Raw genomic sequence first — 47,640 nt, forward strand, 5'->3', positions numbered from 1 at the left:
CGTCCCCCACGACGTCGACTTGGCGGTCTCCATGAGCAGGAACAGCGGCACGCCGAACATGCGGGCAATCTCCGGGATCTGAAACTCCCGCGACTCCAGGAACTGGGCATCCTTCAAGGGCATCGTCACCGGCTTGAACGCGGCGCCAGCGTCCAGGACAGCGATCTCCTGAAAGTTGTCGATGCCGGACAGCTTCGCCTGGAACCGGGACTTGAGCGCGTGGGCCTGCTCGGCGGTCAGCTTCTGCTCGGTCTCCAGCACACCGGACAGGACGTTGCCCCGCCCGAACAGCTTCGCCGCGCCCTTCTCCGCGGCCTGCGCCAGACCGATGCCCTGACGGGCCATGGCGATCGGAGACAGGCCCTTCAGCCCGTCAATGCCCAGGCCAGGCAGGTGCATCATCTCCCGGGGCGACAGCGCGTGCACCGTGCCCCAGTCGTCGGTGGCGAAGAACCACTTGCCGGTCGGGTTGTCCGGCGACGGCTTCTGCCGCTTGACGTCCACCCGCTCCGGGGCCACCGGCCACAACTCCCTGACCTGCCCGGCCTGATTGCGCAGCTTCTGCACGTAGCCGTTGCCCCACAGCACCCGGTGCACGTTGACCAGCCGCCACAGCTCCAGCGGCGTCAGCTCCGGGTGCGGGTCCTCCAGCAGCGGCACCGTCATGCGGTCCCGGCTGCCGGACCTGTACACGTGCAGCGGCAGCGCGGCGGACACACCGGCGATGACAGCCACCGCGCGCCACACGGTGGGCGTCCGCAGCGCCGTCTCCTCCGACACCTGCACGCCGGCATCGGAGCGGAACCCGCCGAAGATCTCGGCAAGGACCGCATCCGTCAGGGGCACCGCGGGGTTCTCCAGAGATGCCCGCCGATCGAACAGCCCGAACAGGCTCACGACCGGGCCCCCTCACGGGGCAGGCCCGCCAAGGTCCGCTCCACCGCGACCACGCCCAGCACACCGGCCAGGACCAGCGCCGCGGGCACGGACCACAAGCCGACGCCCAGCAGGAACGCGAGGACGAACACGACCTCCAGCACGTGCAGAACGAGGCGCGTCACCATACCTCCGGCACCTCCTCCGTCTCCTCGACCTCGGCTGACAGTCCCCAGCGGGCGAGCGTGGCGGCCACCAGCGGGCTGATGTCGATGGAGACGATCCGCCGCGCCCACGCCCACGCGTCCCCGAGAGGACGCTTCTGCGCGCCCGCCAGCGCCGCGGCGAGCGGCGCCTGGTCGAGGTGGGAGAGCGTCTGCTCGGCGACCGCGTCGTAGAACTGGCCGCATGCCTGTGCGATCTCCCGCGTCTTCGGCTGGACCACCGTGACGCCGAGGCCGGTCTCCTCGTCCTCCAGCTCGGCGATCAGCGACCCGGCCGGGCCGCCACCGTCGATGACCCAGCAGCGCGGCCCCCACTTCGCGTGCAGCTCCTTGGCCCGCTCCAGGACCCAGCCCGTACCGGGCCGGTGGTCGACGACCTCCACGTGAACGCCGCCCCGCCACTCCCCGGCCACACAGATCGCCGCGTGCGACCGCTCCGGGGTCATGTCGATGGCGAACGCCACCGGATCCGCCGGCGCGGACTCAGGGGCCGCCAGAGCCCGCCACGCGTCCTCACCGATGACCTGCCACGTGTCGGCCTCGTCGGACGGGTAGTCGCCCACGCCCAGCCTCTCCCTCGCGTAGCCGGCGGCGCTGAGCGTCGCCCGCTCGCGCGCGATCTTCTCCAGCGTCAGCCGGTAGCCGACACCCGGGTTGGACTTCAGCACCGCGGCGTCCGAGCCGGGGTCATCGTGCGCGGTGCAGTCGGCCGGGCACTCGTCGACGTGCGGGTCTGCCGACCACTCCATGTAGGCGAGCGACGGATCCGGCGTGCCCGTCTCGATCGCAGCGAGCGCACGCCGCCGCAGACGCCCGAGCTGCACGGACGGGGCGCCGATGCCGGCGCTGCCCGCGTACCAGATCTGCGGGTCTGGGACGGCCGCCATCGTGGGCAGCAGCGCATCCATCTCGTTGTCGCCGAGGATCATGTCCTCGTCCATCACGTTGCAGTGCCCGGTGAAGCCCCGGCCCGAGCCCTTCGAGCGGGCGATGAACCGCAGCAGCTGCCCGGTGTGCAGCTCGATGCCTTCCTCGCCCACGGTCTGCCGATACGTCTTCACGCGTTTATGCAGGTCAGGGGTCTGACGGATCAGACGCTCGATCCGCTTGAACGCGTTCTTCGCCGTCTTGAACTCATGCGCGCTGTGCAGGATCAGCTCCTCGCCGCCGATGAACAGCCCCCACAGCTCGCGTGCCTCGATGATCCCGCCCTTGCCGTTCTGCCTCGGCACGTTGAAGGCGACTTCGAACGAGGCCCAACTGCCGTCCGGCTTCTCTCCCATGCCGACACGCAGGACGTGCTGCTGCCACGGATCGAGCACCAGCCCAGCCCGGGCGGCGAGGTCGATGGCCTCCTGGCCAGCGCTCGTCACCGCCGGCGGCGCAGTCTGGATCGGCGGCGTCTGCCAGCCATACACGCGGCCGTCGTCAGCCGCCGGCGGCCTGCTGCCGGGCTGCTGCGCGGCGCTTCGCTCGCTGCTCAGCAATGTCATCGACCGCGTCCCCCTTCGACTCGACAGGAGCCAGCTTCCGCAGCTCGGTCATCACGGAGCGCAGCGCGGTCGCCGCGTTCGCCAGCCCAGTCAGCCCACCGTTGTCGTCCATGGACTCGGCGAGCCGGACGGCGACTTGGGCGAGGCCAGGCGACGTCTCGTCCGCTCGGAGCTGTTCGATCTCGGCGGCGATCTTGTCTCGGACGTCACCCATGATCACCCCCAATGGTGACGCAGCGTCACATCACACAGGGTGACGGCCCGCTAATTCAGTCCAACTCAGTTCGCAGTGATTAGCGACCGGATCGGGCCGCGCAAAAAATCGGGCGACAAGGGCGTTTGGGTCGCCCGGTCCTGCGCCGAACTTTCGACCCACTCTCCGCCCGGCCGACCATGACCGGGTCGCGCGTCGCCCTGGCAGGGGACGGTCGGGAGGCTGCCTTCACCGGGTGTGACCGGTGGTCACCAGGACCGGGAGGCTTGCGGCATCGCCTGCTGGGGCAGGCGCCGGCGGGCGTTGTACCAGCGGGTGGCGACGCGCTCCATCTCGGGCGAGCGCATCGCCTTGATGCGCTGCATGACGAGGTCTCGGCCTGGGTCCACGACCACGATGCGTGCCTTCAGCCGCTTGTACTTGGCCATGGCGCGGGCGTTGGGCATGGTGTGGATCAGGTAGACGTCGAGCTGGTCGAGGAGCTGGAACGCGGCGTCCATGGCGGCGTACCGGGCGCGGTGGGCGACGCGCAGGTGCAGCGCGTTCTGGTTCCACTGCGGTGCCCCGGGCCCGGTGAGTGCACTGGTGATGCGGTCCAGGTCGATGACGATGTCGGAGGGCCGGGCGTGCGCCTCGATCCAGGACGACTTGCCTGCGGCCGGGGGGCCGGTCACGACGTACAGCATGGCGTCAGCAGCCGCAGCGCCAGATGGCCCGTCGGCATCCGGCGCAACGGAGGGTGTAGCCATCCCGGTCGTAGCGGCCGGCGTAGGTCTTCCACTTGCCGCAGCGGCAGCGCGGCATCGTGGGCTGTTGCTGCGCCATGGTCACCATCTCCGTGAGGCTCGCTCGGGCCGCTTGGGCGTCGTCCGGTTGCCGCGGCTGCTGTTGCACCGCCGGTGCGCGGCGCGGGCGTTGGCGGGGTCGAGGAGGCTGCCGCCGCGAGAGAGCGGTACCTCGTGGTCGAGGGTGAAGGACAGCGGGTGCCGGGCGTCCAGGTCGTAGCCGATGTTGTGGCCGCACAGCCAGCAGGGGAGGCGTTGGGCGCGGAGCCAGTCGACGAGGCGGCGGTAGCGGCGCCCGTTGCGCGGGTTGCCGGCCACGGGCGCCACCTCCGCTGGGTCAGGACGCGGGGGTTGCCCCCCGCTCGATGAGGTCGTTGGTGATGTCCTCGACGGCTTGGTCGACTTCGTCGTCGGTCAGGTAGCCGCAGGCGTTCTCTCCGGACGATGCGTCGATGCTCTCTGAGTCGTCGAGGAGTTCTGCCTCGATCCACTCCCGGCACTCTGGCGTGACGTTGGACGCCTCGTCGGTGTCGGACGGGGCGCTCTCAAGGCTGTCGGGCAGCGCGCTCTCGACGGCTTTGGGGAGTTCCTTCTCCAGGATCTCGCTGGCGTAGCGCTGGACGGTCTTGTCGTCGACGCCGGCGCATTCGGCGGGCCGCTTGCCCTCGGGCGCGTTCTCGCCCTGGGCGATGCCGTCGCGGTACTCCTTGGTCATGGCGGCCTTGCAGGCGGCGGTGTCGGGTTTGGAGTCGCTGCTACAGGCGGTGAGGGCGGCTGTGAGGGCGAGCAGGGCAGTGCCGACGGCTATGCGGGTCTTCATGGTCCCCCCAGGGTGTTCTGGTCTGAGGGGGCATCATGCGCCGGGTGAGGGGCGCGTGTGGGTGGTGTGGCTGTGTTGTGACGTTGGGGTCCGCCGCCGGGCGCTCCGCAGGGCCGCCTCGAAGCCCGCTGCGCCGGGCGGCGGACGGGCACGACGAAGCCCCGGCCGGTGGTCCGGTCCGGGGCTCTGTCGTGCGTCTGTGGTGCCTCGTGTGGGCACAGTTGTGCACGGCGATCGTCACACAGTGTCTGACCTGCGGTCAAGCGACATCGCGCTGTTGGCGTTCCGCGGCGAGTGCGTTGACGTCCGGGACGGCGTAGTACGGGTACCGGTCGGTGCCGCCGCTTCGCCGGAGCCGTCCGCGGTAGACGAGGTTGCGGAGGGCGCCGGCGCTGATGCCGCCGAGGACTTGGCGGGCCTGGGTGGCGGTGTAGTGGCCGGGGCGGATGTGCTGCTCCATGCGTCCATGATGCGCCTGTGGCGCCGGGTCTTCTGTCAGTTCGTCTGGCCTGCGCGAAGGCGCCTGACGTCACGCACGAGTGCGTAGAGCGCGACGAGGAAGGTCACAGTCCAGAATGCGATCCAGGGAACTGACGCTCCGGAGCTGATGAACATGGCGAGTATCACGGTGCTGGCCAGGACGCCGAAGGCCGAGATCAGGGTGTTGCTGCGGTCAGTCATGCCGACATCATCGCTGGCAGCCTGCTGTCCGTGGAAGTGATTCCAGCGGATTGTCCTGGGCCGGGGTTGGTCAGTGGCCGCAGTGGGGTTTGGTCCACCAGCCGCACTGCGGGCAGTACTCGTAGCCGAGGGCGGCGAGGATGCGTCGTGTCAGCGGCTCAACGGGCGACATCTGTCCTCCGGTTCTCTTTCGTGTAGATGACACGCAACCCCTCCCCCGGCCCCTCTTGGATGCGGTCGATTTCGTCGCTGTGAGCTGCGTAAACGTCCCCTGAGAGGGGTGGTGGGGGAGTGGTGCGCGAATCGGACATACGCCGCGCTGACCGCCACAGGACGACCGTCCCGGCAGTCACCACGAGGAGCACCCCGGCCGCCTCGTCGACCGCGAACGCGACCCCAGCGACGGCCCCGCCGAGGACGAACAGGACGCACGCGCCGGCCGCCCGCGACCGCTCCGCCTCGGGCTCTTCCGGGGCGGCCATCACAGGGCCCCGAACACGGTGTCGCCGAGCCGGTTCACGGCGACCGCGAGCGGCGCCGCGGCGAACCCCGCGATCCCCGCCGAGGTGCCGAGGCAGATCCCGCACCAGGCACCGCGCTTGATGTCGGCGCCGTACCGGGACTTCTTCACCGCGGCCACCAGCGCGGCCGTGAGGATGAGGACGATGGCGCCGCCGGGCTGGGTGAGCGGCAGGTAGCCGGTGCCGCCCGCGCGGGTGCCGGCCTGCCCGCCGATCCCCCACACCAAGGCCACGTCGCCGAGCCAGTTGGAGATCCACAGGGCGGTACGGGCTGCCCAGCCGATCAGTCCGCCGACACCGAGGATCGTCAGGGCGCCATAGGCCCACGCGAGCAGGAACGGGCCGAGGTCGGCGGCGTAGTGCAGGGGGTTGCCGCGCAGGCTCTTGGCGCCGGGCCACCATTCGACCAGGTGGTAGATCAGGATGCAGATGCCGACGGTGCAACCGCCGATGGTCACGAACGTCACGAAGGGGTCCTCAGCGGAGTACAGCCACGGCGAGCGCGGCGCAGGTGAGCACGAAGGCGCACGTCCCGGTGATCGGGGGGACGGTGCGGAGGTCGACCAGGGCGAGGCCGAGCAGGGCCGCGAGGGCGGCGAGCGCGAAGACGATGGCGAGTACCGGTTGCGCCATCAGCGCGCCACGTGGGGGTGCGTGTCGCGGACGGTGTCCGCGGTGGCGTGGATGGCGGCGCGCGCCGCGGCGATGTTCTGCGCCACGGTGTCCGGGGCGCCGAGCGTGGCGCGCAGGACGGCGAGGGCCTGGCGCAGCGGCTCGTCGAGCCGGAGCACGAGCACGTCCCCGTCCTGCGGCGCGGGCGGCGCACCGGTGGCGCGCAGGGCGTCCATGTCGCGGCGCACGGTGTCTTTGCCGACGCCGAGTTGGGCGGCGATGGCGCGCGCCGACAGGTCCGGGTCGTGCGCCAGGAGCTGCGCCACCGCGGCGCGGCGCTCGGTCATGGTGAGCTGGGGGTGGCTCATCGTGCGCCACCCTGCTCGGCGGGGAGGGCCACGGCCTCGGACCAGGTTTTGCCCGCGTCGAGGGCGGCCTGCGCCTGCTCGACGGTGACGTACCCGGTGACGGGGTGCTCGGCGAGGCGTTCGCGGAGGTAGCTGGCGGTCCACTCCGGGCCGATGCTGTCGCCGTCGAGGACGCTGCGCAGGGCGATCCGGGCGTGCACCGCGCGGTTGGCGAGGAGCCGGTCGTGTGCTTCGGTGCCGCCGACGGTGGCGGGGTGGGGGATGTCGAGGGCTTCGAGGACGGCGGCGAGCAGGTCGCGGGCGGCCGGGGGGAGGTCGGGGGTGGTCACCGGGTCACCGCCGTGCGGATGGTCCCGGTGACGCCGGCCGCGGTGACGCGCACGGTGATCGTGCGGCCGTCATGGCGACGGGTGAGGCCCGCGGCGATGAGGCGCCGGCCGGGGGCGGTGTCCGCGCACGTGGGCGCGTTAAGGTGCTGCTGGTCCATGACGAGGTCCGATCTCGTTCGTGGGCTGGAGGGTCGGGCGGTGCGATCGCCCCGGGTGCGCCAACACTCGGGAGCTGCCGTCCGGCCCTCGCTGTCTATTCGGTTGTGAGCGGCTTGGCCGCCTTCTTGCGGTCGTCTCGTTTGATCGCCTGGTCGACCGCCTGCCAGCTGCGGCCGAGATCGCGGGCGACATCGGCCACGGTGCCCAGCTCCGCTACGCCATCGCGCAGAGCCTGGGCTCGTCGGGAGGCGGCTTCGGATGCGGCTTGGTTGAGCTGCGCCAACAGCTCTTCCTCGTCGCGGACTCGTTCCCGCCAGGGCTTCGGATCCATCACAACGACCTTATCCAACAGGGGTGTTGGACACAAGTGGTTCAGGCCGACTCGGCGGGCTGGAAGTGCTGCAGTCGCGCCCAGTCCTGCGCGGTCGCGTACACGTAGCCGCACCACCGGCAGGCCAGCCGGGTCTGCCCCGGCATGCGGGAGATCACGGCCCCGCACACGGTGCCCTGGCTGTCGGTCACCGCGACGCACGTCCCGAGCCGCTGCGCCCGCGGCAGCGGATCGCCGACGATCGTCCGGGCCTGAGCCTCCAACTCCCGCACCTCACGGGCGAGGTCGCCGGCGCCCGGGTAGTGGGCGACGACCCACTCCAGCTCCATGCCGAGCCAGCGGCAGTCCGCAGACAGGTCGGCGGGCGGCGGGGGCGGCGCATGCTGCGGCCACCGCACCCGCTGAACGTCGATCCGCCACAGCCGCATCACCTCGGCCGCGCGCACCCAGTTCACCGTGTCCAGCACGTCCTCGTCGATCGGGGACTGCGGGCCGGCCGCGCCGCGGGTGGCGACGATCTCGCCCCACCCGGGGCGGCGCGGCACCAGGCACTCGCCGACCTCGTCATACAGGGTCGGCAGGTCGGCCAGCCGCTCGGCGAGCTTCACCGTGTGCCGGTGGCACAGGTACCGGCCGGCCGCGTCGTCGCCGCACAGCTCGCAGACGTTCACGGTCCATCTCCGTTCAGGGTGTCGTAGCGGTCGGGCCACAGCCGCGCGAGGTACGCGGCTACATCGGGCGCTAGTTGGGGCGGACGTGATCCGTCGGGCCAGGAGCCCGGCCGCGCACGCGGGACGCGCACCGACGCGGCCGGGGCTGTTCGCTGCCGCGGGGTGACGGGCAGCCCGCTCGCCATCAGCAGCAGCGCCGTCAGGTCGCCCTGGGTACGCGCGGCGGCGATGTCTTCTTCGCTCAGGCTGGTCATGTGCGGGCCATGTCGACGAAGCGCGAGTAGTGCAGCTGCGCGGCGACGGTGATCGTGGCGGTGGGCCCGTTGCGGTGCTTGCCCACGATCAGGTCAGCTTCACCGGCACGCGGGGATTCCTTGTCGTAGGCGTCCTCGCGGTGCAGCAGGATCACTACATCGGCGTCCTGCTCCAGCGATCCCGACTCGCGCAGGTCGGACACCTGAGGCTTCTTGTCCGTGCGCTGCTCGGGGCCGCGGTTGAGCTGGGCGAGTACCACCACGGGCACGTCCAGCTCTTTCGCCATCAGCTTGATGGAACGGCTCATGTCGGACACCTCTTGCTGCCGGGTCTCGGTGCGGCGGGCGGAGCCCGAGCCGAGGAGCTGGAGGTAGTCGATGACGACCAGGTCGAGGCCGCCGCGCTGCTTAAGGCGTCGGCAGCGGGCCTTGATCTGCGTCACGGTTTGGTTGGGGGTGGCGTCGATCGTCAGCGGCGCCGCCGAGAGTCGGGGCATGTGCTGTGCGAAGCGCACCCAATCGGTGTCGGTCATGCTGCCGCCGCGGATGTGGTGCAGACCGATCCGCGCTTCGGCGGAGACGATGCGGTGCTGCACCTCCCGCCGGGACATCTCCAGGCTGAAGAACGCGGCCGGCCGGCCGTCGTGGATGGCGGCCTGACGGACCATGTCCACGCCGAGGGTCGACTTCCCCAGCGCGGGCCGCGCCGCAATGATGATCATCTGGCCGGGGTGGAGGCCATGAGTGAGCGCGTCGAGATCGGTGTACCCGGTCAGGACCCCGGTTGCGTGCCCGTCGCGCTGGAGGGTTTCCAGTTCGCTGATGAGCTGGCCGAAGTCCTCGCCGAGCAGCGCGGCGTCGGGGTCCTCGCGGACCTGCGCTGCCTCGTTCAGCTCGGCCTGCGCGGCGTCCATGGACTCGGTGGCGTCGGCGCCGTCGTAGCCGAGCTGCACGATACGGGTCCCGGCCTTGATCATGCGTCGCCGGACCGCGCAGTCCCGGACGATGCCCGCGTAGTGCTCGGCGTTCGCGGCGGTCGGTACCGCCTGAACGAGATGGTGCACGCCCGCCGCGCCACCGGCCTTGTGCAGCACGCCCTGCTCGCGCAGATGGTTGCTGACGGTGATCGGGTCGACCGGATCACCCGCGGTGTGCAGGGCGATGATCGCGCTGTAGACGGTCTCGTGGGAGGGGTTGTAGAAGTCGGCCGCCCCGTCGAGGACATCGACAACGTCCGCGATGGCCTCGGCCGACAGCAGCATGCCGCCGAGCACGGACTGTTCAGCCGCCAAGTCGTGGGGCGGGACGCGGGCGAAGTCGTCGCTCATGCCTGGGCCGCCTTCCGGCGGTCCTCGCCCTTGACCGCGACCTGGTCGCACATGCCGGCGAGCCGAGAAGTGATCCGGTCCCCGAACATCGCCGGGAAGTCGCGGGGTGCGACGTTGCTGGTGAAGATGCTGGGCAAGCAGCGGTCGTACCGGTGGTTGATCACGCGGTAGGTGACCTCCTCGGTCCACTCCGACAGCTTCGCCGCGCCCAGGTCGTCCAGGAAGAGCAGCGGGCAGTTCGCGACGGCCTGGAAGGCGGCTTCCGGGTCGTGGCCGGGTCGTGGACGCAGCAGGGCGAACAGGTCGGCTTCCGTGGTCGCCTTCCACGGGACCCAGGCACCGGCGTCTGCGATGGCGCGCAAAGCGCCGTAGGCCCAGTACGTCTTGCCCGTGCCCGTCGGGCCGACGAGCAGCATCGATTGCGCCTCGTGCGGGTCGTGCACCACGTCCTGCGCCCAGGCACGGGCGCGGCCGTCGGGCTGGGCATTGCGGTACCGGAAGGTGACGTGCTGCGCGAAGTAGGCCAGGGCCCGCTCGCGGCGCTCGGTGAACTGGTCGAGGAAGTGATCGCGCAGGAACGCGGTCTCGGCCGCGGTCAGAGCGGCGAGGGGCAGCCGTCCGGCGAAGTGCTCGGCGAAGCGGTGCCCGGTGTCCTCGCCCAGGTGGGCTACCGCGCCGCGGGTGGGCAGCGCGTAGGAGCCGGCGGGGACGCCGAGGCCGTCGAAGTCGATGACGAGTCGGGAGGCGGGCGTGTGGGTGTCGTTCACCGGATGGTCCTCAGGTCTTCGTCGTAGGCGGAGTGGTCACGCGCCGGAGGGTCCGTCTCCTCCGGCCGGTCACGCACTGCCGCGTGGTCGTCTGTCGGGTTGCGGTACGCCTCGGCGCGAGGTCGGCGGCTGAGGGCGAACTGGATCGTTCCGCCGGATACCGGCCGCCCTTCCTCGCCGACCTGCTTCAGGGCGTGGATCAGGGCGTCGGGGGCGACGCCGTTGGCGATCGCCTTGCGGGTGACTGCCCGGACGGCGAGGAAGCTCTGGGCTCGCCCCTTGCCGTACCGCTCCCAGAACTGCTTCGTCAGGTCGTCGGCGACCTGGTGCGGGTTCGGCTTTGCCGTGTTCGGCGAGGCCCGGGGTTTCGTCTTGTTGCTCGCGGGCTTGACCGCGTCAGCGGATGCATCGTCGGCGGGAAGTGTCGTGTCGTCCGGTGCGGCGGCAGCAGTAGGAGTAGAGGAGTGAGGAGTAAAAGGAGTAGGGGGGGACTGTGGTCCCCCCTGGGGGGACTCAGGTCCCGCCTGCCGGGACTGTGGTCCCCCCTGCCGGGACTCAGGTCCCCCCTTGGCGGGGGGCGTCGCCTTCCCTTGAGCGGGGACTGTGGTCCCCCCTTCCAGGGGCATCGGCAAGGTGGCGTCGATCGCGGGCAGCCGGAACCGGCATTGCTTCCCCGGCACCGCGAAGAACGGCCGTCCGCTCTTGTCGAAGCCCAGGGGCACACGGACCTCCAGGCCCCGCTTGGCGAGCCGCTGAAGGGCGCGCTTCAGCGTCCCGTCCCCGGTCAGGCCGGAGCGCCGGGCGAGGGTCTTCATGCTGAACCCCGCCCAGGTCTCCCGCTTCGCGTCGCCGTCATCGATGTTCTCGGCGATGACAACGAGGACCAGGCGCTCAGCCGGCGTCAGGTCCTGCGGCGCGTAGTCGAGGACATCGACGATCCTCTTGATTCCCATCAGCGGCCTGCCAGCCGGGGCAGGTTGACCCGTCCGCTAGCGTCCGGCACGGCCGTCGGGCCCATGTTGATCAACGGTGGCTCTTTTCGTGCGTGGCCGACGGGGGAGACGGAGAGGCGGCGAGCCCGCGCGGGGTACGCGGGCCCGCCGTACCACCCAGATCAGCCCGGGGACCGCATCTGGTTGACCATCTGCTCGTGGTCCGCGCAGATCTGCGCGAGCTGGCTCTTCACCCGCAGCGCGAAGTACGCGTACCTGGTCCCGGAAGGAACGTGGACCTCGATGCGCTTCGCCGAGAGGAAGAACGCACCGGCGATGGCGCGGGGGAGTTCGAGGTGCCGGCGGATGGCGTCCTCACCGAGCCGGACGATCGCCGTGTGGCAGTCGCTCGCCCGGATGGTCTGCTCGTACAGCGCGCGGGACACCTCGTCCTGGCTGTCGTAGCGGCCGGTGAGATCGACGGTGACGACAAGCCGGACGTCCGGCACAGGAACCTCGATACGGGTCGGCTGCGGCGGATGCCCGTCACCGCTGGCCGGTACCGGCTTGAGAGGGCGTCGGCTGTCGGTGGGCCACTGGCCGGGGCGTTGCTTGGTCACAGGTCCATCCCCCCGTCCGTGAACATGTCGACCGCGGTGTGCAGGGCGAGCCGGATGCCCTCGCTGTCGTTGGCGGCCTTGGCGGCCTTCACGGTGGCTTCGATCGCGTCGAGGGCGACGTGGAACGCAGCGTCAGTGGGGGTGTGGGCGGCCAGGGACGCCCACTTCCCGGTGGTCGGCTGGTCCATGTGCTCGCGGTCAGAGCGGGGGCCGTCGGGCACGGGCCTCTGAGACTCACTGATGTTGGTCCGGATCGGCTCCATCACGCTGCCGCCTCCCGCGCGGTGGGCTGGTGGAACGCGGCGCGGATGGCCGCGCGCTGTTCGTCGGTGAAGGGCGGCGCGGCGTCAACGATGCGGTCGATGCGCGCCCAGTACGCCCGGTTACGCTCGGGGTCGTCGAAGCGGACGGGACGGTCGGCGCGGGCCGGGCGCCCGGTGTCTACGACGGTGGACACCGGCGCCGCGGCGTTGACCGGCGCGCTCACGAGCGGCCCTCGGCGAGGCCGGCCATCCGCTCGATGGTGTCGGCGAACTGGCGGAACGTTCCGGCGGCCGCGCGGGCCTGCTCGGGCGTGAAGTCCCCCGGCCCGATGCACACGGTGGGCGTGGACTCGGACAGGTGCAGGAGCCGAGCGTCGACCACCTCCTCACCCTTCGGGTCGAGGATCTTCATGTCGGCGCTGACGTGGTCGTAGTGCGGGCCGGTCTCGATGCACCAGGCGTAGATCCGGCATCCTTCGGCCTTCACGCGGTCCCGCGCGAGGATGTCGATGATCTGGTCGAGGGCGGCCTGCGGGTCGGGGGCGACGGAGATGAGCAGGGCCACCTCGTCCATGAACTTCTCGGTCGCGGGGGTGGCGGTGCCGTTGGCCCGGTTGAGCTGCCGGAACTCTTCCCACTGAGCGAGCATGCGCTCCTTGATGTCCCTGGCAGCGGCGACGTCGGCGTCATCCCCGTCAAGGAACCGGTTCACGTGCACGTCCTGCTTGGCGAGGTGCGCGCGCACCTGGTTCTCGGCGGCGGCGCGGGTGATGCGTGCCGGGTTGTAGTACGCCTCGTGGGTGTAGACGGGGGCGCCTGCGCTGGGCCACACCTCGAAGGGGCGGGGGCTGCCGTTGTTCGGGCTGATCAGGACGTTGACGCTGTTCGCCCGCTGGGCGGGCACGGCAGTGTGCATGCTGGTCGTCATGCCTGCACCCCCGAGCGCTCCCGGTAGTCGGCGCGGGTGTTGACGAGCAGGGCGTGCGCGGCGCGCAGCTGGTCGACCTGCCGCTGCAACCGGTTGATGACGGACTCGAACGAGTCGGGGTCGAGCGCGTCAATCCAGTGCTCGTCCACGACCTCCAGGTCCGCGCACGGCAGACGCTTGGACACGTCAGGGTCGAACGGGTGGACGGTGATCTGCCAGGAGAAGATCTGGAACTCTTCCGGCTGGTTCGACTCGCACAGGGGCCCGAACAGGGGCAGCTCCATGCTGGTGCCCGGGGCCTGGCAGTAGATGTCGTGCGGGTGGGTCGGAGTGGCGCTGGCGCGCTGGTGGTCGAGCGTGCAGCCCGGCATGCAGGTGACCGTGGTGGGCACGCCGGTCACCTTGTTGGTGAAGGTCCACGTCCGCGGGGGATCCTCGTTGAGGAGCTGGGCGCCGCTGGCCGCGTGGCCGTTGGCGAGGGCTTCGATGTGGTCAAGCTGCTTGCGCTGCTCGGCGACCTTGGCCAGCAGCTGAGCCGGAGTGACCTCCTGGAGGTCGCCCAGGTTCTCGTCAGCGGCGGCGACGAGCATCTTCTCGCCGGTGTCCGGGTCGGTCATGACCTCGGCGTGGGTGAACGCAGTGATGCGCTGTTCAGGCACGACGCCGTTCGTGTGCCGGGTTGCCGTGGCGGCCATCACCGGGCCACCTCCGCGAACACGCGCTCCAGCACGTCCGTCGGGTACACCCCGACCGTGCCGTAGGTCGCGTCCTGCCGGCGCTGCGGCTCCACACCCCGCGCACGGAGAATCGCCGACGCACGCTTGCCGATCCGCTGGAGGTACACGTGCTCGGTGTCGTGACCGTGCAGCTTGGCGTAGCCGAGAGCGGTGAACCAGTCGTACCGGCCCTCGATCGCCTCCACCTTCGCGGCGGTCACGGCCTGGGCCTGCTCGACAGCGGCGAGGCGCTGTTCCTGGGCGACGAGTTCCTGCGCCATCTGAAGGACGAGTTCCGCACCCGTCCTCGGACGGGCAGACTCCTGTGCGGCCAGTTCCGCCTCGCGGGTCCTGGCCGCGAAGTACAGGAGTGCCGCCCGGATCTCTTCCTTGCGGGAGTCACCGCGCATCGCGGTCAGATAGCAGGCGTTCCGCGACATCTCGAACGTGGGGACTGAGCGGTTCTGTCCGCGGACGTTCTTTGTGATCTTGCTGGTAGCGGCAACCTCAACCTGAGCGGTCATCTCGCCCTGCTGAGCGGCGATCACACCGCGGGCCTGGTCAACGGCCTCGGTGAAGTTGGCCCACTTGCTGTAGCCAAGGAGCGGCATGAGTTCCCGGCCGTCCCAGTACTCGGAGCCGTCCGGGCGGACCCGGCGGATCGCGTCGAACGGGGAGGTCAAGGCGGGCGCGGCAGGGACGCGCTGGTCAGTCGGAGTCGACGGCAGGGCCGCCGACGTGCGAATCTGTGGCATAGAGCTGTCTCGTTTCTTACTTGCTGGTGGGAGCGGACTTGCTCGACAGAGGCGGCCCGGCTGGTACCCGGGCCGCTTCGTCGTTTCCGGCAGACGTCCCCGCCTGGTACGCGGGGGCGGCGCCGTTCTCCTGCGGGATGAGCCCGAGGAAGCGGTGGAGGTCGATGGTCCGGACGACGCGTCGGCGTCCCAACCGGATCGACTCGATGGGTAGGCGGCCCTCGGCCGCGAGCTGGTAAGTGGTGGACTCGGCGAGCCCCAGAGCCTGACCGACAGTCGGCCACAGGGGGACGACGGCAGGCAGGTCGAGGATCGCGGCGATGGTCAGAGCCTGGCCCGTCATGCGGATCCCTTGGCCCCGCGATCGGCGAGTTCCTTCTCGAAGCGCTGGATCTCGGCGGGCGAGTAGAGGATGCGGCGACCGACCTTGATGCCCTTGGGCCCGTAGCCGATGTGCCGCCAGTAGCGGACGGTGCTTGGCGCGGTTCGGTACCTGGTGGCCACATCCTTCGTGGTCAGGTACTCGTGCGCCTCAGAAGTGAGCAGCTCAGACACCGCTCAACCCCCTCACGGTGTTGGCGTTGAACACCCTCAGTATGTACACGGTGGCGGTGTATCGCAACAACAACATCAAGATGTAGCGTGTTGTGCATGGAAGACGTTGGAAGCGTTGGCGAGGGCGACGGGATGTCGGAGCATCTGCATGCGGAGGAGGCATTCATCGCCCAGGTGAAGCGCCGCCGGACGCTCCTCAACTTGTCCCAGTTGGACCTATCCGAGCGCGTGGCCGCCCTAGGCGGTCGCATGTATCAGCAGACGATCGCCAAGCTGGAATCCGGCCAGCGATCACTCCGGCTATCAGAAGCCGAGATCCTGGCGCAAGCGCTAGGGTCAACCATCCAAGAAATGCTCTCGGCTGTTTATGGTGACCCCTCGTGGGAGCGAAATCAGATTTCCCGCGACACGGACGCCCTTGAGAGAGAAGTCAAGACGCTGAGTCTGGAGCTCGTGCGACTCAAAGAAGCCGAGGACCAAGCCGAGCTGCATGTCCACCACACACGGGAGGAGCTGAGGAGAGCCGAACGAGACGCCGCAGCTGCTCAGCTTGCCCTTCGCTCTGCCCGTGAAAGACTAGCGAGAGCGGCGGATAAGTACCACCATTACTCTTCCCAACTGCATCAGTGGCGAGAGCTCGAAGAAAAGACAGGAAAGCGACATCGGCCACGAAAGAGAGGTGCGGGTTTCGTGGCGGTAGAGGAGCCGAGAGAAAATGATCCCGGAGGTGATTCGAATTGAAGGGTTCGACGTACCGTCGCTGCTATTGCCGGGACGGGAACGGCAAGGTGCTGGGCAAGTCCTGCCCGAAGCTGTCGAGCAAGCGGCACGGCGTGTGGGCCGTTCGCCAGGAGCTGCCGCCCCGCGCGGACGGCACCCGCCGCTCGTTCTCCCGGTCCGGCTACGGCACCGCCAAGGACGCCCAGGAAGCCCTCGACAAGGTGCGTGCGCTCCTCGACCTTGCTGACGGCGACGACACCGAAGCCCTGACTCTCATCGGCGACCTGCTGGAGGACGTCAGCAAGAACAAGAAGGCGCCCCTGCCCGACCTGCAGGAGACGCGCCGGCGCCTGGTCCGCGGGCAGAAGCTGACGGCGACGATGACCGTCGGCGACCTGCTCGATGAGTGGCTGGACGTGAAGCGCAAGGCCCGCAAGAAGACGACGGTCAACGGCTACGAGTCGCACGTGCGCTGCCACATCCGCCCGGCGCTCGCCGACTACCGTCTGGACCGCCTCGGCGTCGGGCATGTCCAGCAGATGTTCGACGGCATCGACGAGGCCAACGAGGTGGTCTCCGCAGAGAACCAGGCCCGCCGTGACCAGGAAGCCCGGTGCCGATGGGCGAAGGGCGGACGGCCGCCGGCCAAAGAGCGCGAGCACCTGGCCGCTGAGCGGGCCAAGCTCGCCGAGATGCCGCCGTATCGGCGTATCACAGGACCGGCCAGCAAACAGGCCATCCGAAGGACGCTACGGACCGCCCTGAACTTCGCGATCGGCCGCGAGTACATCACCTTCAACCCGGCCGCGTTCGTCGAACTGACGCCGGCGAAGCGCCCGCCCGGCCTGCTGTGGACAGACGAGCGGGTTGCCCGTTGGCGGGAGACGGGCGAGAAGCCTTCCCCCGTCATGGTGTGGACGCCCGCGCAGCTCGGGCACTTCCTGGACGCCGCCGAGAGCGACCGGCTGTACGCGGCTTTCCACCTGATCGCGTATCACGGGCTGCGGCGCAACGAGGCGGTCGGTCAGGACTGGGAGAACGTCTCCTTCCAGGGCAAGGTGCTGCTGGTCGCCAAGGGCATCACGGTGGACGGCTGGACGCCCGTGGAGGGCGCGCCGAAGACGGACGGGTCCATGGACACCGTGCACCTCGACAGCGGCACGGTGGCGGTCCTCCAGGCCCACCGTGAACGGCAGTTGGCGGAGCGCGCCGAGCGGCTGGAGAAGGGCCTGCCGTGGACGGAGACCGGCAAAGTCTTCACGTCGGAGGACGGCAGCTGGCTGCATCCGGAGGTTCTGTCGGAGACGTTCCGGGCGATCGTCGCCGACGAGGATCTACCCCCGATCAACCTTCGTGATCTACGTCACGGCGCTGCCGCCCTGATAAAGGCGGCCGGCGGAGACCTGCACGACGCGAAGGTAAAGCTGCGGCACTCGACGATCACCCTGACGTCGGACACCTACATGACGCTCTTCCGGGAGTACGAGGAGGAGTTGACGGAGAAGGCGGCGGCCGTCGTCCCCCGCGCCCGGAAGTCTGCCGGCGGCACCACCGCTCACGCACCGCTCACGCACGAGCCCGATAGAGACGAGAGCCCCTGACCGGAGCTGGCCGGTCAGGGGCCGTATCGCCTGTTCAGATATCGGTTCAGACACTGAACTCTCGTAGGCCCTGTGGGACTCGAACCCACAACCAATGGATTAAAAGTCCACTGCTCTGCCAATTGAGCTAAGGGCCCAGGGGCGATGTTGCCTCCCCGAGCATAGCCGGACGAGGCCGTGTCGCCGATCGGGTATCGGGGACACGGCCGCGTCGGGGGTACAGAACGGCCGAATCCGGCTCGCGTGGCAGGACCGGGCCAAGCGCATCAGCCCCACCCCCCCTGCAAGCCCCAGACGCCTCGATCGGCGCGTCCCTCAGGGGTTCCCGACCCATCGCCCCCGGAACCCCCGCAGCCCTCAGGCCCATCAGCACAGGCCCCCCGCAGTCCCCCATCGCATCGGTGGCCAGGTCTCCTCAGAGGTTTCCCGGTGTATCCGGCACGGAGTCCTCGGGTGGGAGTGGGGAGGGGGCGGGGGGCCGCTGGTTCTTGGGGTGGGTGGGGTTGAGGAACCAGTGGTGGGCCGAGGTCAGCCACCACGTCGCGGCGGAGCCCAGGACGACCAGGACGGCGATCGGGGCGTAGTTGAAGGTCTCCCAGGTGACCGGGGAGACCTGGGGCAGCATGAAGAGGATCGTGATCACGCCGACCCACCCCACCGCGACGATCCCGATCGGCTGCGACCAGCGGCCCAGATGCCACGGCCCCCGCTCGAACGCCGCGCCCTTGCGGACCCGCAGCAGCGTCGGCACGACGTACGCGATGTAGAGGCCGATCACGGCGATCGAGGTCACGGCCGCGTACGCGGTCTCGTTGATCAGGTAGGGCAGCCCGAGGACGAGCGCACCCGCCGCCGCCAGCCAGACGGCCGCCACGGGGGTGCGGGTGCGCGGGCTCACGGTGTGCCAGACCCGCGAAAAGGGCAGCGCGCCGTCGCGTGAGAAGGCGTAGATCATGCGGCTGTTGGCGGTCACCGACGCCATCCCGCAGAACAGCTGCGCGCCGATCACCACGAGCAGCAGCAGCTTGCCGGCGGTCGCGCCGAGCGCGTCCAGGAGGATCTGGGCGGGCGGTGCCCCCGTCGGCGAGTTCAGCGCACCGTCGTACGACTGGATCGCGAAGGTGAAGCCGAGGAGGAGGACGAAACCGGCCGCCCAGGACGTCCAGATGGAGCGGACGATGCCCTTGGGGCCGGCCGTCGACGCGTCGTGGGTCTCCTCCGTCATATGGGCGGAGGCGTCGTAGCCGGTGAAGGTGTACTGCGCCATCAGCAGGCCGATCAGCACCACGTACCCGCCGCTGCCCCAGCCCGTGTTGTTCACGAACTCGGTGAACACGAAGGACGCCGAGCGGTGCCGGTCGGGTACGAAGGCCAGCGCGCCGACGATCAGGCCGACGCCCAGCACGTGCCACCACACGCTGACGCCGTTCAGGAAGGCGACGATGCGCACGCCGAAGGTGTTCAGCAGGCCGTGCAGCAGCAGGATCGCCGCGAACAGCAGGATGGTGCGGCCGGGGGTGACCTGGAAGTCGAACTGGAGGTTCAGATAGGCGCCGAGGAAGGAGGCGGCGCCGAAGTCGATGCCCGCCGTCACCGCGACCTGGCCCAGCACGTTGAACCAGCCCGTGAACCAGGCCCAGGCGGCGGCCGAACGCGGCGGGGCCAGGCGGTGCGCCCAGAAGTACAGGCCGGCCGACGTCGGGTACGCCGAGCAGATCTCCGCCATCGACAGGCCCACGAACAGCGTCATCAGACCGACCGCCACCCAGCCCCAGGTGATCACCGCGGGGCCGCCGGTGTTCATCCCGAAGAGGTAGAGCGTCAGACAGCCGGACAGGACGGAGATGATCGTGAAGGAGACGGCGTAGTTGGAGAACGCCGACATCCGGCGGGCGAGGACCTGGGTGTAGCCGAGCTGGGCAAGCCGTTCCTCGTCCGACGGCCGGCCCGCGATCGCCTCATCTGTCATGTCCCCAGCGATTCCCTCGCCGAGGGTATGACATGCGTCACACGGTGACCGGAAAGCGGCGGTCCGGGTGAACGCGCCACCCCGGCCGGACACGGAGGCACGGAGGCCGGGGCCAGGGCTCTCAGCCCTCAGCCCCGTCAGCCCCGGGCTCCGGGACCCAGCCCTCAGTCCCAGCAGCCCCACAAACTCCGGACCTCAGACCTCAGTCCCGTCAGCCCAAGACTCCGCGGCTCAGAAGAGCCCCTTGTAGGACTGCCAGCCGGTCGCGATGCGCACCCGCGCGGCGAACGACCCCTTGCCCGTGCCGGTCTGCCGGTACAGATTGCCCGCGGTGTCCCGCATGACCAGGTCGTTCTTGCCGTCACCTGTGATGTCCCCGACCCCGACGACCGCGTTGTACGAGGCCCCCCAGCCCGAGAAGACCTTCACCCGCTCCTTCACCTGGCCGGCCCCGGTGCCGTCGTAACGCCACAGCGTCCCGGCCTTGTCGAGCGCCAGCACGTCCCCGAAGCCGTCACCGTTCAGGTCACCCGCGCCGATGATCTTCCGGTAGGCCGACCAGGTGCGGAACTTGACGCCCTTCTTGAGCTTCCCCGCGCCGTCATTGGCGAACAGGTAGACGTCCCCGGTCGACGCCTTCCGCGCCAGCAGGTCGGTACGGCCGTCACCGGTCAGGTCGCCGGGAGCGGTGAGGACGTTGTAGGCGTTCCAGCCCGTGCCCAGGGAGGTGTGGCTGTGCGACGGGGTGTACGGCTCGCCGCAGCGGCCCGCGTAGCGCCGCAGTTCGCCGTTCGGCATCCGGACCAGCAGCTCGGCACAACGGTCCGTGCCCATGTCCCCGAACGGCACCGCCACCGTCCCCGCCGGCCAGCCCGAGCCGGTCTTCTTGAAGTCGAACCTGCCCTTGCCAAGGGTGTAGTGGAGGGTCAGCGCGCCGGCCGAGTTGAGCGTGACGAGTTCGCCGTAGTTGTAGTACCCCTGGTCGTGGAAGCCCGGGAGACCGCCGTTGTACCCCAGCGGACCGCCCGTGGTGTACGTGCCGCCGCCGTCCTCGGCGGCGGCCGTCAGGCTCCAGGTCTTGGGGCCGTTGGTGAGATAGGCGCCCGAGCCCGACTTCAGGTCCCATTCGACCTCGACATGGGCGCCCCGGCCCGTGATGGTGCGCTCGGTGCGCCCCCGGGCGTCCTTCACGGTGAAGGTCCACCGCGCGGGCTTGTTCAACTGCCAGTAGCTGTCCCAGCGATCGACGGCGACGCGGCCCTTCACGTCCACCGCGTCGCCGTCCACGTCCGACTCGATCTTCGCGAGGGGCTGGGTCGGCACCCCGCTCTGCACGATCCGGATCGCCTTGTCCGGGCCGACGTAGGCGATGTCCCCGCCGAACTTGTCCACCGTCCAGGTCAGCCGCCGCTGGTCGGCGATGTTCCCGGCCGGCAGGTCGGCGATCGCCCGCGGGGCGGCGGCCCTGCCCGAGTGGTAGTCCGTCAGCATCAGGGCGCCCGCGGCCCGGTCGTGCCGGACGAGGTAACCGTCGCCGACCAGCGCGGGTCCTGCGGGCACCGTGATGTTCTTCTTGGCCGTGCGGTCGTACACGCCGGCGGCGCCCGTCGGCCCGCAGTTCCAGTAGATCCAGCGGCCGATGACCTGAAGCTCCTTGACCGTGCAGGGGGCGCCGGTGGAGACGGTCGCGACGGTCTTCTTCGCCTCCAGGTCGTAGGCCGTGACGACCCCGTTGCCGGGGCCCGGCGTCCACAGGGCCGCACCCCACACGGCGGCGGCCGTGACGGGCCGGGTCAGCCGTACGTCCTCGCTGCGGTAGGGGTGCACGGCGTCGACGTACTGCTTGCCGGTCGAGGACGCCTGGTAGACGTAGTAGCGACCGGTGGCGTCGACGAAGCGGCCACCGGTGACGGTGGGCTCTTCGTTGCCGCTCAGCGAGTTCGTCGTCAGGAAGATCTCTGCCGTCTGCCTGCCGGTGCCGTCGTCCATGAACCGGCCGACGTAGGTGTTGCCGAACGAACGCATCGGCACACAGCCCTGCGGGCCGGCGTCGCACGGCACCCGCTGCACATGGGAGCCCTCCGCGAACACCCCCGCGAAGCCGCGGCTGGTCTTGTTCAGCACCGTGGCGCCGTCCGCGGAGAGCTGCCGGCCGATCACCCACTGGGAACCGCTCGGGGTGTTCTCCACGGTGGACAGGAAACCGCCGGCGTAGTCGATGCCCCACACGCCGTCCGTGCTGATCGGCGTGGTCGTGGTGTCCGCGGCGGCCGGGCCCGCGGCGGTCAGCGGGCCGGCGCCGAGGGCGGCCAGGCCGACGAGTGCGCATACGATCCGGGCACGCCGGGTCATAGGGTCCCTCCCCAGGGATGTGATGAGAGGCGCGGCGGCGGGACCCGGTGAAACCCCCTCGGCCCACTCCCCCACGCGAACCTGAGGATGGTACAGCCGGGCCAAGGGTTCGGGTGGGCAATCGAGGACCTGCCGGCAACCGGCGGGACCGGACCTGCGCCGCCCGCTCCCGTAAAAACGCCGGAAGGGCCCGTACGACCGGAGTCGTACGGGCCCTTCCCCATCTCACTCGGCGTCAGCCGTTGCGCTTCCAGCGGGGCTTGTCCTCGCGGCGGCCGAAGGAGCCGGAGCCGCGGTGGTCGTCACGGCGGCCGTACGGACGGTCGTGGCCGCCGGCGCGGAAGCCGGGGCGGTCGGTCTGGCGGTCCCGGTTGAACGGACGGTCGCTGCCGCGGTGCCCGGTCCGGTCGTCCCGGCGGAAGCCGCCGCGGTCGTCACGCCGCTCGAACGAACGCCCACCACGCTCACGGTCCCGGTCACGATCCCGGTCGAACGGACGACGGTCGTCACGGCGGAAACCGCCCCGGTCCTCACGCCGCTCGAAGGAACGCCCGCCACGGTCGTCCCGGCGGAAGCCACCGCGGTCGTCACGCCGCTCGAACGAACGCCCGCCCCGGTCCCGGTCCCGGTCACGATCCCGGTCGAAGGAACGCTCACGGTCGAACGGACGACGGTCATCGCGGCGGAAACCGCCCCGGTCCTCACGCCGCTCGAAGCCACGGTCCCGGTCCCGGTCGCGATCCCGGTCGCGGTCCCGGTCACGGTCGCGGTTGAACCCGGGGCGCTCGCCCCGCTCATCGCGCCGGTCGCGACGCTCGTACCCGCCCGGCGCCGACGTCCGCTCACCGCGCTCCGCGCGCTCGGCCCGCTCCGGCCGTTCCACGTCCTGCGCCGTCGGCTGCTCCGGCACGGACACCCCGGTCGTCGCCTCGGCCGCCGACGCCTGGGCCTCGGCCACCGCGGCCACCGGGTCCTCGCCGCGCTCACGGGCGACCCTCGCGACCAGCCGGTCGGCCTCCTCGCGCAGCTCGGCCGCGCGGCGCTGGGCACGCTCCAGCTGCTTGGTGAGCTGGGCGACCTCGCGCTCGGCCTGCTGGGCGGCGTTGCCTGCGGACTCGGCCTGGACCTCGGTCATCGAGCGGGCGCCGGTGATCTCGGCGACCTCCGGGTCGAAGGTGCCGGCGCCCTGGATGATGTGGCGCGCGGCGTCGACGCCCGCGTCCTCCATCAGGCGGAAGATCTGGCGCCGCTGGTGCGGCAGCGACAGGGAGACGACCGTGCCGGTGCGGCCCGCGCGGGCGGTACGGCCGGCCCGGTGCAGATAGTCCTTGTGGTCGCCCGCCGGGTCGACGTTCAGCACCAGGTCGATGCCGTCGACGTGGATGCCGCGGGCGGCGACGTCGGTGGCGACCAGGACGTTGACGTATCCGTCCTTGAAGTCGGCCAGCGTCCGGGTGCGGGCGCCCTGGGTCATGCCGCCGTGCAGCGCGTCGGCCTTCACACCCGCGTCGCGCAGCTGCTCGGCGACGCGGTCGGCGCCCAGCTGGGTGCGGACGAAGATGATGGTGCGGCCCTTGCGGGAGGCGATGGCCGCGGTGACCGGCGCCTTGTCCTTGGGCTTCACGATGAGGATGTGGTGGGACATCGTCGTGACCGCGCCCTGGGCCGCGTCCACCTCGTGCGAGACGGGCGAGGAGAGGTAGCGGTCGACGAGGGTCTTGATCTCGTTCTCCATGGTCGCGGAGAACAGCATCCGCTGGCCGCCCGCCGGCACCTGGTCGAGCAGTTCGGTGACCTCGGGCAGGAAGCCCAGGTCGGACATCTGGTCGGCCTCGTCGAGTACGGCGATCCGCACGTCGTCCAGGGAGCAGGCGCCGCGGTTGATGATGTCGCGCAGCCGGCCCGGGGTGGCCACGAGGATGTCGACGCCCCGCTCCAGGGCGTAGATCTGGTTGCCCATGGACGTGCCGCCGCAGACGACCTTCATCTTCAGGCCGAGGACGTCGCCGTACGGCTGGAGCGCGTCGGCGACCTGCATGGCCAGCTCACGGGTCGGGGTGAGGATGACGGCGCGCGGACGCTTCTTCTCGGTGTGGCCGCCCGCCAGCGTGGCCAGCGTGGGCAGGCCGAAGGAGAGCGTCTTGCCGGAGCCGGTGCGGCCACGGCCGAGGATGTCCTTGCCGGCCAGGGCGTCCGGGATGGTCGCGGCCTGGATCGGGAACGGCACGGTCACGCCGTTCTGCGCGAGCTTGCGCACGACGCCCTCGGGCAGGCCGAGGTCGGCGAAGGTGATCTGAGGGCTGTCAGCGGTCTCGGTGACCTCGGTGGCCACGTCGGCCCGGGCGTCCTCGACGGCCTCGGTGTTCTCGGGGTGCTCGGGATTCTCGTTGTGCTCGGTGGGCTCGGTGGGCTCGGTGTGCTCGGTGTGCTCGGACACGACGACGTGGTCGGTGCTGGACACGGACATGCGAATGCGAAACCTTCCGGAGTCTCGTCGGCACGCGCCCGTCAACTCCGTGGTGCGCAATACGACCGCCTCAATGCGGTCAGCCACGGCAAAGGAGAGAACGCGCCACACGGCGCGCTCTGCGATGGCGCCGGGCAAATGGGATCAAACGATCTACCACCATACGCACCCACCACCCCCCAATGCAAACCGAACCCGGAACCCCGGAACCGCGCGGTCGGCCGCCACGGTGCCGCGGACGGCCGGCGGCACATCGCGGCACCTTGAGCGGAGCGCTCAGGCCGGTGCGCCCGCCATCGGGGCCGGCTCGCGCTGCACCAGTTGCGGGCCCGGCTCCTCGTGCGCCGACGAGGACGGCTCCGCGGTCGGCTGCGCGGGCGGCGAGGCGGGCGGCTCGGGAGGCGGCGGCGGGGGCGTCGGCTCGTCCGTGTGCGGGTCGGGCGGCTGCGCCCCGGTCGTCGCCGGATCACGCGGCTTCTCGCTCCGCCCGGTCCCGGCCGGTGTCGCGGACGCGCTGCCCCGGCCTGACGGCGTGGCCGACGCGGACGCCGACTCCTCCGACGTCCCCTTCCCACCGCGCCCGCGCTTGCCGTCACCGCCCTGCCCGCCCTGGCCACCGGCATCGACGCCGGACACCGCCGAGCCGCCGTCGGGCGCCTTGCCGCCCTGCTGCGCGGCGGACCGCGAAGGCCCGGCCCGGCCGGCGTCGTCGCCGACGTTCACGCAGCCGGCGGCAGCGGCGACGGCCAGCACCGCGGCGGCGAGACGGGCGGGTACGGACAAGGGGCGCACGGGAGCCACCTCCGACGACGGGCGGGCCAAGAAGTCGACCTGCCCAACTCCCGCCGCCCGCAAGAGGACACGCGCCGGACCCGTCAGCCGTAGCCGAGCGCGTGCAGCCGGGCGTCGTCGATCCCGAAATGGTGGGCGATTTCATGCACCACGGTCACCTCGGTCTCCGCGACCACGTCCTCCCGCGTCTCGCACATCCGCAGCGTCGGCCCCCGGTAGATCGTGATCCGGTCCGGCAGCACGCCCGCGTACCACTCACCGCGATCCGTCAGCGGAGTCCCCTCGTACAGGCCGAGCAGATCCGGCTCTGCGGCAGGCGGCTCGTCCTCGACGAACACCGCGACGTTGTCCATCAGCCGTGTCAGCTCGGGCGGAATCCGGTCCAGCGCCTCAGCGACCAGTTCCTCGAACTCCTCGCGCGTCATCTCCAGCACAGGGCCATTGTCCGGTACGGGACGGCCGCACGAGCGCCGCGGACCGCCGCATATCCGCTTCCGCGCCTGGGCATACGGGACCAATGGTCCGCGCCCGCGTCCCGCTGCCGAAACGCATCGTCCCCATGCCGAAGCACCCCATTCCCATGCCGAAGCACATCGCCTCCGTGACGAACCGGCTCGCCGCCGTGCCCGGCCGGCTCACCGCCGCAGCGCAACGCGTCGCCGGCCTGCCCCACCGCCTCGCCCGCACGGCGAACCGCGGCCGGAAAGCGAACCGCGGCCCGAAGCGGTCCCGCGCCCTGCCCGCGCTCGAACTCGCCGACCGGTCGCACCCCTGGGCCCAAGCCCTCGGCCTGACGGCGGTCGTCCTGGTCGGCGCCTGGCTGGGACTGCTGGTCGTCGGCAACGTACGGGCCCCCGTCGGACCCATGAACACGACGATGACCCTGCGCCCCTCGCTCACCGGCGGCACGAAGATCAACGTCTCCCCGCTGGGCGCGCTGGCTCTCGACAGCCATGTCGCGCCCGTCCGCCTGGACGTGAACGTCGACCAACTGGACCCGCTGCGCTCCCAGGCCCTCGTCGACCACCCCGAGCGGCTGTCCGGCCTCCAGGACGAGGTCTCCCGGGACGTCGAGCACGGCACCCTCGACCTGGCCGTGCGCTCCTGCGTCGCCGTCGTCGCCGGCGCCGGTGCGCTGGGCCTCGCCGTCTACCGCCGCCCGCGCCGCGCCCTCGCCGCCGGCGGCCTCGCCCTGACCCTTCTCGCCGCCTCCGGCGTGACGGCGTACGCCACCTGGAATCCCAAGTCCGTCCTGGAACCGAAGTTCTCCGGCCTGCTCTCCTCCGCGCCCTCCCTGGTCGGCAACGCCCGCAGCATCGTCACCGAATTCGACGTCTACCAGAAGGAATTGGCCCGCCTGGTGACGAACGTGACCAAACTGTACGACGTCACCTCCACGCTCCCGGCCTACCAGCCGGACCCCACCACCCTGCGCGTCCTGCACGTCTCCGACATCCACCTCAACCCCGCGAGCTGGAAGATCATCGCCTCGCTGGTGGAGCAGTACAAGGTGAACGTGATCGTCGACTCCGGCGACACCATGGACCACGGCACGGCGGCCGAAAACGGCTTCCTGGACCCGATCGCCAACCTGGGCGTGCCCTACGTCTGGGTGCGCGGCAACCACGACTCCCGCGTGACCCAGCGCTACCTGGAGCGCCTGAAGAACGTGCACGTCCTGGACGACGGCCGGGCGCGGACCGTGGCCGGCCTGCGGTTCGCCGGCATCGGCGACCCGCAGTTCACGCCCGACCGCTCGGCCGCGCCCGGCGGCGACCGGGCCGAGCAACTGGCCGGGGACCGGCTGGCCTCGGCACTGCGCGACCAGCGGGCCACCGGGACGCCGGTGGACGTGGCGATCGCCCACGAGCCGTCGGCGGCCCGGGAGACGGACGGCGAGGTGCCCCTCGTGCTCGCCGGCCATCTGCACCACGAGCAGACGGAGGTCATGAAGTACGGCACCCGGCTGCGCGTCGAGGGATCGACCGGCGGCAGCGGACTGCGCGCCGTGGAGGGCCGCTACCCGGACCCGATCCAGGCATCGATCCTCTACTTCGACCGGGACAGCCGGCGCCTCCAGGCCTGGGACGAGATCGAACTGGGCGGCCTCGGACTGACGACCGCCGAGGTCAGCCGCCACCTCCCGGAGGAGAACCTGCCGGGCGCGAGCCCGTCCACCACGGCACCGAAGACACCCGGACGGACCCCCGCCCCGTCCGGCTCGTAAACCGTTTTGGCGATACTCCCCGCCATCCCATATGCTTCTCACGTCCCCGACGCGCTGAGAAGCGCCCAGGCGGGCCGATAGCCCTCATCGTCTAGCGGCCTAGGACGCCGCCCTTTCAAGGCGGTAGCACGGGTTCGAATCCCGTTGGGGGCACGCAACACCGTGTGCGACACTGATGCACACAACGCAAGGTCCTGTGGAGCAGTTTGGAGTGCTCGCCACCCTGTCAAGGTGGAGGCCGCGGGTTCAAATCCCGTCAGGACCGCGAAGACCTCGTCAGAGGTCTTGATGGCTGGGTAGCTCAGCTGGTACGAGCGTCCGCCTGAAAAGCGGAAGGTCGCCGGTTCGACCCCGGCCCCAGCCACAACCGCCCCTACCAGGGCACGCGGCCCCACCGAAGATCATTCGGCGGGGCCGTTTTCATGCCGGTTACGCCAACCCGTACGCCAACGGGTCTCAGGAGAGAGTGTCGCCCAGCTTCCGGAGCGCCTTCCGCTGTTCGTCCAGCGACGCGTGAGCGTAGACCTTCATGGTCACGCCGATATCGCTGTGGCCGACGATCTGCCGGACGATGTGCGGCGGCACCCCCAGGTCGAGCAGGAGCGAGACGGCCGAGTGACGGAGGTCATGGAACCTGATCTCCAGCCCGAGCCGCTTCCGGAGCGGGTACCAGCTCCGACGTAGGTTGTCCGGCTCAAGCGGGGTGCCGATGCGGGATGTGAAGATCAGTCCCTGTTCCTTCCACTCCATGCCGGCCGCCGCTCGTTCCTGCGCCTGGCACTCGCGGTGCTCTGTGAGTGCTTTCACGACGATCGGCGGGAGCGGGACGGTGCGGACCGATGCCGTGGTCTTGGGCTTGACCAGTCGCAGCTCCCCGCTGACACGCTGGAGAGCACGTTCCACGGTCAGCGTCTCGCGGTCCAGGTTCACCGCGTCCCATCGGAGTCCCAGCAACTCACCCCGACGCATCCCCAGAACCAGCGCGAGCACGTACAGCGCGTGCAACCGGTCGTCGGCGGATTCACGGAGCAGCAGGCGGGCCTCAGCGACGCTCAGCCCCTTTCCCGTGTCGTACGAGGGTGTGGGGACCTGTACGAGCTGGGCGACGTTCCGCACGATCAGTTCCTCTCGGACGGCATTCTGCAGCGCGTTCCGCAGGACTGCGTGTACCGACTGCACCATGCGGCGGGACAACAGGGTCTTGCAGCAATCACCTGCCTCGCAGCACTCTGGCTCGGGCCGTTCCTTGTCCCACCCGTGCTTGCAGCATTGGCACTCGGAGGCGACGCGAGCGAGCCACGTACGGACCTCGGCCGCCCGAAGGGTACGGATCTTCTTCCGGCCCAGTCCGGGCACGAGGTGAACACGTGCCACGCTCTCGTAGCCCTGGTACGTCTTCGGACGCCGGTGGACCTTGACCACCATGGCGAGCCAGTAGGTCAGGTAGTCCTCCAAGTTCATGTTCGTGTCCGGTACCGGAATGCCCCGGTTCTCCTGCGCCTGAAGTTCGGTGATCTTCCCCCGTACCTCATCGCGGGTCTTGCCGTAGACCGAGACCCGCTTGCGGATGCCACTGGTGGTCGTCACGTACACACGACCGTGGAACGTCCCGTCTTTGCGCTTGGTGATGCTGCCTTCGCCATTGGCGCGCTTCGCCATCAGGCGGCCTCCCTCAACTGGTTCTGCATGAAGGTGTGGAGTGCATCGGCGGGGACCCTGCGGGACCTACCGATCTTGATGCTTTGGAGCTGGTTCGAGCGGATGAGGTCGTAGACCTTGAAGCGGCTGAGGCGCAGAGCCTCCATGACCTCGGGGACCGTCAGTGCCTGGTGGGTGGTGGGCAGAGCGGTGCTCATGCGGTGACTCCTCTGGGGGCAGTCCTTCGGGGGTCCCTCTGAGGGCCGCTACTTCCGCTACCGCCGCTACCTCGCAGGTCAGGGGCCTGTTCGAGGTAGCGGGAAGGGGTAGCGGTAGCGGATGGGTAGCGGCGCGGTAGCGGCAACCAGGGCCGGTTGCCGCTACCGCGTTGTTGCTGGTCAGGCCGCGTTTTCGGTGCCGGGTAGCGGAGGTAGCGGACTTTCCGGGGGTGGGGGGCAGTAGCGGGCCCACGCGTCCCACAGATCGGCGCTGTAGTAGCCCTTGAGGACGCTCCCGGCGGTCTTGATGTTGCGGGAGGCGATGGGCTCGTTGTCGGCCGTCATGTACTCCGCGAGCATCCGGGACAGGCGCCGGTTGTCGAGCGGCTTGCCGTGCAGGTCCGCCCACGGGGCGTCGTCCATGGCGTTGAGCCGGTCCAGAATCGCGACCGTGGGCAAGCGGTCGATGCCGACCATGACGTGGTCCCGCAGATCGGTCAGCAGCCGCACGCCCAAGCTGCCTTTGTCGTTGACCTTGGACGCGGTCACCAGCGCAACGCACGCTTCGCGGGCCCGGTCGGGCCAATCCCCGCCGGCTGCGTCGGCGATGGCGAGCAGGGGTTCCCACACGTCCGCCGGCCGGTCGGTGACTCCTTCGGGCATGTCCGGCCACGCCCCCATGACGAATCCCCGGGCACCTTCCGCCCATTGGGCCAGCCGGTCACGCAGCGCGTGCCCTTCCGCTTCGTGGACGCGGGCCCGGAAGGCTTCCACACGCTCGTTGCGGGCCCGTCGGCGCATGCGGATGACGACCGATCGGGTCATGATCGTGTCCGGCAGCGAGCCGAGTCCGGCGACCGCGACCGCGCAGTACGACGGGAAGGCTTGCACGGTCTGGTTGCCTCCGTCGCCGATGCACCGGTAGGTGACCCCGGTACGGCGGTGCCCGGCATTCAGGAAGCCGCGCAGTTCCTCGTTGTCCCCCGCCTTGGGGCCGAAGATCGTGTCAATCTCATCGAACAGGATCGTCGGCCGACCGTTCGCCCCGGACACCGACCGGAACAGGGCGGCGGCGGACGCGTTCACGGCCGTCATGGGCTGCGGGACCAGCGTCTCTACGATCTCCAGCGCCCGCGACTTCCCCGACCCCGGCTCCGGGGACAGGAACGCCAGACGCGGTGTGGAGTCGAAGCAGTCGAGCAGGTGGGCATGCGCGTCCCACAGGGTCACAGCGACGTAGGCGGCTTCGGTCGGGAAGACGTTGAACCGGCGGTGGAAGGCTTCCACCTCGTTGAGCAGCGCGGCCCCGTCGATGGTGGGGGTCATGCGGCGGCCCTTCCTTCCGTGGTGGTGGCGTGCGGGCAGGTGCCGACCCGTACGCGTGCTTGCAGTTCGATGACTGCGGCGCGGCCCCGGGCGCGTTCGTGGTGCCCGCAGGCACACAGCCAGTCCGCGACCGGCACGCCCGCGCACCGGATCTGAAGTCCCGGGGTGATGCCGGTGACGGTGACCGTCTGCGGGTCAGAACCAAGAGCAGTACGGACGCCCTTGCGGGCGGCGCCTGTCGGCTCGCCCACGGCCGGGCGGGGCGCGGCCGATCGGGCGGCGCGCGGCCGGGGCGGGGTGGTGGTGATGCTCTTCAGAGGGGGGAGGGAGCGGGGGTTCATGCCGCCCCTCGCCTGCGCTGGTTGTGTGCGATGGACCAGTTGAGGGCGCTGCGGAGGGTGGAGCGGCACTCGGACGCGGACAGTCCGGCCGCCTCGCCCCCCTCCTGAAGAGCCTGTTCGACCACGTGCCGGGGGAGGTCGCCCCACGCGACGAACCGTCCCAGAGCGCGCGCGGCCCGGAACAACTTCGCTTCCCGCTCGCCGACTTGAGCCGAAGCGACGTTCCGTGCCTCGTTGGCGAGCGCTACATCCGCATATCGGCGGGATTGCCCCACGGTGGCCGTTGAGGGCGCCTGAGACGGCTTGGGGGCGGGTTGCAGGATGGTTTGCAGCCAGACGGGCAGAGAGGCGGTCTCAGGGCCGCACAGAGCCTCGTACCGTCCGGCGGGAGTGATACTGCCCGCGGCGACGACGTAACCGCCCCACGCGCGGGTGTCGACCGCATCCGCCACGGTCCCCGCGGTGTTGGACAGCCGCACCCCGTCGGGGGCGGTGAAGTACAGGTGCTGTCCACCGCTCGCGGTCCGCACCCGGTAGGTGGTGGGGACGGTCTGTCCGGCGCGCTCGCAGAGCGCTCGAAAGGTTGTCGCGCCGCAAGGCGCGTCCGAACTGCCCTTGTGCTCGGGCGTGTCCAGGTCGACCACGAGCAGCCCGGAGGGGCCGCACGCGATGCCGACGTTGAACGGGGCCCGTGACCAGGCGGCGCGGATACGGTCGGGGTCCGTGGTGGCCCGCTGCTCCCACTTGCGGTGCCCGCCGGCGCATTCACCGGTGCGGGGGCAGGACTTCTCCCCGTGCAGCGCGGGAGGCTTTCCTCCGGGGCGTAAGGGGAAGACGTGCCAGCCGCGTTCTGCGGCATCCAGCGCTGCGGACAGCAGCGCGGAACGGGCGTCATGGGTCATGCTGGATGTCTCCAGTTCGGTGTAAGCGTGCTGGATGACAAGGGCGGCCCCGTGTTCTTGGCGGGATGGGGGCTGCCCTTGGCGTGTTACTGAACGGGGCAGGTGCAGTGCTCGCTGGTCTGCCTGCACTCGTCGCAGCGCCAGCAGTCGCAGCCGCAGGCGTGGCTGCCAGGGCAGTAACAGATGCAGTGCCCCTCGCCGCAAGCCATGTCGTCGTTGTCCACGGTTGTGGCGTCCTAGCTGAGTTCGATGTGGATGGCGGTCCAGGTGCGGTTCTTGCGGGCACCGTCCTGGCGAACCCACTCGGCGATTGCCTGGCGGGCTTCGGCCTCGGAGCGGGCGCGGACGGTTCCGGCGGCTTCGCCGTCGTGGTGCTTGCCGTCGCTGACCGTGGCGGTCCAGCGGTAGGTGCGCTTCACAGGGCTCTCCGTCACTGCTGGTTGTTGGTCTTGGCCCACACGCCGGTCGTCCGGCTGTGGACGTTGCGGTGGTCCTGGTAGACGGGTCCCTCGTAGTGGTGGTGGACGTCCGGGGCGGGCTTGGCGCGTTTGGTGAGCCGGGCGAGGGCGAGCACGAGGGCGGTCGGGGCGCCGAAGACGATCGCGCAGACGATCGGGTCGGCGAACTGGGACACGTACATGAGCACGGACGCGGTGCCGCCGATCATGGCGGTGGTGGCGCCGCCGGCGAGCATGAGCACGCTCGCGTCGGTGGCGCCCTGGCTCATCGGCGGGCGGCCCGGCTGAGCGACGGGCGGGGCGCTGCCGTAGGCGGGCACCGGGCTGTCGTCGCGGTGCGCGGTCGGGGTCTCGGGCGCGGGCCGGTAGGCGTCGGCGATGATCCGCCGGGCCTCGACTGCGGCTTCGTCGTCGCTCATCCCGGTGTCCGGGCGGACGGTTGCGGGGGTGTGCTCGGGGGACATGCGGAATCCCTTCCGGTACGCGGTTGGGGAGGCAGGGACACCCCCTGCCGGGTGGGCTGTGGAGGGGGTTTCAGGGGCCTGAGCTGGGGTGCCTCCCCGCCTCCCCGAAACAGTGTTTTCGCTGATCAACGTGGGGGAGGCGGGGAGGGGAGGCGGTTGGGGAGTTCTCCCCGCCTCCCCGGTGCGGGACGGCTTGCCTCCCCGCGGTCAGACGGCGGAAGCGGAATCGTCGCTGTCGCGGTTGGCGAGGGCGCGCAGGACGTGATCGCGGTGGATGACCATGACCCCGTGGGACTTCTTCGGTTCCTCGCCGTGCTCCTCCAAGAGCCGCTTCAGCCGGTCGTTGGTCCACTCGTCTCCGTACGCCGTGGCGTCCAGCGCGTGCAGCCGCTTCAGTACCTCGTTGGTCCGCATCCTCGGCGCGTCACCGAGGACGGCGGCCACATCGGCGAGCGGATCGCGTTCCTCGCTGTGGTCGATGACTTGCAGGGTGGTCACGCCGTCGCGCAGGGACTTGGCCCGGTCGGCGATCTCAGCGGCCGGCTCGTCATCGATGAAGTGGGTGCGGACCGTGATGGACGCCTGTCCCTGCGGGATGGCGATGCCGTCCGAGGCGACCACGAGGGTTCCCTTGTCCAGCCCCTGACGCAGCAGGTGCGGCGCGGCGCCGCCGTCCACGGCCTTGTCCCCCAGCGCCATCCGGGCCTGTGACTCCGTGCCCAGCACCAGCGACGCGCGGGTGTGGGCACCCTCCCGGACCAGCTTGGGAAGGTTCTGGTCGGTGGGGTCCTGCGTGCCCTGCCACATCAGCACATCCACCGCACGGCCCTGGTTGTGAATCTTGCGGACAGCCATGAAGTACCGGGAGGTGGCCTTGGATCCGCCGTAGGGCCGCTTGTCGTCGCCGACGACCGGGCACATGAACGCCAGTTGCGCCTCATCCACCAGGACGATGAGCGGCGGGAAGACGGCATTCGGGTCCATCCGGCGCGTCTCGATCCGCCGGTTCATCTCCTCCACCGCGTCCTCGACCATCTCGGTTGCCTGGATGACGTGGTCGTCCGAGGGGCCCTCGATCAGTACCTGTGCGATGCCGTCGAACATGGCCCAGTCGCCGATGCCCTTCAGGTCGGCGATCCAGAACTGCACCGACCGGTCCAGTGCCAGCCACAGGGCCAGTGCCCGCAGGGAGGCGGTCTTGCCCTGGTTCGACAGGCCGGTGACGAGCAGGTGGCGCTGATACAGGCTCAGGGCTGCTGCGTCGCCGCGCAGGTCCTGACCCCACGGGGCCTTGCCGGTCTTGTAGTTCGCGGTCATCGTGTCGTCCGTGACCAGCGGAGACGGGCCGATCGGCTCATCCAGCGCCCCCGAGTCGGCGATCCACAGCCTCACCGTGCGGGCCGCCTGCGGGATCGTGATGAACACCTCGTGCTCATGCCGGGTCAGGTTCTCAGCGAGCTTGCGCCGACGCTGCTGCACCTCGTTCGTCGCGACCCCGGACGGCAGGGTGACGTCGACTTCCACACCGCATCCGGCAATCCGGATCGGCCCGAGCATGCTCGCGCCGGCGTCGCCCATCTCCTTGATGGCTCGCGCCAGGGCGGGAACCCCCAGGTCGCGCAGGGCCTTGACCACGATGGACGGGGTGATGGGCTCCCCCTCGCCCGTCCGGGCGTTGGCGGGCAGCGCCCACTGGGGGGCTGCTTGCTGCTTACTGCCGACCGACCAGAGGGCGAGCAGGGCGAGGAACGGGCCGACAGCAAGGGCCGGTCCCCACACCACCTGGACAATCGTGATCATCAGGTTGATGAACTTGATGACCGCCATCAGCGGGGTGACGACTTCGGTGGCGTCCTTGGTGGCTATCGCCATGGCGATACCGAGCAGGACCAGCCCGCCGATACCCATACCGGCGCTGACGGCCGCGCCCTTGGCGGCATCCAGCGGGGAGTGCAGCAGCTCCATGCGGCGCCGGTGGCGTGCCTCGCGGTAGCGCTGCCCGCGCTCCTCCCACTCCGCAGCCGCCTCGTGGTTCCCGGCGGCTTCAGCGGCCCGCAGCATGCGCTCGTAGCGGGCGGCGGTCCGCCCGTCCCACGTGCGCTTGGCCACGATCCGCGCCCCACCGGCCACGTACAGGGTGTGCCGGGCGACCACGCGGGCCCCGGTCCGGGTTGCCTCATGGGTGAGAGCGGTCTTCAGCGCACGCCCGGAGCGGACCCACAACGGCACGACCGGCGCCGGCGTCGGGGCGGGGACGACGGTGAGGACGGTCGGCGCGTTGGCGCCGGCCGGGGGATCGGTGTTCTTGTGCAGGTGAACGACAGTGCCGCTCATAGCGGGAAGACTCCTTCTGCCCCGACAGGGGCGGGAAGCTGCGAGAGGGGATGGCAGACCCCGCCCGGCATCGGCACGGGCGGGGTCAGGGGCGGTACGACAGCCGGTGGGCGGTGCTCACCACCAGCCGGACGACTTTTTCGCGGCCTTGGCCTTGGCGTTCTCGGTCACGATCCGGGCCCGCTCGGTCTGCAACGCGGTGATCTCGGCCGTCAGCCGGGTCTGGGCAGCACTCCATGCCGCATCGATCCGCTGTTCCGCACTGCCGGTGCTGCGGCCCTTGACGATCCGGTACGAACCGCCCGCCAACGCGGCGAGGACGGCACGGCGTTCGCGGCCGTTCAGGGGCCACATCTCCCGGTTGTGGACCGCTTCGAGCTTGCGTGTGGTCTCCCGGATCGCCTTGTCCAGGCGACGCGTGTCGGGCTTGCCCATGGTCAGGGACTCCTCAGGGGGTCGCAGGGATCGGGGAAGGCACAGGGGGTGCAGGTGCCGAGCGACGGGGGGATGACGTAGCCCGCGTCGCGCCCGCACTGCGGGCACAGGCGGCGGGCGGCATTCGCCTTGGCCAAAGCCGCCCACTTCGCCGGCGTCATCGGCCGCACGGGCTTGGCAGCGTCGATGCAGTACAGGTAGGCGACCAGCGGGCCCCGGCGGCGGCGCGGCCGTTCAAGCTGCGCAGCCACCTCTTGCCCGCCGGGTCGCAGCCCGCGGGCCCGGAGTTGCCGGCGGGTGGCGTAGCCGTCCGGTGCGAGGTGCCACCGGAAGACCGGTAGCGCGGCCATCAGGCGGCGGCGCCGCGCGCCTTGGCGAGCTGGGCGTAGACGCTGCCCACGTAGGACGCGGACCGAGTGGCCGCGACCGCTGCCTCACGGATGGTCAGACCGTTCTTCCATGCTGCCTCGATGGCTGCGCGGGCGGCGGCGGCATCCAGTCGCTCCGCAGGCGCGGGGGTGCTGTCCACCCCGGTCGGGAGCGGCTTGTCCGTTGCGTCCACGGTCCGGGTCGGCATGGGTCCTGCGGTGTCGTTGAACAGCCACTCGACCTGCTTGCGGGACTCGCTCTCCCAGGTGGCAGGGGCGGGTCCGGTGACCTGCGATGTCATGGTGGACACGGCAGGGCCGGTTTCCTGGCCGGACGCCTCGCCGGCGGGCAGCGCCGGGGCGACGGCCGCCGACGTGTCCACCTGGTCGTGTTCCAGGGGCACGGACACCGGCTCGACCGGTCCCCATACCGGCAGTTCCCACTGGGACTCGGGCGTGACGCTGGCCAGTGCCCGCCCGGTGCCGTCGCCCTGGCGGGCGGCCTCCAGCGTCGACCACGCCCCGGACAGCCGCTCGGCTGTCCGGGCCTGGACCCGTGCGACACGGGCCCCGGCCTCTGTCACGGCCTCCAGCCGGGTCTCCTCGGTGCCAGCCTGGGCCCGCAGCCTGGCACGGGAGACGGCCGCCTGGTCCCGGGCTTCCTGCTGGATGCCGCGGATCGCATCCAGCGCGGTCGGGGTCAACGCGGTGCGCTCCCACAGCCCGTGGACCAGCCACAGGGCTTTGGCCGCGATCGGCAGCCAGGCCACGGCCAGCCACGCGCCGACAGCGTGGTCGGCGGTGAGGGCGTGGGTGATCAGGACGCCGGTCGCGATCACGCCGAACGACCAGCCCACCGCCGTCACGGTGCGGGAGTGGTCGCCCTGCGCTGCCAGGCGGCGTTCATAGGCGAGGGTGGCCAGCCATCCCCCATCGATCCCCAGACCGACGACCAGCGCGACCAGCCACGGCATCGCGGAGCCGAGCCACATCACGACCACGGCCAGGGTGAGCACCATCGAGACGGCCGTCATCGCCACGGCGGGCAGTACGGTCTTGGCCTTCATGACTGTCCCTCCCGCCACGGGTAGGGGCGGGTGTGGTGAGCGGTGCGGAAGATGCGCAGGGCGATCCCGGCGGGGGCGTCCGGCTTGGCGACCGGCCGTCCCCCGGTGATCGAGGCCAGCAGGCGGGCAGCGTGGTGCTCACAGCCGTCCGCGCCCGCGTTCGTCGTGTCGAGGATCGTCACGACGACCGGGCCGCCGCACGGGGTCGGGTCCTCCGGGTGCGCGGCCGGGCACCGGGAGACGGCCGTGTCGGTGCCGTCCTCGATCATCTCGACCATCTGTGCCAAGGTGACCTCAAGCCGACCGATCAGGCGGGCCATAGCGGTCTCGTCCAGCAGGTTCACGTTCTCCGCATCGGCCAGCACCGCGCGGGCCACCCTGATGCGGTACCGGTCGAACTCCGTCAGCCGGAAACGCGCCATCACGCCGCACCGCCCGACGCGACACGGCCGGCGGCGCGGTTGGCCAGCGTGCGCCGCTCGGCCAGCACCCGCGCCAGAGCACGGCGGATACGGCGGGTGTCCACCTCGTTCGGGGTGCGGTCCAGGGCGATGATCTGCGCGTCGATCAGGTCGACGTCCGCCAGGATGACGGGCATCTCCCGCTCGATCGCATCCAGCTCCGCATCCGTCGGTTCGATCCAGTCGGCGAACGCGGTAACAGCGTCCTGAACAGTGACGATGGGGTTCATAGGGTCGTGTTCCTCTCACAGGTGGAACGGCCCGAACAGCACCCCTCGGAGTTGCCTCTCCGGGGGGTGCGCGCCGTTGTGGTGAAAGCCGCACGCGGTGGGGTGCGGCGGGCCGCGCGGTGGCGGCCGGTGCCCCGGACCGGACTCGAACCGGTCAGGCTGCCGTGCGAGGCACGCCGGTCTTCTCCGCCTTGTTTCCGACCCCTTCGGGCAGGCGGACCACGGGTTACCGGCAGTTCCCTGTGTGAAGTTGTCAAGATCCAGACGCTTCCTTCGTACTCACCCCTGCGGGCTTTCCTCCGGGCGTTGTCAGCGCTAGCAGGCAGACTTGTACGGCCTGCACCGCTTGGTCATCTTGTTGGTACAAGCTGACAGAGACGATGCTGCACCGCCGAGCAGTCAGCCGTCAAGGGATTGGGACCTACATGTACCAACAAGTTGCGCGAGTGCGTCATGATGGGGGCATGAACAAGCAACCGAAGTACCGGCAGGTGGCTGACGCCCTGCGCCGAGAGATCGCCGATGGCACCTATCCGCCGGACTCGCGGTTGCCCTCGGAGAGCGAGCTACAGCAAAGGTTCGACGCGTCGCGGAACACCGTGCGGAACGGACTGAACCTGCTGGTCAGTGAGGGTCTGATCTCGTCCAGTCAGGGGCTGGGGTACGAGGTCAAGTCTCACCAGCCGTTCGAGCTGAACGCGTCTCGCTTCGAAAATCTGACCTTCCCGCAGAACGGTGACGCGTACAACACGAACGTCACGGACGCCGGCCGTCGGCCGCACCAAACGTTCCGGGTAGAGATGCTGCCCCTACCTGAGGACGTCGCCGGACGCCTTGGGGTCCAGAAGGGCTCGACGGCCGTTCTCCGGTTCTGCCACCGGTATGTGGACGACGTTCCGTGGTCAACTCAAGCCACCTACTACCCGTCGTGGCTGGTCGACCGGTCACCGCGACTCACAGACCCCGGAGACATCGAGGAAGGAACCACGAGGTATCTGGCGAGCCAGGGAATCGAGCAGATCGGGTACTTCGATGAAATCGCCGCTCGCATGCCCACCCCGGACGAGGCTCGTCTACTGGAGATCGGGGCAGGCGTACCGGTGCTGATCTGGACGCGTACGGGCTACTCAACGGATCGGCCCATCCGATGCACCATCACCACCTTCCGAGGCGACCTGAACCGGATGAACTACGAGATCGGCGACCTGTCCGCCCGGAACGAGAACGAGCCTCAGTGAAAATCGTCCCCGCCCAGCCCCAAGACGTGTCCAAGCTGCTCGCCTTCCGTGAGGAGGCAGCGGCCTGGCTGTCCCGTCTCGGCACCGACCAGTGGCAGAGGCCGTACCCAGCGGAAAAGCTGCTCGCGACCATCGAGGCGGGAACCGTCTTCATGTTGACGGACGACGACGTCACCGCCGCGACCATCACTCTGACCCCCGAGGCTGAGCCGGGCCTGTGGACAGCACAGGAACTGACCGAGCCGTCTCTGTTCATCAACAAACTCACTGTGGCGCGCACGCACGCCGGCCAGAGCCTTGGGGCGCGACTGCTCGACTGGGCGGGTGATCGCGCCTATCGAGCAGGCGCGAAGTGGCTCCGTCTCGACGCGTGGACAACCAACACGGCCCTACAGGCGTACTACCTCCGCTTGGGGTTCGAGCACGTTCGGACGGTCATCGAGGGCGAGGCAGTGAATGGCGGGCCGCGAGTTTCCGGTTGGCTCGCGCAGCGTCCAACGCGTCCGGCGGAACACGGCTTCACGGACGAAACCGCAGCTCCTGAGCCTGTCGCCTGACCCGTGGCGTACGCCAACCCGTACGCCAACAGCAGCACACAAAGGCAGCCTACCGAGATCACCCGCAGCCCCTGTGATCAGGCCGCGCCCCACCAGGGCACGGCCTGAAAAGCGGAAGGTCGCCGGTTCGACCCCGGCCCCAGCCACAGTCGAGGCCCCGATCTCCGGATCGGGGCCTTGTTGTGTGGGTTGCATGCGTTCTATGCACTGCATGCCCCGTGTGCATACCCCGTGTCCCCCGGGGCCGGGGCGTCGCACCGCAAATCCGTTAGCCATGGATTTCTCCGGGATGAGATCCTGGGTCGCGTATGTCTACGCATCCCGCCCCCGGCGCACAGTCCCTCGGCGTTCTCGCCGGCCGCCTGACCGAGTTGTCGTTGCGCGATGCGCACCGACTCGGGCGCAGGCTTGAGGGCGCGCGCACGATCCGTAAGCCGGAGGCCCGTGCGGCCGTGCTCGCCGAGATCGAGGGCGAGGTCATCAGGGCCGAGGAGCGCATGACCCTGCGGCGCTCGCGCGTGCCCGAGGTCGGCTATCCGGAGCAGTTGCCCGTCAGCCAGAAGAAGGACGAGATCGCGGCGGCCATTCGCGATCACCAGGTCGTCATCGTCGCCGGTGAGACCGGTTCCGGCAAGACGACGCAGATCCCGAAGATCTGTCTGGAGCTGGGCCGTGGCGTCCGCGGGATGATCGGGCACACCCAGCCCCGCCGGATCGCCGCCCGTACAGTCGCCGAGCGGGTCGCGGAGGAGCTGCGGACGCCGCTCGGTGAGTCGGTCGGCTGGAAGGTGCGGTTCACCGACCAGGTCGACCCGGACGGCACCTTCATCAAGCTGATGACGGACGGCATCCTGCTCGCCGAGATCCAGACCGACCGAGAGCTGCGCGCCTACGACACGATCATCATCGACGAGGCCCATGAGCGGTCCTTGAACATCGACTTCCTGCTCGGCTATCTGGCGCAGCTGCTGCCCAGGCGGCCGGACCTGAAGGTCGTCATCACGTCCGCGACCATCGACCCCGAGCGCTTCTCCCGGCACTTCGGCGACGCCCCGATCGTGGAGGTCAGCGGGCGGACGTATCCCGTCGAGGTGCGGTACAGGCCGCTGCTGGAGGAGGACGGTGACGACACCGACCGGGACCAGATCACCGCGATCACGGACGCCGTCGAGGAACTGATGGCGGAGGGCGGCGGCGACATCCTCGTCTTCCTCTCCGGCGAGCGCGAGATCCGGGACACGGCGGACGCGCTGGAGAAGAAGAACTACCGGTTCACGGAGATCCTGCCGCTGTACGCCCGGCTCTCGCACGCCGAGCAGCACCGGGTCTTCCAGCCGCACTCCGGCCGCCGGATCGTGCTGGCGACCAATGTCGCCGAGACCTCCCTGACCGTGCCGGGCATCAAATACGTCATCGACCCCGGCTTCGCGCGGATCTCGCGCTACAGCCATCGCACGAAGGTGCAGCGGCTGCCCATCGAGCCGATCTCCCAGGCGAGCGCGAACCAGCGCAAGGGCCGCTGCGGCCGTACCTCCGACGGCATCTGCATCCGGCTGTACTCCGAGGACGACTTCGAGGCCCGGCCGGAGTTCACGGACGCCGAGATCCTGCGTACGAACCTCGCCTCCGTCATCCTGCAGATGACCGCGGCGGGCCTCGGCGACATCGAGAGGTTCCCGTTCATCGACCCGCCGGACCACCGCAACATCCGCGACGGCGTGCAGTTGCTCCAGGAGCTGGGCGCGCTCGACCCGGCGCAGCAGGACCCGCGCAAGCGGCTGACGCAGACCGGCCGCAAGCTGGCGCAGCTGCCCGTCGATCCACGGCTGGCCCGTATGGTCCTGGAGGCCGACCGCAACGGCTGTGCACGGGAGGTCATGGTCATAGCGGCGGCGCTGTCCATCCAGGACCCGCGCGAGCGCCCGGCGGACAAGCAGACGCAGGCCGATCAGCAGCACGCCCGGTTCAAGGACGAGACAAGTGATTTCGTCGCCTTCCTGAACCTGTGGCGTTACCTCCGCGAGCAGCAGAAGGAGCGGGGTTCCTCGTCGTTCCGCCGGATGTGCAAGCAGGAGTTCCTGAACTTCCTGCGGATCCGCGAGTGGCAGGACATCTATACGCAGTTGCGAACCGTCGCGAAGCAGATGGGCATCCACCTCAACGAGCAGGACGCCCCCGCCGACCGCATTCATGTCTCGCTGCTGGCCGGCCTGTTGTCGCACATCGGCATGAAGGACGTGAAGAGCGCCGGCGCGGACAGCGGGAAGGGCGGCGGCAGGAACGAGTATCTGGGCGCCCGGAACGCGAAGTTCGCGATCTTCCCTGGTTCGGCGCTGTTCCGGAAGCCGCCGCGGTTCGTGATGTCCGCGGAGCTGGTGGAGACGAGCCGGCTGTGGGCCCGGGTCAACGCGCGGATCGAACCGGAGTGGATCGAGCCGCTGGCGGGTCACCTGGTGAAGCGGACCTACAGCGAGCCGCACTGGGAGAAGGACCAGGCGGCCGTGATGGCGTACGAGAAGGTGACCCTGTACGGCGTCCCGATCGTCGCCGACCGCAAGGTCAACTACGGCCGGATCGACCCGGAGGCCAGCCGCGAGCTGTTCATCCGCAACGCGCTCGTGGAGGGGGACTGGCGCACCCATCACAAGTTCTTCGCGGACAACCGCAGGCTGCTCAGCGAGGTCGAGGAGCTGGAGCACCGGGCGCGGCGCCGGGACATCGTCGTGGACGACGACACGCTGTTCGACTTCTACGACCAGCGGGTGCCCGAGGACGTGGTGTCCGGGGCGCACTTCGACTCGTGGTGGAAGCGGAAGCGGCACGAGCAGCCGGACTTCCTGGACTTCGAGCGGGAGATGCTGATCCGCGAGTCGGCGGCGGCGGTCACCGAGGCCGACTATCCCGACTCCTGGCGTCAGGGGCCGCTGAAGTTCCGGGTGACGTACCAGTTCGAGCCGGGTGCGGACGCGGACGGCGTGACCGTGCACATTCCGCTCCAGGTCCTCAACCAGGTCACGGCCGAGGGTTTCGACTGGCAGATCCCGGGGCTGCGCGAGGAGGTGGTCACGGAGCTGATCCGTTCGCTGCCCAAGCCCATCCGGCGCAACTATGTGCCCGCGCCCAACTATGCGAAGGCGTTCCTGGAGCGTGCGGTGCCGTTGCAGGAGCCGCTGACGGTGACCATGGCGCGTGAGCTGAAGCGGATGGTGGGGGTGCCGTTCGAGGCGGACGACTTCGACTGGTCGAAGGTCCCCGACCATCTGAAGATCACTTTCCGGATCGTCGACGAGCGGCGCCGCAAGCTCGCCGAGGACAAGGATCTGGAGGCGCTGCGGCTGCGGCTGAAGCCGAAGGCGCAAAAGGCGCTCTCGCAGGCCGCGGCGGCGACGGCCGTGCGCACCGGCGGCGAGTCGCTGGAGCGCACCGGGCTGACGGACTGGACGATGGGGTCGCTCACCCGGGTCTTCGAGACCCGCCGGGCCGGTCAGCCCGTGAAGGCGTACCCGGCGCTGGTGGACGACGGCGACACGGTCTCCGTGCGCCTGTTCGACACGGAGGCCGAGCAGGCCGAGGCGATGTGGCGGGGCACACGCCGGCTGATCCTGCGGAACATCCCGGTGAATCCGGCGAAGTACGCGAGCGATCGTCTGACGAACGCCCAGAAGCTCGCGCTGTCCGCGAATCCGCACGGCTCCGTGCAGGCGCTGTTCGACGACTGTGCGATGGCGGCGGCGGACCGGCTGATCGGCGATTTCGGCGGCCCGGTGTGGGACGAGGAGTCCTACCGGAAGCTGTACGACAAGGTGCGCGCGGAGATCGTCGACGCGACGGTGCGGACGGTCGGTCAGGTGCAGCAGGTGCTGGCCGCCTGGCAGTCCTGTGAGCGCCGGCTGAAGGCGGTGCGCAGCCCGGCGTTGCTGGCGAACCTGGCGGACGTCAGGGCCCAGCTGGACGCCCTGGTGAAGCCGGGCTTCGTGACCTGGGCGGGGGTGCGGCGGCTGCCCGATCTGATGCGCTATCTGGTGGCGGCGGACCGGCGGCTCCAGCAGATGGCGACGAGCGTCCAGCGGGACACCACGCGCATGGAGAAGGTGCACGAGATGCAGGACGAGTACGCGTGGCTGCTGGAGCAGTTCCCGCAGGGCCGTCCGGTGCCGGCCGCGGCCCTGGACATCCGGTGGATGATCGAGGAGCTGCGGGTCAGCTACTTCGCGCATGCGCTCGGCACGGCGTACCCGGTCTCGGACAAGCGGATCGTGAAGGCGATCGACGCGGCCGTCCCGTGATCGTCCGGGTACGCGGGGTGAGTTCGACCAGGGGCTCACCCTCCTGTACAGTCTCTTCTCGCAGCGCACCGCACGAACGGCGCCGCGACACCAGGTCCTGTGGAGCAGTTTGGAGTGCTCGCCACCCTGTCAAGGTGGAGGCCGCGGGTTCAAATCCCGTCAGGACCGCAGTGCACGAGGGCCCGCCCCCGACAGGGGGCGGGCCCTTCTGGTGTCTCCGGGTGCGGCCGGATGGAGCCGGGGTGCCTTGACGGCGGCACTTTCCGCCGGTACCCAGGGAGCAGGGCCCACCCGTCCCCGTGTGCGGGCCTGTGGAGGTGGCGTATGACGGCGGTGGCCAGGCACGAGACGCGGGCGCTCCTGAGGGCCCATCTGTCGGCTGCTTCGTCCTACCGGCATGTGACCCGTCATTGCGCGATCTGCCACCGGCTGCTGCGTCTGGCGATGGATTCCGCCCCGCGGGCCGTGGAGGCCGCGGCGGCCGCCGAGGGCGTCAGCGAGGACGAGAGCGCCCTTCCCGCGTGACCCTCATCGCCCCAACACCCTTGCCACGGTGGGCAACTGACGCCGCGGGCCGGCCACGGCGCGGGTCGTGGACGGTCTCCTCTAGCGCATCCGGACCGCGGGTAACAAGCACCTCGGCGTGTGACGGGTGTCACCGTACGAGTTTGTGAAACGGCGGCGCTTACGCACGTCCTACAACTAGTCAATTTAATATGTGCAATTGCACCCCTCTCCGGGGCCTTCCACAGCGGATCCGACACCCCTCCCCAGAGTCCGACAAGCTCGCTCACAGACCCCCGCGTCGCCCCGGCCGCCGGCGCACAAAAAAGATCGCGCTGGACCCGGCGGAGTCCAGCGCGATCGACGACGCACCCTGTGTCGCTGCCTAGAACGTTCTGATCGGCTTGGGCGTGGGGCCTGTTGGGGCAGGTCCCGCGTCGCTTGGAGCTAGGGCCCGGGCGCCTCGACCGGTTGGGGGAACCAGCCGTACGACCCGGTTATGGAGTTGTCAGGCCTCGCTGCGCTGCTGCGGGATGCCCGCGAGCAGTGCGCGGACCTCCGCCTCGCGGTAGCGGCGGTGCCCGCCGAGCGTACGGATCGATGTGAGCTTTCCGGCCTTCGCCCACCGCGTGACCGTCTTCGGGTCAACGCGGAACATCGTGGCGACCTCAGCCGGGGTCAGCAGCGGCTCGGCATCAGGGGTGCGAGCGGTCATGAGCGGCCTCCTCGGGAGAACCGAACCTTCTCGGTTCTTTCCTCTAAATTCTGCACCTTGACCCGCGTTGCCCGAAATGGCGGACGCGAGTCGAGTCGGTTATAGGACGAACGGCTTGTCCTCGGCACTACAACTACACCATCTGTCCAGCCGCGTCGGCCAAACCGATGGAATTGCCCTCCCAGGTGTTCATCACCGACGGAAGCCGATGGACCATGCCATAGCGGACAGTCACGCCGCTGTGACGATCAGTCACAGCGGCGCCCAGGAGGCACCAGACCCCCCTAAAGCGTGCAATGCTGAGCCCTTCCCGGACTCCTTGTCCTATTTTGGCATGAGGAGGGGTAAGAGACGCAAGAGCCGGGTAAAGTGCGGTCCATCACCCTTGATGCAAAAGCCCGGATCGACTCCAACATCCCGTGACGCCGGGGACGTCGGGGAAGTTCCGTCGACCGTACGCGGTCCCTGCCGCCACAGCCGTGACCTGCATCACTTCTGATATCACATCAGTTTGCGGAGCGGAGGTCCCGGACCGTCCGCCAGCGCTCCACGAGCCGGCCGTACGCCTCCCCCGCCGCGGCACCGTCGCCCCGGCGCAGCGCGTCGATGCCCTCGGCCACATCGGCCGCCGAGTGGTCCCCCGCCAGCTCGCCCGCGGGCACCGCGTGCACCAGACCGCCGTAGTCCAGCTCCACCAGCGAGCGCGGATGGAACTCCTCAAGCCAGCGCCCGACATCCACCACGCCGTCGATCAGGGGCCCCTCCTCGACCGCGTCCTTGAGGGTGCGCAGCGCCCGCGCCACCCGGCGCCGGGCCTGCACCATCGGCGTGCGGTAGCGCAGCAGCGGCGCCTCCTCCTCGGCGCCCTCGGCGTACTCCCGCTCCGCGTCGGAGACCAGCACGAACCAGCTCAACGGCACCTGCCAGGTGGCCGTGCGGATCCAGGGGCGGGCGTCGGGGTTGCGGGCGAGCCAGCGCTCGTAGTCCTGAGCGGCCTGGCGGCGCACGACCGGGGGCAGCACCGCGTCCAGGACCGGCGGTGGCAGTTCCTCGGCCAGCTCGCCCAGGGCCTGCCAGCCGCGCAGCCGGGTGCGCCAGGGGCAGACGCAGACCACCCCGTCGACGTCCAGCACGAAGGCATCGCCGCTCTCGTGCACCGGCACCGGCATCGGCGGGGTGGGCAGCAGATCCGCCAGGGAGCGGCGCAGCTCGTCCTGGTAGGAGGGGCGGTCGGGGCGGCGGGCGTAGCGCGCCCAGTGGCCGCGCTCCGACTCCGGGAAAGCGGCCAGCGGTTCGTACACACGCAGATACGTCGCGTAGGGGACGATCACCGAGGACACCTTGGGCACGCCTGCTCCCTCCCCATCGGACCTGGCTCGAAACCCGTGCGGAACCCGCACTCGGACCTGCCCGAGCGGCGCTCGGACATAGGGAAACCCCTGGAAATCCTGCCACGGCCACGGACGGACGGACGACGCGCCAAGGTGATCCTGAACACTGTGCGGTCGGCGGGCGGCCCAGGCTCTACGCTCATGCCACGGCATCCCGCCACCTTCACGGGAGACCCGTCTCCACTCGCCGCTACCTACCCGGGAGTCACCACAGTGACCGACGTGACCAACGGCGTCCTGCGCACCCTGTTCCACTCGGACCAGGGGGGACATGAGCAAGTCGTGCTCTGTCAGGACCGCGCCAGCGGCCTCAAGGCCGTCATCGCCATCCACTCCACCGCCCTGGGCCCCGCGCTCGGCGGCACCCGCTTCTATCCGTACGCGAACGAGGAGGAGGCCGTCGCCGACGCCCTCAACCTCGCGCGCGGGATGTCGTACAAGAACGCCATGGCCGGCCTCGACCACGGCGGCGGGAAGGCCGTGATCATCGGCGACCCGGAGCGGGACAAGTCCGAGCGGCTGCTGCTCGCCTACGGACGGTTCGTGGCCTCGCTCGGCGGGCGGTATGTCACCGCGTGCGACGTCGGCACCTACGTCGCCGACATGGACGTGGTGGCGCGCGAGTGCCGCTGGACGACCGGGCGCTCCCCCGAGAACGGCGGCGCGGGCGACTCCTCGGTGCTCACCGCCTTCGGCGTCTACCAGGGCATGCGTGCCTGCGCCCAGCACCAGTGGGGCGACCCCTCGCTGCGCGGGCGCCGGGTCGGCATCGCCGGCGTCGGCAAGGTCGGCCACCATCTGGTGCGGCACCTGCGCGACGAGGGCGCCGAGGTCGTGATCACGGACGTGCGCGAGGACGCCGTGCGCCGCATCCTCGACCAGCACCCCGAGGGCGTGACGGCGGTCGCCGACACCGACGCGCTGGTCCGGGTCGAGGGGCTGGACGTCTATGCCCCGTGCGCGCTCGGCGGCGCCCTCGACGACGCCAGCGTGCCGGTGCTCACCGCCAAGGTGGTGTGCGGCGCCGCCAACAACCAGCTCGCCCACCCGGGTGTGGAGAAGGATCTCGCCGACCGCGGCATCCTCTACGCGCCGGACTACGTGGTGAACGCCGGCGGGGTCATCCAGGTCGCCGACGAACTGCACGGGTTCGACTTCGACCGGTGCAGGGCGAAGGCGGCGAAGATCTTCGACACCACGCTGGCCATATTCGCACGTGCGAAGGAAGACGGGATTCCGCCGGCCGCCGCGGCCGACCGGATCGCCGAGCAGCGGATGGCGGAGGCCCGCTGAGCGCTCCGCTGGAGGTGCCGCGATATGCCGTCGGTCGTCTGCGGCATCGTTGTGGCTGATCGCGCAGTTCCCCGCGCCCCTTCA

At 70.0% G+C, this 47,640-nt stretch carries 56 protein-coding genes, 5 tRNA genes and 1 pseudogene (1 of these 62 running past the window's edge); 12 read left to right on the plus strand and 50 right to left on the minus strand.

Annotated elements, in window-relative coordinates; all coding sequences use genetic code 11:
• The 29 genes from AC27LF_RS33130 to AC27LF_RS33270 all read right to left on the minus strand — a co-directional run.
• Positions 1-897, minus strand: partial view of a phage portal protein gene (locus AC27LF_RS33130; RefSeq protein ID WP_479660074.1) — the 5' portion only. 423 nt of this gene lie to the left of the window's left edge; 897 of the gene's 1,320 nt are visible here — the first part of the coding sequence; the start codon lies at positions 895-897; its stop codon lies off the left edge, out of view.
• Positions 894-1,064, minus strand: a complete 171-nt coding sequence (locus tag AC27LF_RS33135) for a hypothetical protein (RefSeq protein ID WP_479660073.1) — start codon at positions 1,062-1,064, stop codon at positions 894-896. Before AC27LF_RS33135 ends, AC27LF_RS33130 begins: the two co-directional genes overlap by 4 nt.
• A complete protein-coding gene (locus AC27LF_RS33140; protein WP_479660072.1) occupies positions 1,058-2,473 on the minus strand; it encodes a terminase in 1,416 nt (471 codons plus the stop codon). Before AC27LF_RS33140 ends, AC27LF_RS33135 begins: the two co-directional genes overlap by 7 nt.
• Before the next feature lie 55 nt (positions 2,474-2,528).
• Positions 2,529-2,807, minus strand: coding sequence for a hypothetical protein (locus AC27LF_RS33145; RefSeq protein WP_479660071.1), 279 nt, complete (start codon positions 2,805-2,807; stop codon positions 2,529-2,531).
• 248 nt (positions 2,808-3,055) lie between these two features.
• The gene (locus tag AC27LF_RS33150) at positions 3,056-3,481 is read right to left on the minus strand and encodes an AAA family ATPase (RefSeq protein ID WP_479660070.1); all 426 of its coding nucleotides are present in this window, start codon (positions 3,479-3,481) and stop codon (positions 3,056-3,058) included.
• A gap of 153 nt (positions 3,482-3,634) precedes the next feature.
• Complete coding sequence (locus AC27LF_RS33155; RefSeq protein WP_479660069.1) at positions 3,635-3,910, minus strand: HNH endonuclease; 276 nt, start codon at positions 3,908-3,910, stop codon at positions 3,635-3,637.
• A gap of 19 nt (positions 3,911-3,929) precedes the next feature.
• Complete coding sequence (locus AC27LF_RS33160; RefSeq protein WP_479660068.1) at positions 3,930-4,412, minus strand: hypothetical protein; 483 nt, start codon at positions 4,410-4,412, stop codon at positions 3,930-3,932.
• A gap of 259 nt (positions 4,413-4,671) precedes the next feature.
• On the minus strand, positions 4,672-4,872 hold the full coding sequence (locus AC27LF_RS33165; protein WP_479660067.1) for a hypothetical protein: 201 nt from the start codon (positions 4,870-4,872) through the stop codon (positions 4,672-4,674).
• 35 nt (positions 4,873-4,907) lie between these two features.
• Positions 4,908-5,093: a hypothetical protein gene (locus AC27LF_RS33170; RefSeq protein ID WP_479660066.1), complete on the minus strand. Its 186-nt coding sequence runs from the start codon at positions 5,091-5,093 to the stop codon at positions 4,908-4,910.
• Positions 5,094-5,251: 158 nt separating this feature from the next.
• Positions 5,252-5,575, minus strand: a complete 324-nt coding sequence (locus AC27LF_RS33175; RefSeq protein ID WP_479660065.1) for a hypothetical protein — start codon at positions 5,573-5,575, stop codon at positions 5,252-5,254.
• A complete protein-coding gene (locus tag AC27LF_RS33180) occupies positions 5,575-6,081 on the minus strand; it encodes a hypothetical protein (RefSeq protein WP_479660064.1) in 507 nt (168 codons plus the stop codon). Before AC27LF_RS33180 ends, AC27LF_RS33175 begins: the two co-directional genes overlap by 1 nt.
• Positions 6,082-6,091: 10 nt before the next feature.
• A complete protein-coding gene (locus tag AC27LF_RS33185; protein WP_433088549.1) occupies positions 6,092-6,247 on the minus strand; it encodes a hypothetical protein in 156 nt (51 codons plus the stop codon).
• Positions 6,247-6,594 carry a helix-turn-helix domain-containing protein gene (locus AC27LF_RS33190; RefSeq protein WP_479660063.1) on the minus strand — a complete coding sequence of 116 codons (348 nt, stop codon included), beginning with the start codon at positions 6,592-6,594 and terminating at the stop codon, positions 6,247-6,249. The genes AC27LF_RS33185 and AC27LF_RS33190 overlap by 1 nt, the downstream gene beginning before the upstream one ends.
• A complete protein-coding gene (locus tag AC27LF_RS33195) occupies positions 6,591-6,923 on the minus strand; it encodes a hypothetical protein (protein ID WP_479660062.1) in 333 nt (110 codons plus the stop codon). Before AC27LF_RS33195 ends, AC27LF_RS33190 begins: the two co-directional genes overlap by 4 nt.
• Positions 6,920-7,081 carry a hypothetical protein gene (locus AC27LF_RS33200; RefSeq protein WP_479660061.1) on the minus strand — a complete coding sequence of 54 codons (162 nt, stop codon included), beginning with the start codon at positions 7,079-7,081 and terminating at the stop codon, positions 6,920-6,922. The genes AC27LF_RS33195 and AC27LF_RS33200 overlap by 4 nt, the downstream gene beginning before the upstream one ends.
• Before the next feature lie 95 nt (positions 7,082-7,176).
• A complete protein-coding gene (locus AC27LF_RS33205; protein WP_479660060.1) occupies positions 7,177-7,413 on the minus strand; it encodes a hypothetical protein in 237 nt (78 codons plus the stop codon).
• 41 nt (positions 7,414-7,454) lie between these two features.
• The gene (locus tag AC27LF_RS33210) at positions 7,455-8,084 is read right to left on the minus strand and encodes a hypothetical protein (RefSeq protein ID WP_479660059.1); all 630 of its coding nucleotides are present in this window, start codon (positions 8,082-8,084) and stop codon (positions 7,455-7,457) included.
• Positions 8,081-8,338, minus strand: a complete 258-nt coding sequence (locus AC27LF_RS33215; protein WP_479660058.1) for a hypothetical protein — start codon at positions 8,336-8,338, stop codon at positions 8,081-8,083. The genes AC27LF_RS33210 and AC27LF_RS33215 overlap by 4 nt, the downstream gene beginning before the upstream one ends.
• The gene (gene dnaB / locus AC27LF_RS33220) at positions 8,335-9,666 is read right to left on the minus strand and encodes a replicative DNA helicase (RefSeq protein WP_479660057.1); all 1,332 of its coding nucleotides are present in this window, start codon (positions 9,664-9,666) and stop codon (positions 8,335-8,337) included. Before dnaB ends, AC27LF_RS33215 begins: the two co-directional genes overlap by 4 nt.
• Complete coding sequence (locus AC27LF_RS33225) at positions 9,663-10,433, minus strand: ATP-binding protein (protein ID WP_479660056.1); 771 nt, start codon at positions 10,431-10,433, stop codon at positions 9,663-9,665. Before AC27LF_RS33225 ends, dnaB begins: the two co-directional genes overlap by 4 nt.
• The gene (locus AC27LF_RS33230) at positions 10,430-11,386 is read right to left on the minus strand and encodes a MarR family transcriptional regulator (RefSeq protein WP_479660055.1); all 957 of its coding nucleotides are present in this window, start codon (positions 11,384-11,386) and stop codon (positions 10,430-10,432) included. The genes AC27LF_RS33225 and AC27LF_RS33230 overlap by 4 nt, the downstream gene beginning before the upstream one ends.
• A 161-nt stretch (positions 11,387-11,547) precedes the next feature.
• The gene (locus tag AC27LF_RS33235; protein ID WP_479660054.1) at positions 11,548-11,985 is read right to left on the minus strand and encodes a hypothetical protein; all 438 of its coding nucleotides are present in this window, start codon (positions 11,983-11,985) and stop codon (positions 11,548-11,550) included.
• Positions 11,982-12,173, minus strand: a complete 192-nt coding sequence (locus tag AC27LF_RS33240) for a hypothetical protein (RefSeq protein WP_479660053.1) — start codon at positions 12,171-12,173, stop codon at positions 11,982-11,984. Before AC27LF_RS33240 ends, AC27LF_RS33235 begins: the two co-directional genes overlap by 4 nt.
• A 74-nt stretch (positions 12,174-12,247) precedes the next feature.
• On the minus strand, positions 12,248-12,472 hold the full coding sequence (locus AC27LF_RS33245; protein ID WP_479660052.1) for a hypothetical protein: 225 nt from the start codon (positions 12,470-12,472) through the stop codon (positions 12,248-12,250).
• Positions 12,469-13,176: a hypothetical protein gene (locus AC27LF_RS33250; RefSeq protein WP_479660051.1), complete on the minus strand. Its 708-nt coding sequence runs from the start codon at positions 13,174-13,176 to the stop codon at positions 12,469-12,471. Before AC27LF_RS33250 ends, AC27LF_RS33245 begins: the two co-directional genes overlap by 4 nt.
• Complete coding sequence (locus AC27LF_RS33255; protein ID WP_479660050.1) at positions 13,173-13,871, minus strand: DUF6907 domain-containing protein; 699 nt, start codon at positions 13,869-13,871, stop codon at positions 13,173-13,175. The genes AC27LF_RS33250 and AC27LF_RS33255 overlap by 4 nt, the downstream gene beginning before the upstream one ends.
• The gene (locus AC27LF_RS33260; RefSeq protein ID WP_479660049.1) at positions 13,871-14,647 is read right to left on the minus strand and encodes a hypothetical protein; all 777 of its coding nucleotides are present in this window, start codon (positions 14,645-14,647) and stop codon (positions 13,871-13,873) included. The genes AC27LF_RS33255 and AC27LF_RS33260 overlap by 1 nt, the downstream gene beginning before the upstream one ends.
• 16 nt (positions 14,648-14,663) lie before the next feature.
• Positions 14,664-14,990: a helix-turn-helix domain-containing protein gene (locus AC27LF_RS33265; RefSeq protein ID WP_479660048.1), complete on the minus strand. Its 327-nt coding sequence runs from the start codon at positions 14,988-14,990 to the stop codon at positions 14,664-14,666.
• Entirely contained in the window at positions 14,987-15,202 is a 216-nt protein-coding gene (locus AC27LF_RS33270; RefSeq protein ID WP_479660047.1) for a helix-turn-helix transcriptional regulator, read from the minus strand. Before AC27LF_RS33270 ends, AC27LF_RS33265 begins: the two co-directional genes overlap by 4 nt.
• Before the next feature lie 96 nt (positions 15,203-15,298).
• Here AC27LF_RS33270 and AC27LF_RS33275 point away from each other — a divergent pair, with 96 nt between their 5' ends.
• Positions 15,299-15,943, plus strand: a complete 645-nt coding sequence (locus AC27LF_RS33275) for a helix-turn-helix domain-containing protein (RefSeq protein ID WP_479660046.1) — start codon at positions 15,299-15,301, stop codon at positions 15,941-15,943.
• Positions 15,940-17,523: a site-specific integrase gene (locus AC27LF_RS33280; RefSeq protein WP_479660045.1), complete on the plus strand. Its 1,584-nt coding sequence runs from the start codon at positions 15,940-15,942 to the stop codon at positions 17,521-17,523. The genes AC27LF_RS33275 and AC27LF_RS33280 overlap by 4 nt, the downstream gene beginning before the upstream one ends.
• A gap of 64 nt (positions 17,524-17,587) precedes the next feature.
• Here the strand turns inward: AC27LF_RS33280 and AC27LF_RS33285 are convergent.
• From AC27LF_RS33285 to AC27LF_RS33310, 6 genes are all read right to left on the minus strand, one after another.
• Positions 17,588-17,660: transfer RNA gene (locus AC27LF_RS33285), tRNA-Lys, on the minus strand.
• Positions 17,661-17,938: 278 nt separating this feature from the next.
• Positions 17,939-19,492: an amino acid permease gene (locus AC27LF_RS33290; RefSeq protein ID WP_479660044.1), complete on the minus strand. Its 1,554-nt coding sequence runs from the start codon at positions 19,490-19,492 to the stop codon at positions 17,939-17,941.
• Positions 19,493-19,723: 231 nt separating this feature from the next.
• Positions 19,724-21,844: an FG-GAP repeat domain-containing protein gene (locus AC27LF_RS33295; RefSeq protein ID WP_479660043.1), complete on the minus strand. Its 2,121-nt coding sequence runs from the start codon at positions 21,842-21,844 to the stop codon at positions 19,724-19,726.
• Positions 21,845-22,079: 235 nt separating this feature from the next.
• A complete protein-coding gene (locus AC27LF_RS33300; protein ID WP_479660042.1) occupies positions 22,080-24,311 on the minus strand; it encodes a DEAD/DEAH box helicase in 2,232 nt (743 codons plus the stop codon).
• Between the two features lie 276 nt (positions 24,312-24,587).
• Complete coding sequence (locus tag AC27LF_RS33305; protein WP_479660041.1) at positions 24,588-25,103, minus strand: hypothetical protein; 516 nt, start codon at positions 25,101-25,103, stop codon at positions 24,588-24,590.
• 83 nt (positions 25,104-25,186) lie between these two features.
• A complete protein-coding gene (locus AC27LF_RS33310) occupies positions 25,187-25,537 on the minus strand; it encodes a metallopeptidase family protein (RefSeq protein WP_479660040.1) in 351 nt (116 codons plus the stop codon).
• Positions 25,538-25,683: 146 nt separating this feature from the next.
• Between AC27LF_RS33310 and AC27LF_RS33315 the strand changes: the two genes are divergently transcribed.
• The 4 genes from AC27LF_RS33315 to AC27LF_RS33330 all read left to right on the plus strand — a co-directional run bounded on the left by AC27LF_RS33315 (position 25,684) and on the right by AC27LF_RS33330 (position 27,694).
• Positions 25,684-27,330, plus strand: coding sequence for a metallophosphoesterase family protein (locus AC27LF_RS33315; protein ID WP_479660039.1), 1,647 nt, complete (start codon positions 25,684-25,686; stop codon positions 27,328-27,330).
• An 80-nt stretch (positions 27,331-27,410) separates the two neighbouring features.
• Positions 27,411-27,483 (plus strand) — tRNA-Glu (locus AC27LF_RS33320).
• A 37-nt stretch (positions 27,484-27,520) separates the two neighbouring features.
• Positions 27,521-27,595: transfer RNA gene (locus AC27LF_RS33325), tRNA-Asp, on the plus strand.
• 25 nt (positions 27,596-27,620) lie between these two features.
• Positions 27,621-27,694, plus strand: a tRNA-Phe gene (locus tag AC27LF_RS33330).
• 92 nt (positions 27,695-27,786) lie between these two features.
• Here AC27LF_RS33330 and AC27LF_RS33335 read toward each other — a convergent pair.
• The 13 genes and pseudogenes from AC27LF_RS33335 to AC27LF_RS33395 all read right to left on the minus strand — a co-directional run bounded on the left by AC27LF_RS33335 (position 27,787) and on the right by AC27LF_RS33395 (position 37,572).
• On the minus strand, positions 27,787-28,989 hold the full coding sequence (locus AC27LF_RS33335; RefSeq protein ID WP_479660038.1) for a site-specific integrase: 1,203 nt from the start codon (positions 28,987-28,989) through the stop codon (positions 27,787-27,789).
• Positions 28,989-29,186 (minus strand): helix-turn-helix domain-containing protein, encoded by a 198-nt coding sequence (locus AC27LF_RS33340; RefSeq protein ID WP_479660037.1) that lies wholly within the window; start codon positions 29,184-29,186, stop codon positions 28,989-28,991. The genes AC27LF_RS33335 and AC27LF_RS33340 overlap by 1 nt, the downstream gene beginning before the upstream one ends.
• A 180-nt stretch (positions 29,187-29,366) precedes the next feature.
• A complete protein-coding gene (locus AC27LF_RS33345; RefSeq protein WP_479660036.1) occupies positions 29,367-30,512 on the minus strand; it encodes a DUF3631 domain-containing protein in 1,146 nt (381 codons plus the stop codon).
• Positions 30,509-30,853 (minus strand): hypothetical protein, encoded by a 345-nt coding sequence (locus AC27LF_RS33350; protein WP_479660035.1) that lies wholly within the window; start codon positions 30,851-30,853, stop codon positions 30,509-30,511. Before AC27LF_RS33350 ends, AC27LF_RS33345 begins: the two co-directional genes overlap by 4 nt.
• Complete coding sequence (locus AC27LF_RS33355; protein ID WP_479660034.1) at positions 30,850-31,755, minus strand: bifunctional DNA primase/polymerase; 906 nt, start codon at positions 31,753-31,755, stop codon at positions 30,850-30,852. Before AC27LF_RS33355 ends, AC27LF_RS33350 begins: the two co-directional genes overlap by 4 nt.
• Positions 31,756-31,991: 236 nt before the next feature.
• Positions 31,992-32,174 (minus strand): hypothetical protein, encoded by a 183-nt coding sequence (locus AC27LF_RS33360; RefSeq protein ID WP_479660033.1) that lies wholly within the window; start codon positions 32,172-32,174, stop codon positions 31,992-31,994.
• Positions 32,175-32,185: 11 nt separating this feature from the next.
• Positions 32,186-32,677, minus strand: coding sequence for a hypothetical protein (locus AC27LF_RS33365; RefSeq protein WP_479660032.1), 492 nt, complete (start codon positions 32,675-32,677; stop codon positions 32,186-32,188).
• A 207-nt stretch (positions 32,678-32,884) separates the two neighbouring features.
• Complete coding sequence (locus AC27LF_RS33370; RefSeq protein ID WP_479660031.1) at positions 32,885-35,011, minus strand: FtsK/SpoIIIE domain-containing protein; 2,127 nt, start codon at positions 35,009-35,011, stop codon at positions 32,885-32,887.
• Positions 35,012-35,128: 117 nt separating this feature from the next.
• A complete protein-coding gene (locus AC27LF_RS33375; RefSeq protein ID WP_479660030.1) occupies positions 35,129-35,446 on the minus strand; it encodes a hypothetical protein in 318 nt (105 codons plus the stop codon).
• Positions 35,447-35,448: 2 nt separating this feature from the next.
• A complete protein-coding gene (locus AC27LF_RS33380; protein ID WP_479660029.1) occupies positions 35,449-35,796 on the minus strand; it encodes an RRQRL motif-containing zinc-binding protein in 348 nt (115 codons plus the stop codon).
• A gap of 422 nt (positions 35,797-36,218) precedes the next feature.
• A pseudogene (locus AC27LF_RS33385) lies at positions 36,219-36,881 on the minus strand (protein spdB); the annotation flags it as partial.
• Positions 36,878-37,303, minus strand: a complete 426-nt coding sequence (locus AC27LF_RS33390; RefSeq protein ID WP_479660028.1) for a hypothetical protein — start codon at positions 37,301-37,303, stop codon at positions 36,878-36,880. The pseudogene AC27LF_RS33385 and the gene AC27LF_RS33390, both read right to left, overlap by 4 nt.
• Positions 37,303-37,572 (minus strand): DUF6284 family protein, encoded by a 270-nt coding sequence (locus AC27LF_RS33395; protein ID WP_479660027.1) that lies wholly within the window; start codon positions 37,570-37,572, stop codon positions 37,303-37,305. The genes AC27LF_RS33390 and AC27LF_RS33395 overlap by 1 nt, the downstream gene beginning before the upstream one ends.
• Before the next feature lie 464 nt (positions 37,573-38,036).
• Between AC27LF_RS33395 and AC27LF_RS33400 the strand changes: the two genes are divergently transcribed.
• From AC27LF_RS33400 to AC27LF_RS33420, 5 genes are all read left to right on the plus strand, one after another.
• On the plus strand, positions 38,037-38,810 hold the full coding sequence (locus AC27LF_RS33400) for a GntR family transcriptional regulator (protein WP_479660026.1): 774 nt from the start codon (positions 38,037-38,039) through the stop codon (positions 38,808-38,810).
• A complete protein-coding gene (locus tag AC27LF_RS33405) occupies positions 38,807-39,367 on the plus strand; it encodes a GNAT family N-acetyltransferase (protein ID WP_479660025.1) in 561 nt (186 codons plus the stop codon). The genes AC27LF_RS33400 and AC27LF_RS33405 overlap by 4 nt, the downstream gene beginning before the upstream one ends.
• 308 nt (positions 39,368-39,675) lie before the next feature.
• Positions 39,676-43,653, plus strand: a complete 3,978-nt coding sequence (gene hrpA / locus AC27LF_RS33410; RefSeq protein ID WP_479660024.1) for an ATP-dependent RNA helicase HrpA — start codon at positions 39,676-39,678, stop codon at positions 43,651-43,653.
• A gap of 93 nt (positions 43,654-43,746) precedes the next feature.
• Positions 43,747-43,821, plus strand: a tRNA-Asp gene (locus tag AC27LF_RS33415).
• Positions 43,822-43,977: 156 nt separating this feature from the next.
• On the plus strand, positions 43,978-44,178 hold the full coding sequence (locus tag AC27LF_RS33420; RefSeq protein WP_479660023.1) for a DUF6274 family protein: 201 nt from the start codon (positions 43,978-43,980) through the stop codon (positions 44,176-44,178).
• Positions 44,179-44,665: 487 nt separating this feature from the next.
• Here AC27LF_RS33420 and bldC read toward each other — a convergent pair whose 3' ends face one another.
• Both bldC and AC27LF_RS33430 read right to left on the minus strand, forming a co-directional pair.
• Positions 44,666-44,872: a developmental transcriptional regulator BldC gene (bldC, locus tag AC27LF_RS33425; protein WP_003949541.1), complete on the minus strand. Its 207-nt coding sequence runs from the start codon at positions 44,870-44,872 to the stop codon at positions 44,666-44,668.
• Between the two features lie 506 nt (positions 44,873-45,378).
• Positions 45,379-46,221: a DUF8083 family protein gene (locus AC27LF_RS33430; protein ID WP_479660022.1), complete on the minus strand. Its 843-nt coding sequence runs from the start codon at positions 46,219-46,221 to the stop codon at positions 45,379-45,381.
• A 255-nt stretch (positions 46,222-46,476) separates the two neighbouring features.
• Here AC27LF_RS33430 and AC27LF_RS33435 point away from each other — a divergent pair, with 255 nt between their 5' ends.
• Positions 46,477-47,556 carry a Leu/Phe/Val dehydrogenase gene (locus tag AC27LF_RS33435; protein WP_479660021.1) on the plus strand — a complete coding sequence of 360 codons (1,080 nt, stop codon included), beginning with the start codon at positions 46,477-46,479 and terminating at the stop codon, positions 47,554-47,556.
• Positions 47,557-47,640 lie beyond the last annotated feature (84 nt).

The sequence above is a fragment of the Streptomyces diversicolor genome, assembly GCF_057537855.1.

Bases quoted from the DNA above. Each gene is read 5' to 3' on its own strand.
- AC27LF_RS33135 (WP_479660073.1), bottom strand. From the start codon at position 1,064: ATGGTGACGCGCCTCGTTCTGCACGTGCTGGAGGTCGTGTTCGTCCTC.
- AC27LF_RS33145 (WP_479660071.1), bottom strand. From the start codon at position 2,807: ATGGGTGACGTCCGAGACAAGATCGCCGCCGAGATCGAACAGCTCCGA.
- AC27LF_RS33160 (WP_479660068.1), bottom strand. From the start codon at position 4,412: ATGAAGACCCGCATAGCCGTCGGCACTGCCCTGCTCGCCCTCACAGCC.
- AC27LF_RS33165 (WP_479660067.1), bottom strand. From the start codon at position 4,872: ATGGAGCAGCACATCCGCCCCGGCCACTACACCGCCACCCAGGCCCGC.
- AC27LF_RS33170 (WP_479660066.1), bottom strand. From the start codon at position 5,093: ATGACTGACCGCAGCAACACCCTGATCTCGGCCTTCGGCGTCCTGGCC.
- AC27LF_RS33175 (WP_479660065.1), bottom strand. From the start codon at position 5,575: ATGGCCGCCCCGGAAGAGCCCGAGGCGGAGCGGTCGCGGGCGGCCGGC.
- AC27LF_RS33185 (WP_433088549.1), bottom strand. From the start codon at position 6,247: ATGGCGCAACCGGTACTCGCCATCGTCTTCGCGCTCGCCGCCCTCGCG.
- AC27LF_RS33190 (WP_479660063.1), bottom strand. From the start codon at position 6,594: ATGAGCCACCCCCAGCTCACCATGACCGAGCGCCGCGCCGCGGTGGCG.
- AC27LF_RS33200 (WP_479660061.1), bottom strand. From the start codon at position 7,081: ATGGACCAGCAGCACCTTAACGCGCCCACGTGCGCGGACACCGCCCCC.
- AC27LF_RS33205 (WP_479660060.1), bottom strand. From the start codon at position 7,413: ATGGATCCGAAGCCCTGGCGGGAACGAGTCCGCGACGAGGAAGAGCTG.
- AC27LF_RS33215 (WP_479660058.1), bottom strand. From the start codon at position 8,338: ATGACCAGCCTGAGCGAAGAAGACATCGCCGCCGCGCGTACCCAGGGC.
- dnaB (WP_479660057.1), bottom strand. From the start codon at position 9,666: ATGAGCGACGACTTCGCCCGCGTCCCGCCCCACGACTTGGCGGCTGAA.
- AC27LF_RS33230 (WP_479660055.1), bottom strand. From the start codon at position 11,386: ATGGGAATCAAGAGGATCGTCGATGTCCTCGACTACGCGCCGCAGGAC.
- AC27LF_RS33240 (WP_479660053.1), bottom strand. From the start codon at position 12,173: ATGGACCAGCCGACCACCGGGAAGTGGGCGTCCCTGGCCGCCCACACC.
- AC27LF_RS33250 (WP_479660051.1), bottom strand. From the start codon at position 13,176: ATGACGACCAGCATGCACACTGCCGTGCCCGCCCAGCGGGCGAACAGC.
- AC27LF_RS33255 (WP_479660050.1), bottom strand. From the start codon at position 13,871: ATGGCCGCCACGGCAACCCGGCACACGAACGGCGTCGTGCCTGAACAG.
- AC27LF_RS33260 (WP_479660049.1), bottom strand. From the start codon at position 14,647: ATGCCACAGATTCGCACGTCGGCGGCCCTGCCGTCGACTCCGACTGAC.
- AC27LF_RS33265 (WP_479660048.1), bottom strand. From the start codon at position 14,990: ATGACGGGCCAGGCTCTGACCATCGCCGCGATCCTCGACCTGCCTGCC.
- AC27LF_RS33275 (WP_479660046.1), top strand. From the start codon at position 15,299: ATGGAAGACGTTGGAAGCGTTGGCGAGGGCGACGGGATGTCGGAGCAT.
- AC27LF_RS33290 (WP_479660044.1), bottom strand. From the start codon at position 19,492: ATGACAGATGAGGCGATCGCGGGCCGGCCGTCGGACGAGGAACGGCTT.
- AC27LF_RS33295 (WP_479660043.1), bottom strand. From the start codon at position 21,844: ATGACCCGGCGTGCCCGGATCGTATGCGCACTCGTCGGCCTGGCCGCC.
- AC27LF_RS33300 (WP_479660042.1), bottom strand. From the start codon at position 24,311: ATGTCCGTGTCCAGCACCGACCACGTCGTCGTGTCCGAGCACACCGAG.
- AC27LF_RS33315 (WP_479660039.1), top strand. From the start codon at position 25,684: ATGCCGAAGCACATCGCCTCCGTGACGAACCGGCTCGCCGCCGTGCCC.
- AC27LF_RS33335 (WP_479660038.1), bottom strand. From the start codon at position 28,989: ATGGCGAAGCGCGCCAATGGCGAAGGCAGCATCACCAAGCGCAAAGAC.
- AC27LF_RS33340 (WP_479660037.1), bottom strand. From the start codon at position 29,186: ATGAGCACCGCTCTGCCCACCACCCACCAGGCACTGACGGTCCCCGAG.
- AC27LF_RS33345 (WP_479660036.1), bottom strand. From the start codon at position 30,512: ATGACCCCCACCATCGACGGGGCCGCGCTGCTCAACGAGGTGGAAGCC.
- AC27LF_RS33350 (WP_479660035.1), bottom strand. From the start codon at position 30,853: ATGAACCCCCGCTCCCTCCCCCCTCTGAAGAGCATCACCACCACCCCG.
- AC27LF_RS33355 (WP_479660034.1), bottom strand. From the start codon at position 31,755: ATGACCCATGACGCCCGTTCCGCGCTGCTGTCCGCAGCGCTGGATGCC.
- AC27LF_RS33365 (WP_479660032.1), bottom strand. From the start codon at position 32,677: ATGTCCCCCGAGCACACCCCCGCAACCGTCCGCCCGGACACCGGGATG.
- AC27LF_RS33370 (WP_479660031.1), bottom strand. From the start codon at position 35,011: ATGAGCGGCACTGTCGTTCACCTGCACAAGAACACCGATCCCCCGGCC.
- AC27LF_RS33375 (WP_479660030.1), bottom strand. From the start codon at position 35,446: ATGGGCAAGCCCGACACGCGTCGCCTGGACAAGGCGATCCGGGAGACC.
- AC27LF_RS33380 (WP_479660029.1), bottom strand. From the start codon at position 35,796: ATGGCCGCGCTACCGGTCTTCCGGTGGCACCTCGCACCGGACGGCTAC.
- AC27LF_RS33390 (WP_479660028.1), bottom strand. From the start codon at position 37,303: ATGGCGCGTTTCCGGCTGACGGAGTTCGACCGGTACCGCATCAGGGTG.
- AC27LF_RS33395 (WP_479660027.1), bottom strand. From the start codon at position 37,572: ATGAACCCCATCGTCACTGTTCAGGACGCTGTTACCGCGTTCGCCGAC.
- AC27LF_RS33400 (WP_479660026.1), top strand. From the start codon at position 38,037: ATGAACAAGCAACCGAAGTACCGGCAGGTGGCTGACGCCCTGCGCCGA.
- hrpA (WP_479660024.1), top strand. From the start codon at position 39,676: ATGTCTACGCATCCCGCCCCCGGCGCACAGTCCCTCGGCGTTCTCGCC.
- AC27LF_RS33420 (WP_479660023.1), top strand. From the start codon at position 43,978: ATGACGGCGGTGGCCAGGCACGAGACGCGGGCGCTCCTGAGGGCCCAT.
- bldC (WP_003949541.1), bottom strand. From the start codon at position 44,872: ATGACCGCTCGCACCCCTGATGCCGAGCCGCTGCTGACCCCGGCTGAG.